Genomic DNA, 57,032 nt, shown 5'->3' with positions numbered 1-57,032 from the left:
TTCGAACACATCACCACCGCGGACGCCGTGCAGTTCGTCAACTCGGCTTCGGCCAACGTGGGCGCGACCATTACCGCGCATCACCTGTTGTACAACCGCAACCACATGCTGGTGGGCGGGATTCGGCCGCACTTCTATTGCCTGCCGATCCTCAAGCGCAATACCCACCAGGAAGCCCTGCTCGACGCGGCCACCAGGGGCAGCGACAAGTTCTTCCTCGGCACCGACTCGGCCCCCCACGCCCAGCATGCCAAGGAAGCGGCCTGCGGCTGCGCCGGTTGCTACACCGCCTATGCGGCGATCGAGATGTACGCCGAAGCCTTCGAACAGCGCAATGCGCTGGACAAGCTCGAGGCCTTCGCCAGCCTCAACGGCCCTCGCTTCTATGGTCTGCCGGCCAACACCGATCGCATCACCCTGGTCCGCGAAGAGTGGACCGCCCCGACCAGCCTGCCGTTTGGCGAGCTGACCGTTATCCCGCTGCGCGCCGGTGAAAAACTGCGCTGGCGCCTGCTGGAGGAACACGCGTGAGTGAAGACCATTTCGACGACGAACTGGAAGGCAATGGCGGCGGAGGCGGCCCTCGTCATCCAATGGCGGCAAGGTTTCGTGGTTACCTGCCGGTTGTCGTCGATGTAGAGACCGGTGGCTTCAACTCGGCCACCGATGCCCTGCTGGAGATCGCCGCGACCACCATCGCCATGGATGAAAAGGGTTTTGTTTACCCGGATCACACCTACTTTTTCCGTGTCGAGCCGTTCGAAGGCGCGAACATCGAAGCGGCAGCCCTGGAATTCACCGGGATCAAGCTCGATCACCCGCTGCGCATGGCGGTGAGTGAAGAGTCTGCCCTGAACGATATCTTCCGCGGCGTGCGCAAGGCCCTCAAGGCCAACGGTTGCAAACGGGCGATCCTGGTCGGGCATAACAGCAGTTTCGACCTGGGCTTCCTGAATGCGGCGGTTGCGCGGCTGGACATGAAGCGCAATCCGTTCCATCCGTTCTCCAGCTTCGATACCGCAACGCTGGCCGGTCTCGCTTACGGCCAAACCGTGTTGGCCAAGGCGTGCCAGGCAGCGGACATCGACTTCGACGGTCGCGAGGCTCACTCGGCTCGCTACGACACCGAGAAGACGGCAGAGCTGTTCTGCGGCATCGTCAATCGCTGGAAGCAGATGGGTGGTTGGGAAGATTTCGGCGACTGAGTGCACTCACGAATCAATGTGGGAGCGAGCTTGCTCGCGATGGTCGTGAACGATAACGCGGGGAGCCTGGTTCCCCGCGGTGTTCATGATTCCATCGTCGGAACGCCGCCCGGAGCAAGCTCGCTCCTACAGGGACTTCAGCACATAAAAAAACCGGCCTCGAAGGCCGGTTTTTTTATACCTGGAACGCCTTACAGAGCGGCAGCGTGCTCGGTCAGGTAAGCAGCAACGCCTTCTGGCGAAGCGTTCATGCCTTTGTCGCCTTTTTTCCAGTTGGCAGGGCAGACTTCGCCGTGCTCTTCGTGGAATTGCAGAGCGTCGACCAGACGGATCAGCTCTTCCATGTTACGGCCCAGCGGCAGGTCGTTGACGATCTGCGAGCGGACAACGCCTTTGTCGTCGATCAGGAACGCGCCACGGAAAGCCACGCCATCAGCGGACTGAACGTCGTAGGCCTTCATGATGTCCTGCTTGATGTCGGCAGCCATGGTGTAGCGAACCTGGCCGATACCGCCATTGTTCACTGGAGTGTTGCGCCATGCGTTGTGGGTGAAGTGCGAGTCGATCGAAACAGCGATCACTTCAACGTTGCGTGCCTTGAAGTCAGACATGCGGTTGTCCAGAGCGATCAGCTCGGACGGGCAAACGAAGGTGAAGTCCAGTGGATAGAAGAACACCAGGCCGTATTTGCCTTTGATCGCCGAGGACAGGGTGAAGCTGTCAACGATCTCGCCATTGCCGAGTACGGCCGGTACGGTGAAGTCAGGGGCTTGTTTGCCTACGAGTACGCTCATTGGATATCTCCTGGTGTAATAGCGTGAGAAACAGGGTTCGCATCAGCCTGCCACCCTGAGGCGACAGCCCTGTGACACGATCCCCGGTCGCAAAAGACCGGCCATCATACACCGCGTGTTTGAGCTGGCTTAGCTGTTTTTTCCCCGTACGATGAAATCCCCGCCGGTTTTGGATCACCGATTTGCCAGGTAGACCGTTCGTCAGCCATACCCGTTTATGACGAAAAGTGCTCTGAAACCACTTTGACAATCATTCTCGTTAACATTAAGATCCATCGCAATTGAGTCACAATCAGCGACGGTCCTTCCCTATGTATGTTTGCCTCTGCACTGGCGTCACCGACGGTCAAATCCGCGATGCGATCTATGAAGGATGCTGCAGCTACAAGGAAGTCCGTGTGGCCACCGGCGTTGCGAGCCAGTGCGGCAAATGTGCCTGCCTCGCCAAGGAAGTGGTCCGCGAGACCCTGACCAAACTGCAAACGGCCCAGGCTGCAATTCCTTATCCAGCAGAATTTACCGCGGCTTAAACATCGAATTTCAAAGAACCGGACATATGTCCGGTTTTTTTATGCCTCAAAATCAACTAGTTATGCTCTAGACGCGGAACACAAACATTCTTATTCCGATTAATTTTCATTTAAGTTTCAATAACTTAGGTTTGACACTATTAAATACGAGGCTCAAACTCTGCTCTATTGACAGCTAATACAGGGCAGGACCCCATCATGAAAGGCGACGTTACAGTCATCCAGCATCTCAACAAGATCCTCGCCAATGAGCTGGTCGCGATCAATCAATACTTCCTGCATGCGCGCATGTATGAAGATTGGGGCCTGAACAAGCTCGGCAAGCACGAGTACCACGAATCCATCGACGAGATGAAGCACGCGGACAAGCTGATCAAGCGCATCCTGTTCCTTGAAGGCCTGCCGAATGTCCAGGACCTTGGCAAGCTGCACATCGGCGAGCACACCAAGGAAATGCTTGAGTGTGACCTGCGTATCGAGAAAACCGGCCATGCCGATCTCAAAGTGGCTATCGCGCATTGCGAAAAAGTTGGCGACTTCGGTAGCCGCGAGCTGCTTGAAGATATCCTCGAGTCCGAAGAAGAACATATCGACTGGCTGGAAACCCAACTGGGCCTGATCGATAAAGTGGGCCTTGAGAACTATCTGCAATCGCAGATGGGCGAAGACGAGTAAGTTCTACGCCATTAATCTCGATGCAATAAAAAGCCCCGCCCTCTTTCGAGTGGCGGGGCTTTTTATTGCCTGCTCTTGTAGGAGCGAGCTTGCTCGCGATGGACGTTAACGATAACGCTGGGAGCCTGACACCCAGCGGCGTTCTTTAGTCCATCGCGAGCGAGCTCGCTCCTACAGGAAGCGAATCAGGCTTCGGTCTTTGGAGCAGCAGCCTTGGCGGCGGCGTCCTTGATCAGGCTCTGCAGCGAACCGTCAGCAGCCATTTCAGTCATGATGTCGCTACCGCCGACCAGTTCACCGGCAACCCACAGCTGTGGGAAGGTTGGCCAGTTGGCGTATTTTGGCAGGTTGGCGCGGATTTCCGGGTTCTGCAGGATGTCCACGTACGCAAACTTTTCGCCACACGCCATCACGGCCTGCGCGGCTTTCGCGGAGAAGCCGCACTGCGGGGCATTCGGCGAGCCTTTCATGTAAAGCAGAATGGTGTTGTTGGCAATCTGCTCTTTAATCGTTTCGATGATATCCATGGAGCACCTCGGCTGAACTTTCCGACTCATGGGTCGGCACGGTGGCGCATTGTAACGGAAAGCCGAGCGCCCTGCTCGGTCTCTCCGTCTGACTGATTCACGCCGCCACCACGATCACCGGCACACCATTGAGCGCGGCATTTCCCGACAGTTCGTCAATCTGGCGTTCGTCGGTCAGGTCGTTGGCGCTGGAGCCCGGTTGACTGCTGGCAATCGACATTTGCACGCCCGGCCGCGCGTGCCCCCAGCCGTGAGGCAGGCTGACCACGCCTTTCATCATGTCCAGACTGCCAAGCACTTCGACTTCGATCACACCCACCCGCGAACTGACCCGAACACGCTGTCCGTCGCTGAGCCCGCGACTAGCCAGATCGTCCGGATGCATCAGCAACTGGTGACGTGGCTTGCCCTTTACCAACCGATGATAGTTATGCATCCATGAATTGTTGCTGCGTACATGCCGGCGGCCAATCATCAACAACTCGTCGGCGGCCGGCGCCTTCAAGGCTGCAAAGCGCGCCAGGTCAGCGAGAATCGCCGCAGGCGCGGCCTGGATGCGTTGATTGGCAGTCTTCAGGCGTGGCGTCAGGTTAGGCTTGAGCGCGCCCAGATCGACGCCATGGGGATGATCGAACAAAGTCGCCAGCGACAGCTTGTGCTCTGAATTGTCGCCGTACATTCCCATGCGCAAGCCGAGATCGATCATTTGCGCTGGAGCGATGGTGGGCTTCAGTTCTTTGCCGGTCCTGACGGCAAATGCCTTGGCCAGGCCGACGAAAATCTCCCAGTCGTGCAATGCACCCTGGGGTTTGGCGAGGATGGCGCGGTTGAAACGGCTGACGTTGCGCACCGCGAACAGGTTGAACGTGGTGTCGTAATGGTCGTTTTCCAGCGCCGATGTGGACGGCAGGATCAGGTCGGCGTAACGCGTGGTTTCATTGATGTACAGGTCGATACTGACCATGAACTCCAGCCCGTCCAGCGCCTGTTCGAGTTGTCGGCCATTGGGTGTGGACAACACCGGATTGCCCGCCACGGTGATCAGCGCGCGGACTTGCCCTTCCCCTTCAGTGAGCATCTCTTCGGCCAGCGCCGAGACAGGTAGTTCTCCGGCGTACTCCGGGCGCCCGGAAACCCGGCTCTGCCACAGATTGAAATGCCCGCCCGAGGTCGACGCCACCAGGTCCACTGCTGGCTCGGTGCACAAGGCACCACCCACTCGATCGAGATTGCCGGTGACCAGGTTGATCAATTGCACCACCCAATGGCACAGAGTACCGAAGGCCTGGGTCGAAACGCCCATGCGGCCATAGCAGACTGCACTCGGTGCCGCGGCGAAGTCCCGCGCCAACTGGCGGATCTGTTCGGCCGGTACGGCGCACAACGGACTCATGGCCTCGGCAGTGAACGGTGCGACGGCCTCCCGTACGTCCTCCAGGCCGTCCACCGGCAGATGGCTGTCGCGGGTCAGACCTTCAGCGAACAAGGTATTGAGCAGGCCGAACAACAGCGCTGCATCACCGCCCGGGCGTACGAACAGATGCTGGTCGGCAATCGCCGCCGTTTCACTACGGCGCGGATCGACCACCACCACCTTGCCACCCCGGGCCTGTATCGCCTTCAAGCGTTTCTCCACATCCGGCACGGTCATGATGCTGCCGTTCGAAGCCAGTGGATTGCCGCCCAGGATCAGCATGAAATCGGTGTGGTCGATGTCCGGGATCGGCAGCAGCAGACCGTGGCCGTACATCAAATGACTGGTCAGGTGATGGGGCAATTGATCGACCGACGTCGCGGAAAACCGGTTGCGGGTTTTCAACAGGCCGAGGAAGTAATTGCTGTGGGTCATCAACCCGTAATTGTGCACGCTCGGGTTGCCCTGATAGACCGCCACGGCGTTTTGCCCGTGATGCGCCTGAATGGCAGCGAGGCGTTCGGCGACCAGATTGAATGCCGCTTCCCACTCGATGGGCTGCCATTCATTGCCCACCCGCTGCATCGGCTGATGCAGGCGATCCGGATCGTTCTGAATGTCTTGCAACGCCACGGCCTTGGGGCAGATGTGCCCACGACTGAACGTATCCTGGGGGTCGCCCTTGATCGAAGTGATCTGGACGTTACCGCCTTCGCCCCTGGTGGTTTCGATGGTCAGGCCACAGATGGCTTCGCACAAATGGCAAGCACGGTGATGGAGAGTCTTGGTCATGGCCAGTCTCTGTCTTGTTATGGGCGGGCAACGTAGGCCGCGGAAACAAAACTATGGCGCCAGAGCCGCCGACACGCCAGCGACGTTCGTCTTGTGAATCGAGGGTTATCAGGCCAGCCGATGGCCGTCCGAGTTCAGTTCGAAGGCAGCCTGGGCGGCGTCTGCAACTGAATTTCCTGAAGGGTTTCAATCGGTCCGTGGGGTCCATGCGCGCCGGTCTGCTCGCCGATCAGGCGCCAGTGCACATCAAGTCCGGCGCTGATGAATGACAAGTCAAAAACCGACTGTCAGCGCACCATTGCCGCCGCGCCTGATTGCCAAGCCCCGAGGGGCCGGTGTACAAATGAACCGCCGCTATCAGGAAACAGGCTTCAAAAGCGCTACCTCGGTAAACCCGTAGCACCTCTGAAACTCCCTAAAAACTGTAGCCCTATTGGTAAGACGCGACATTTAATTATAAGATCGCGCCTTCCCCTATTTCGTCGCCCCGTGCGGCTTACGCCGCAGGTCTCGCCCGTTGTTCCGTTAAACAAGGCTTTGAGCATCTGCGGTTTGTAGCAAAAGGTAGTCAATGATGAGCGCAAGGCACTTTCTCTCCCTGATGGATTGCACGCCCGAAGAGCTGGTCAGCGTGATCCGTCGAGGCGTTGAGCTCAAAGACCTGCGTAACCGCGGCGTACTGTTCGAGCCTCTGAAAAACCGCGTCCTGGGAATGATTTTCGAGAAATCCTCGACCCGTACCCGGATCTCCTTCGAGGCCGGCATGATCCAGCTCGGCGGGCAGGCGATCTTCCTGTCGCCACGTGACACCCAACTGGGTCGTGGCGAGCCGATCGGCGACTGCGCCATCGTCATGTCGAGCATGCTCGATGCAGTGATGATCCGTACCTTTGCCCACAGCAACCTGACCGAATTCGCCGCCAACTCCCGCGTACCGGTGATCAACGGCCTGTCCGATGACCTGCACCCGTGCCAGTTGCTGGCCGACATGCAGACCTTCCTCGAACACCGCGGCGCCATCCAGGGCAAGACCGTGGCCTGGATTGGCGACGGCAACAACATGTGCAACAGCTATATAGAAGCGGCGATCCAGTTCGACTTCCAGTTGCGCGTTGCCTGCCCGGAAGGCTATGAACCCAACCCGGTGTTCCTGGCCAAGGCCGGTGATCGGGTCACCATCGTTCGCGATCCGAAGGAAGCCGTGCGTGGTGCACATCTGGTGAGCACCGACGTCTGGACCTCCATGGGCCAGGAAGAGGAAACCGCCAAGCGTCTGCAACTGTTCGCTCCGTATCAGGTCAACCGCGCCCTGCTCGACCTGGCCGCTGAAGACGTGCTGTTCATGCACTGCCTGCCAGCGCACCGCGGCGAGGAAATCAGCATCGACCTGCTCGATGACAAGCGCTCGGTGGCCTGGGATCAAGCCGAAAACCGTCTGCACGCGCAAAAAGCCCTGCTCGAGTTCCTCGTCGAACCGGCGTATCACCACGCATGAGCCAGCCATTACTGCTTAACCTGCGCAACCTCGCCTGCGGCTATCAAGACCAGCGCGTGGTGCAGAACCTCAACCTGCACCTGAACGCAGGCGACATCGGTTGCCTGCTGGGCTCGTCGGGTTGCGGCAAGACCACCACCCTGAGGGCGATTGCCGGTTTCGAACCGGTGCACGAAGGCGAAATCCAGCTGGCTGGCGAGACCATCTCCAGCGCCGGTTTCACCCTTGCGCCGGAGAAACGTCGCATCGGCATGGTGTTCCAGGACTACGCGCTGTTTCCGCATTTGAGCGTGGCCGACAACATCGCCTTCGGCATTCGCAAGCATCCGCAAAAGGATCGCGTGACCGAAGAGCTGCTGGAACTGGTCAACCTGAAGAATCTCGGCAAGCGTTTCCCCCACGAGCTTTCAGGAGGTCAGCAGCAACGTGTCGCACTGGCCCGTGCCCTGGCGCCGGAACCGCAACTGCTGTTGCTCGACGAACCCTTCTCCAACCTTGATGGCGAATTGCGCCGCAAGCTCAGCCATGAAGTACGCGACATCCTCAAGGCCCGTGGCACCAGCGCGATTCTGGTGACTCACGACCAGGAAGAAGCCTTCGCGGTCAGCGACCACGTTGGTGTGTTCAAGGAAGGTCGCCTGGAACAGTGGGATACGCCCTACAACCTGTATCACGAACCCCTGACACCTTTTGTCGCGAGCTTCATCGGCCAGGGCTATTTCATTCGCGGTCAGTTGAGCAGCCCCGAATCGGTGCAAACCGAACTGGGTGAGTTGCGCGGCAATCGGGCCTACACCTGGCCGGTAGGTGGCGCCGTGGACGTGTTGCTGCGCCCGGACGATATCGTCTATGCCCCGGACAGCGCACTGAAGGCGCGAATTGCCGGCAAGACGTTCCTGGGTGCATCGACCCTGTATCGCTTGCAACTGCCGACAGGCGCACAGCTGGAGGCGATCTTCCCGAGCCATGTCGATCGTCAGATTGGGGCGGAGGTGGGTATTCGTGTCGCGGCTGAACACCTGGTGCTGTTCCAGGCGTCCGGCAGCACGGCGGCGCAGATTCCAGCTGTTGAATCAGGTGTCCGGCGCTACAGCACGGCCAACTGATACCCCCTCTGTAGGAGCGAGCTTGCTCGCGATGGACGACAACGATAACGCGTGCAACCGGAATGAACGCGTTATCCAGACGTTTTTCGCGAGCAAGCTCGCTCCTACGCTCGGTTTGCGTTATCCCAGCATCAGCGTGCCACTGGCAACCAGGGTCGCATTGCCGCCGATCCTCACCCGATCGCCTTCCAGTTGGCAGAACAATTCCCCGCCCCGCGCCGAACGCTGAAAAGCCGTCAGGCTCGATTTGGCCAAACGCTTTGACCAGTACGGAATCAGAAGGCAATGGGTCGATCCGGTCACCGGGTCTTCATTGATGCCGATTGCCGGGGCGAAGTAGCGGGAAACGAAATCGTGCTGCTCGCCCCGCGCCGTCACGATGGCACCCAGCCATGGCAGTTTCGCCAGGGCCACCATGTCCGGCTTGCAGTCGAGCACGGCTTGCTCCGACTCCAGCACCACAAACAGCTCATTTGAAGCCAGTACCTCAACAGCCTTCACGCCCAGTGCACGCTCGATGTCCGAGATCACGTTCACCGGCGATGCAGTGATCGCCGGGAAATCCAGCCACAGTCGCCCACCTTCACGGGTCACGCCCAACGGGCCGGATTTGCAGGTGAAGTCCAGTCGCTCGACGGGCTCCTTATAAATCTCGAACAGCACATGAGCGCTAGCCAGCGTCGCGTGACCGCACAATGGCACCTCGGTGGTCGGCGTAAACCAACGGATGTGCCAGCCCTGCCCTTCACGCACGACAAACGCTGTTTCGGCGAGGTTGTGTTCGGCGGCAATCTTTTGCATCAACTCATCGGCGAGCCATGTGTCGAGCCGATAGACCATCGCCGGATTGCCGCTAAATGGCTGATTGCTGAACGCGTCGACCTGATGAAACTCCAGTTGCATAAGCTTCTCCCTTTGTCAGACCGTCGAGCATGCCGTGCTGACCAAACCGGCACCAGTGACAGAGCAGGCTGATTTTCACCATACAGCGCTGCGCGGACTCCGATGATGTTCACGCACGGCCGATATCGGCAAATCTGGCCTGGGTGTGCTCGGCCAGCACCGCCGGTGCCAGTTCGACTTCCAGCCCACGCCGCCCCGCACTGACAAAAATGCTGGCGAAGGGCTGGGCCGAATTATCAATGAAGGTACGCAAGCGCTTTTTCTGCCCCAGCGGACTGATCCCGCCCAACAGATAGCCGGTAGAGCGCTGCGCTGCCGCCGGGTCGGCCATTTCGACCTTTTTCACGCCCGCGGCGTGGGCCAGTCCTTTCAAGTCCAGGCTGCCGACAACCGGCACCACGGCCACCAGCAACTCGCCCTTTTCGCTGGCCGCCAGCAAGGTCTTGAACACCTGCGCCGGATCGAGCCCGAGTTTTTCCGCCGCTTCCAATCCGTAGGAGGCGGCCTTGGGGTCATGTTCGTAACTGTGTACGCGATGTTCGGCCCGAACCTTTTTCAACAAATCCAATGCGGGGGTCATGACAGCTCCAGACTGGGCGGCAGAAGAAAAATACTGCGCCCGATTCTAGGACATTGATCATTAAAAGGCTCTACAGCGGCGCATTCATGACGCCATTGCCTGGCCACCCCATTCCTCAACAACCCGGTCATTCATACAGCGAATAGTTTCTTTGTGACCGATGGTTCACTTTCGACCTTTGACAGCAGCGTTTCTTGTCTATATTTTTTCGTTTATGAAACTGTACGAAACGTCCTACCGCTGCACCCAGCAGTAAACCGCGACCAGGATGGGGATCCTGCCTCGGCGAAAACCGCGCTCCGACCATGATGGAAAAAGCGCCAGACAACAAAAAAAATGAGGTTTCAATGACAACTGCTTTACAACAACCGTCGCTCTCGAGCCAATGCATGGCCGAGTTTCTGGGTACGGCGCTGCTGATCTTTTTTGGTACAGGTTGCGTTGCCGCGCTCAAGGTCGCGGGTGCCAGTTTTGGCTTGTGGGAAATCAGCATTATCTGGGGCGTCGGCGTCAGCATGGCGATCTACCTTACCGCTGGGGTTTCCGGGGCTCATCTGAACCCTGCCGTCAGCATTGCCCTGAGCATTTTCGCGGACTTCGAAAAACGTAAATTGCCTTTCTACATACTCGCCCAAGTGGCGGGTGCCTTCTGTGGAGCGCTGTTGGTTTACACGCTCTACAGCAATCTATTCTTCGAATTCGAACAAACGCACCATATGGTTCGCGGCACTCAAGCCAGCCTCGAATTGGCCTCCGTGTTCTCCACCTTCCCGAACCCGGTGCTGACCACCGCCCAGGCATTTCTGGTCGAGGTGATCATCACGGCCATTCTGATGGGCGTGATCATGTCCCTGACCGATGACAACAATGGCCTGCCCAAAGGCCCGCTGGCACCGCTGTTGATCGGCCTGTTGATTGCGGTGATCGGTAGCTCGATGGGACCGCTGACCGGTTTTGCCATGAACCCTGCGCGGGACTTCGGCCCTAAACTGATGACTTTCTTCGCTGGCTGGGGTGAAATTTCCTTCACTGGCGGACGCGATATCCCGTATTTCCTGATTCCTGTTTTTGCACCGATTGTCGGTGCCTGCCTCGGGGCTGCCGCCTATCGCGGGCTGATTGCCCGCCATCTGCCCAGCGCCGTACCTGCTACAAAGGATGCAACAGCTGCCATTGACGGCAAACCCAGAACTTCTTGATACCGTTGGCGCGTGCCCCTGCCCTTTGATCGCGCGCCAGACCTCACTCCCTTATTTCGTCCAAGGCAATCGACATGACCGACACACAGAATAAGAACTACATCATTGCCCTCGATCAGGGTACGACCAGCTCCCGCGCGATCATTTTCGACCGCGACGCGAACGTGGTCTGCACCGCCCAACGGGAGTTCGCACAGCATTACCCGCAAGCCGGCTGGGTCGAACACGATCCGATGGAAATCTTCGCGACCCAAAGCGCCGTGATGGTCGAGGCCCTGGCACAAGCCGGCCTGCACCACGACCAGGTGGCGGCCATCGGTATCACCAACCAGCGCGAAACCACCGTGGTCTGGGACAAGAACACCGGCCGCCCGATCTACAACGCCATCGTCTGGCAGTGCCGACGCAGCACCGAGATCTGCCAGCAGCTCAAGCGTGATGGCCACGAGCAATACATCAGCGACACCACCGGCCTGGTCACCGACCCGTACTTCTCCGGCACCAAGCTCAAGTGGATCCTCGACAACGTCGAAGGCAGCCGCGAACGCGCTCGCAACGGTGAGCTGTTGTTCGGCACCGTCGACAGCTGGCTGATCTGGAAATTCACCGGTGGCAAGGTGCATGTCACCGACTACACCAACGCGTCGCGCACCATGCTCTTCAACATCCACACCCTGGTGTGGGACGCGAAGATGCTGGAGGTCCTCGACATCCCGCGTGAGATGCTCCCGCAGGTGAAGTCTTCTTCGGAAATCTACGGCCACACCAAAAGCGGTATCGCCATCGGGGGCATCGCTGGCGACCAGCAAGCCGCCCTGTTCGGCCAGATGTGCGTCGAACCAGGCCAGGCGAAAAACACCTACGGCACTGGTTGCTTCCTGCTGATGAACACCGGCGACAAAGCCGTTAAGTCCCAACACGGCATGCTCACCACCATCGCCTGCGGCCCACGTGGCGAAGTGGCCTACGCGCTGGAAGGCGCGGTGTTCAACGGCGGCTCCACCGTGCAATGGCTGCGTGACGAACTGAAGATCATCAACGACGCCCACGACACCGAATACTTCGCCAACAAGGTCAAGGACAGCAACGGTGTGTACCTGGTGCCGGCCTTCACCGGCCTTGGTGCTCCCTACTGGGACCCGTACGCCCGTGGCGCCTTGTTCGGCCTGACCCGCGGCGTGCGCGTAGATCACATCATTCGCGCAGCGCTGGAATCGATTGCCTACCAGACTCGCGACGTGCTCGACGCCATGCAACAGGACTCCGGCGAACGCCTCAAGGCCCTGCGCGTGGACGGCGGCGCGGTGGCGAACAATTTCCTGATGCAGTTCCAGGCCGACATCCTCGGCACGCAGGTCGAGCGTCCGCAAATGCGCGAAACCACGGCACTGGGTGCAGCTTACCTGGCAGGTCTGGCCTGTGGCTTCTGGGGCAGCCTGGAAGAGTTGCGCGGCAAGGCAGTGATCGAACGCAAGTTCGAGCCGACGCTGGATGAAACGGCGAAGGAAAAACTCTACGCGGGGTGGAAAAAAGCGGTCAGCCGTACCCGCGATTGGGCGGCTGAAGACGAGACTGAATAAGCCAAGACGCAGGCTCGTATCTGTATGTAACTGGTCGGGAGCAGATTCCTGCGGCATCATGGGCAAATTTTGCACGGCAGCCCAAAGGACGCCCCATGAATCTGCCTCCCCGTCAGCAGCAAATCCTCGAACTGGTCCGCGAACGCGGCTATGTCAGCATCGAGGAAATGGCCACGCTGTTCGTAGTTACCCCGCAGACCATTCGCCGCGACATCAATCAGCTCGCGGAAGCCAATTTGTTGCGTCGCTACCACGGCGGCGCGGCTTACGACTCCAGCGTTGAAAACACCGCCTACGCCATGCGCGCCGATCAGATGCGCGATGAAAAACAGCGTATCGGCGAAGCCATTGCCGCGCAGATTCCCGACCATGCCTCGCTGTTCATCAACATCGGCACGACCACCGAATCCATTGCCCGGGCACTGCTCAACCACAGTCACCTGAAGATCATCACCAACAACCTGCACGTCGCCTCCATGCTCAGCGCCAAGGACGATTTCGATGTCCTGCTCACTGGCGGCAACGTGCGGCGCGACGGTGGCGTGGTGGGTCAGGCCAGTGTCGACTTCATCAATCAGTTCAAGGTCGATTTCGCCCTGGTCGGCATCAGCGGCATCGATGAAGACGGCAGCCTGCTGGACTTCGACTATCAGGAAGTGCGGGTATCCCAGGCGATCATCGCCAATGCCCGGCAAGTGATCCTCGCGGCCGACTCCAGCAAGTTCGGGCGCAACGCCATGATTCGCCTGGGGCCGATCAGCCTGGTCGACTGCCTGGTCACCGATCAGCAGCCCTCCCCGGCGCTGGCGCAGTTGTTGAACCAGCACAAGGTTCGACTGGAAGTCGTTTAAGCACACCGCTCCCCTGTGGCGAGGGGGCTTGCCCCCGTTGGGCTGCGAAGCGGCCCTAAAACCATTCAGCCGAGTTCAGACAGGCACATTCATAGCCCCAACCTGCGACGGCTTCGCCGTCGAACGGGGGCAAGCCCCCTCGCCACAAAAGCAGCCTGCAACCTTTCAATGTTCGTAAATTTTCCTTTAACGGCCCTTCGATGAGTATTTTCAATCGAAGCTGACTGGCTGTGGGCGTCTTTATGGGCTAGTATTTTCGCAAATGAACATTAATGTTCGAATTCAAATACAGAACATCAAAGAATTCCGAGGCCGAGCCGATGCCCACTTCCACCTTGCCTACGCCCCCTCTCGCCGAGGTCTACGATATCGCCGTCATCGGTGGCGGGATCAATGGCGTGGGGATCGCAGCGGACGCCGCCGGACGCGGTCTCTCGGTGTTCCTTTGTGAAAAGGATGACCTGGCCAGCCATACATCGTCGGCCAGCAGCAAGCTGATTCACGGTGGCCTGCGCTACCTCGAACATTACGAATTCCGCCTGGTGCGTGAGGCCCTGGCTGAGCGCGAAGTGTTGTTGGCCAAGGCGCCGCACATCGTCAAGCAAATGCGCTTCGTGTTGCCGCACCGCCCGCACCTGCGCCCGGCGTGGATGATTCGCGCCGGTCTGTTCCTCTATGACAACCTGGGCAAGCGCGAGCAACTGCAAGGTTCGAAAAGCCTGAAGTTCGGCCCCGACAGCGCGCTCAAAAGCGAAATCACCAAGGGCTTCGAATACTCCGACTGCTGGGTCGACGACGCCCGCCTGGTGGTGTTGAACGCCATGGCCGCCCGGGAAAAAGGCGCCCACGTTCACACCCAGACCCGCTGCGTCAGCGCACGTCGCACCAAGGGCCTGTGGCACCTGCACCTGGAGCGCGCCGATGGCAGCCTGTTTTCGATCCGCGCCAAGGCATTGGTCAATGCGGCCGGGCCTTGGGTCGCCAGGTTCATTCGCGATGACTTGAAGATGGAATCGCCTTACGGCATCCGCCTGATCCAGGGCAGCCACCTGATCGTGCCGAAACTGTACGAAGGCGAACACGCGCACATCCTGCAAAACGAAGATCAGCGCATCGTGTTCACCATTCCGTACCTGAATCACTTCACCCTGATCGGCACCACCGACCGCGAGTACACCGGCGATCCGGCGAAGGTGGCAATTACCGACGGCGAAACCGATTACCTGTTGAACGTGGTCAACGCCCATTTCAAAAAGCAAATCAGCCGCGAGGACATCCTGCACAGCTATTCCGGTGTGCGCCCGCTGTGCAACGACGAATCCGACAACCCGTCGGCCGTGACCCGCGATTACACCCTGGCGCTGTCCGGCACTGGCGAAGAGGCTCCGTTGCTGTCGGTGTTCGGCGGCAAGCTCACCACCTATCGCAAACTGGCCGAGTCGGCGCTGGCGCAACTGGCACCCTACTTCAAGCACATCCAGCCAAGCTGGACCGCAAGCGCCACGCTGCCGGGCGGTGAAGACATGACCACCCCACAGGCCTTGAGCTCACGTATCCGCGACAAATTCGACTGGGTACCAAGCGAGATGGCTCGCCGCTGGGCCACCTCCTACGGCAGCCGTACCTGGCGCATGCTCGAAGGCGTACAGGACCTCAGCGATATGGGCGAGCATATCGGCGGAGATCTCTACACCCGCGAGGTCGATTACCTGTGCAGTGAAGAATGGGCCACTACCGCACACGACATCCTCTGGCGTCGCAGCAAGCTCGGCTTGTTCACGACGGCGGCCGAACAGGAAAAACTCAAGGATTACCTGAACAAGGTCGAGCAAAACCGCAACAAGATCGAAGCGGCCTGACCACAATCCGGATAAACGAAAGCCCCTGAATCTCACGATTCAGGGGCTTTTTCGTATCGATGGATTTCAGTCGCGCAAATCCGATTCATGAATGGGCTGCTCACGGTGAGTCGCCCGCTGATATTGCGCCGGCCACACGGCCTTGTGCCCACCCAGGTCGTCGTCCGCGTGCAGCGCCCAGTACGGATCGCGCAACAACTCACGGGCCAGGAAGATGATGTCCGCCTGACAGGTGCGCAGGATGTGCTCGGCCTGGGCCGGCTCGGTGATCATGCCGACTGTGCCGGTGGCCATGCCCGACTCCTTGCGCACGCGCTCGGCGAAGCGGGTCTGGTAACCGGGCCCTGTGGGAATTTCAGCATTGACTGCCGTCCCGCCCGACGAGACGTCGATCAGGTCGACCCCCAAGGCTTTGAGGCGGCGGGCCAGCTCCACGGTTTCATCGGGGTTCCAGCCGTCTTCCACCCAGTCGGTGGCCGAGACCCGGACAAACACCGGCAACTCTTCAGGCCACACCGCACGCACCGCTTCGGTGACCTGCAGCACCAGCCGAATACGATTTTCGAACGAACCGCCATATTGATCGCGACGCTGATTGCTCAACGGCGACAGAAATTGATGCAGCAGGTAACCATGGGCCGCGTGCACTTCGACCACTTTGAAACCGGCCGTCAGTGAGCGCTTTGCCGCATCGACAAAGGCCTGGATCACCTTGGCGATCTCATCGTCATCCAGTTGTTTGGGTTGGGTGTGCTGCGGGTCGAACGCAATCGGCGAAGGTCCGACCGGCACCCAACCGCCCTCGTCGGGTTTGACGCTGCCATGCTTGCCGAGCCACGGCCGGTGGGTGCTGGCCTTGCGCCCGGCATGGGCCAGCTGAATACCGGCAACGGCGCCCTGGGCGTTGATGAAGCGGGTGATGCGTTGCAGGGGTTCGATCTGTTCATCATTCCACAGACCGAGATCCTCGGCCGTGATACGCCCGTCGGCGGTGACCGCCGTGGCTTCGGTAAACACCAGCCCGGCCCCGCCGATAGCACGGCTGCCGAGGTGGACCAGATGCCAGTCATTGGCCAGGCCATCGGCGCTGGAGTACTGGCACATCGGCGATACCGCGATGCGGTTGGGCAGGGTCAATTGGCGAAGGGTAAAGGGTTCAAGCAGCAGACTCATGGGGCACCTCTCGAATCAGTGGGCAGGCTCCAGGTTCTGTTTGAATAGTCGACGAGTGACAGGAAAAAGGTACAACACCCGCCCCCGCGGGCAAAAAATTCGACAAGACGTCACAAGGCCAAAATCAAGCAGTGCTTAGAGCCTAGTCGACATCGAGGGATGTTGCCCCCTTGTAGGAGCGAGCTCGCTCGCGATGGGCGTGAACGATAGCGTTGGGGACCTGATACCCCGCGGTGTCCTGTCGTCCATCGCGAGCGAGCTCGCTCCTACAGGGGGTCAACGCGGTTCGATGTGGGCAATCATCAATTGAACCGTTTCGTTGCCGCGAAACTCGTTGAGGTCGAGCTTGTAGGCCAGCTCCACCCATTTGATGGTCGGATTCGGCCAGATTTCGCGATCGATCCCGAAGGCAATGCCGTCGAGTTTCACCGAACCACATTCACTTTTGAGCACGACTTTAAGATGCCGCTCACCAACGACGCGCTGCTCGACCAACTGGAACACCCCATGAAACAACGGTTCCGGGAAGTGCTGTCCCCAAGGACCGGCATGCCGCAAGGCACGAGCCAGCTCCAGGTGGAACTCTTCCACCGCCAGGGTGCCGTCCGACAACAGGCGACCAGTCAGATCTTCTTCGCGCAGCTGCCGGCGCACTTCAGCGTCAAAGGCTTCGGCGAACAAGGGGAAATTTGCTTCCGGCAGCGTCAGGCCGGCCGCCATCGCGTGACCACCGTATTTGGTGATCAGATTCGGATGCTGCGCCGCCACCACACTCAAGGCGTCGCGGATGTGAAAGCCCTGGACCGAACGCCCCGAGCCCTTGAGCAAACCATCCCCGGCATCGGCAAAGGCGATGGTCGGGCGGAAATAGCGCTCTTTCATCCGTGACGCGAGGATACCGATGACGCCTTGGTGCCACTCGGGATCGAACAGGCACAAGCCGAACGGCATCGACTCCACCGGCAAATCCTTGAGCTGCGCCAGCGCTTCACGCTGCATGCCCTGCTCGATGGATTTGCGATCCTGGTTCATGCCGTCCAGTTGCGCCGCCATCTCACGGGCCAGACCTGCGTCTTCGGTCAGCAGACATTCGATGCCCAGGCTCATGTCGTCCAGGCGCCCTGCTGCGTTCAGGCGCGGGCCGACAATGAAGCCCAGATCGGTGGAGGTGATACGCGCATGATCGCGCTTGGCCACTTCGAGGATCGCCTTGATTCCCGGCCGGGCACGTCCAGCGCGAATCCGCTCCAGGCCCTGATGCACCAGAATCCGGTTGTTGGCATCCAGCGGCACCACGTCGGCCACGCTGCCAAGAGCCACCAGATCGAGCAGTTCGCCGATATTCGGCTGCGGCCTGCTTGTGTACCAGCCCAGCTCGCGCAACCGCGCACGCAGGGCCATCAACACATAGAAAATCACCCCGACGCCGGCCAGCGCCTTGCTCGGAAACTCGCAACCGGGCTGGTTCGGATTGACGATGGCATCGGCCAACGGCAGCTCGTCACCGGGCAAGTGGTGGTCGGTGACGAGCACCTTGAGCCCGGCCTTTTTCGCCGCTGCCACGCCTTCGACGCTGGAGATGCCGTTGTCGACGGTGATCAGCAAATGCGGCTGACGCTCAAGCGCCACCGCGACGATTTCCGGTGTCAGGCCATAGCCGTAGTCGAATCGGTTGGGCACCAGGTAGTCGACATGTGCCGCCCCCAACAGACGCAAACCCAAGGTGCCTACGGTGCTCGCCGTCGCACCGTCGGCATCAAAGTCGCCGACGATCAGAATGCGCTGACGCTGTTCGAGCGCAGTCACCAGCAGATCCACGGCGGCATCGATGCCCTTGAGTTGCTGGAACGGAATCAACCGCGCCAGGCTCTTGTCCAGTTCCGCCTCGGACAGCACGCCCCGAGCCGCGTACAGGCGGGTCAACAGCGGCGGAATATCACCGAGGAATGGCAGGGTGTCGGGCAGCAGGCGAGGTTCGATGCGCATGGGGTGAAAGATGCTTCTCTTCAATACGTAGGATAAAACCGGGTGACGCGGGGCAGTTGCGAAAAATCAGCCGCGCTCACCGGCCAGCCACTGCAACTGGACTTCGTGCTGACCACGGTCGTCGGTGACGAAGATCGTCCCTTCGCTGATCATCACGTCCCACTTGATGACGCGGGGCATGTCTTTGGCCAGGGTTTCCAGGACTTCCTGAGGCACGGCAGCGATGTTGACGTTCTTCAGGTTTTTCACCGCCGGCACCACTTTGCCCTCCCACACGCGCAGGCTGCCGTAGGCCAACAGGCTGGTACGTTCAGTGCGGCGCGAGCACCAGGTCAGGCGCTCGGCATCCGGCTGGCCGACTTCGATCCAGTGCAGGACGCGGTCATCCAGGCTTTTTTCCCACAAGGCCGGTTCATCCACTTCTGACAGACCACGGCCAAAAGACAGCTGCTCGTTGTACCAGAGGGCGTAGGCCAGCAGGCGCACGGTCATGCGCTCTTCGGTTTCCGAAGGGTGACGGGCGATGGTCTGCTTCACGCTCTCATAGACGCTGCGGTCGAGGTCGGTGAGGTTCAGTTCAAACTTGTAGGTCGTGGACGGCTGGGCCATGTACGGGCTTCTTGATACGAGGAAAGGCGGCAAGTCTAACCGATGCGACGGGCAATCCACGAATTGAACACAATCAAGCTGGAGCGTCTGACAGTCGGCTATGTTAAAACGCTCTATCCGCTCAACCTTTGCCCCACAGGATCCAGCATGCCGTTCACCGCCAAACCGCTTTCCGGTCTGAAAGTCATCGAATTGGGCACCTTGATTGCCGGCCCGTTTGCCTCGCGTATTTGCGCGGAATTCGGCGCCGACGTAATCAAGATCGAATCCCCGGACGGCGGTGATCCATTGCGCAAATGGCGCAAGTTGTATGAAGGCACTTCGTTGTGGTGGTTCGTCCAGGCCCGCAACAAAAAGTCCCTGACTCTCAACCTCAAGCACCCCGACGGTCAGGCCATCCTGAAACAGCTGCTGGGTGAGGCAGACATACTGATCGAAAACTTTCGTCCCGGCGTCCTGGAAAAACTCGGCCTGGGCTGGGACGTCCTGCACGCCTTGAACCCGAAACTGGTCATGGTGCGGCTGTCGGGTTTCGGCCAGACCGGCCCGATGAAGGATCAGCCCGGCTTTGGCGCGGTCGGTGAGTCGATGGGGGGCCTGCGCTACATCACCGGCTTCGAAGACCGCCCACCCGTGCGCACCGGCATTTCCATCGGCGACTCGATTGCCGCGCTCTGGGGCGTGATTGGCGCGTTGATGGCCCTGCGTCATCGCGAAGTCAACGGCGGTCTGGGGCAAGTGGTGGACGTGGCGCTGTACGAAGCCATCTTCGCGATGATGGAAAGCATGGTTCCGGAGTTCGACGTGTTCGGTTTCATCCGCGAACGCACGGGCAATATCATGCCCGGCATCACCCCGTCCTCGATCCACACCAGTGCCGATGGCAAGCACGTGCAGATCGGCGCCAATGGCGACGCGATTTTCAAACGCTTCATGCTGATCATTGGCCGGGAAGACTTGGCCAACGACCCCCAGCTTGCCAGCAACGATGGCCGCGATGCCCGACGCGACGAGATTTATGGCGTCATCGATCGCTGGGTCAACTCGTTGCCGCTGGACAGGGTGCTGGCGCAGCTCAATCAGGCCGAGGTGCCGGCCAGCCGGATCTTCAGCGCCGAAGACATGTTCAATGACCCCCAGTACCTGGCGCGGGAAATGTTCCTGCAAGCCAAGCTGCCGGACGGCAAAGACTTCAAGATGCCGGGCATTGTGCCGAAACTCTCAGAGACACCCGGGGAATGTGAATGGGTCGGGCCACAACTGGGTGAGCACAACGCACAGGTACTCCAGGAACTTGGCTATGACGCGACGCAGATTGCACAGTTGCGCAAAGACGGAGCCATCTAGGCTGAGGCACCTGCCCGCATGGCCCATTCGACACTGCCCGCCACGCGGCGGGCGGCTGCTGTGCATGCTGGCGATCTTGTTCCTGCTCCTTGGACCGATCCCGTCAGCCCTGGCGCAAACCGGGGAATCCCTGATCTGGCTCAAGCGCGACCTGCCGCCGCTGACGATTTTCGACGGGCCGAAAAAGGGTCTGGGCGTTATCGATCAATTGCTTCCACTGTTGATTGCCGGCATGCCGCAATACCAGCACAGCGTGATGAGGGTCAATCGCGCGCGTGGACTGCAAATGCTCCACGAACCCGCCCTCGTCTGCGACGCGGCGCTGAACTGGAGCAAGGAACGGGAAAAGTGGATCGCCTTTTCCATTCCGGTCTTCCGCGCCATGAGCAATGGCCTGGCCGTGCGGCGCGTCGACCAGAAAGTGCTGACACCCTTTATCAAGGACGACGAAGTGGACCTGGCAGCGCTGCTCGCCAGCGGTAGCGAAAAACTGGGAATTATTGCCGAGCGCAATTACGGCGAATACCTCGATGGACTGCTCAAGCAAGCGCCAGCCGACGCGCTGGCCCCTCATTACGGTAACGACGCCTTGGGCAGCCTGCTGCAAATGCAGCGCCTGGGACGCTTGCGCCTGCTGTTGGGTTATCGCCCGGAAATACGCTACCAGGCCTCACTGCAAGGCATTGCCGAGGATGAATTGCAGTTCTATCCGATCCGTGGCACGGGCAAATACCTGTCCGGTTATATCGGTTGCACCGACACGCCAAAGGGCCGGCAGGCCATTGTCGAAATCAATCAGGTGTTGCGCACCCTTCCCCGTGAACGCCTAGATGAGGCCTACGCCGCCTGGCTGGATCCCGAAAGCCGCAGCGACTACCTGAAAGACACCAAGGCGTTTTTCGACAATCTGGCGCACCCCTGACAAATCCCGGGCAAAAGAAACCCCGAGAAGTGGGGAGACGACTCGGGGTCAAACGTGGTCTGCTTGGAGACCAGTAGCAGCAAGCTACAAGCACCGGAGCACAATGCTTGATCCTGCTGTTACAAAGTCTGACTGACCTGGGCGCGGGAAGGTTCCCGCAAAAAACCGTTCAATTGCGGCTGGCCAGCAGCTTGTCCTGCGCCGCATTACGCAATGCTGCGATCACACAAGGCTCAAGGCGTCCTTCAGCAATCAGCACGTCGCGATGCAAACCGTCGACCACATCCGTCAGCAGGCGTTTGTCATTCAACTGGGCCTGATTGAACTCGCGCTCGACCACGGTCGCGCCGATAGCATTCTTAAGGGTCACCCTGCATTCGCCACGAATGCCTGACGGGGTCAACGTAACCTGATACGGGCTTAGCGCCTCACCGAGCAACAGACTGATACTTTCCATCCCGATCACCACTCAATAGTCCGAAAACAACGTGCCTGGGGCATGCCTACTACAAATGACCGCTGGCCCGAGAAGAAAGTTCTGGGTACTGACTGCAGGCGAACCTGCAGCCCAGTCAAGAGAGCATGCACGGCGAACATGACAGAGAAAAAACCCAACCATCACGTCTGTCGGGTGCGCCGGGCGATGTCGGCCCATCCCCCCAACAATCCTCGTAGCTGGCCATCCGCCGTATAAAAGGGCACTGTCCACTGGTAGATATCCCTGACACCGTCCTTGAACATCAATTGACGCTCGAAAAAGCGCGTCCTGCGCGTACTCAATTGCGCCATGAACTCGGCATGCAGCAGTTCCGCGGTTTGTCTGGGCATGGCATCGACCTCGATCAACTGCCGCCCCTGCATCCGGTCAAAACGCGTCGACAAGGCGTCCTCATAACTTTTGTTGCACATGATCAAGCGCCCTTGCAGATCACGGACAAACATCGGGTCAGGCATGGCATCCATCAGGGCATGCTGGAAGGCGAGCTGATCGCGCAGACTGCTTTGAGCCTCGACCCGTTGCCTGACCACCACCGCCAACCGCCGATTCCAGAGCAGGGACAACAGACCGAACAGGCTGACCACCAACACGCCCCAGCAAACCCACTGGTCAATCCGCTGCCAGAGGCCAGGCGCCTGTGGCGCGGTAGCGCCGCCGAACCACTTCAGGCGAAGGCCGCGCAACTCCTGTTCAGGAAACGCCTCAAGCGCCTTGTTGAGGATACTCAGCAACTGCGGCTGGCCTTTGCGCACCGCCAGATAATCCGCATCCCATTTTCCCGGCACCACGGCGTCGATCTTTAGCCGGCCCGACGGAATAAGCTGGGCGCCGATTTCGCTTTCGATGGTGGCGTAGGCTTCGCCGCTTTCCACCCAGGCACGGGCTTCGGCGTAGGTTTTAACCGAACGCAACTCGATGGACGGATAATTGCGACGGATCATCGCTTCCAGTGCATGCCGGGTCGGCAGCACCAGTACCCGCTTCGCCAGATCCTCCAGCGACTGCACCGGTGGTGCTCCGGCCTGCCCGAGAAAGACCCATCCTGCACCGCCGAACGCATGACTGAAATCAAGAAACGCCTTGCGTTCGTCATTCATCGCCAGGGTCGTACTCAAATCCGCAGCGCCGCTTTCCAGATGGGCCAGCATCTGATCGGTGGAAAAAGACTCTTGGTAAACGAACTGCAACCCCGTCATGTCACTGATGCGCTTGAGCAGGTCACTGTTCAAGCCCGTCCATTGGCCATGTTCATCCTTGAACAGGTACAACGGGTATTCCAGCGCCGTGACCACGACCCGAGGATGCTTGGCCATCCACTGCAACTCCTGGTCATCCAGCACGACCATTGACCGTGCGGCAGACTTCCCACGCTCCTGAATCGATGCAGGGCTTGCCCCTCCCCATTCGGCGATTCCCAGCATGCCGAATAAAAACAGCCAGCGCGCGACTGGCTTGAACACACTTGTAAACAGCATTCCCACGTCCTTGGTGATCCATTCGCCTGTCCCTTCGCGGCGATAACACGACAAGTGTGCATGCATAAATGAAAAAGCCCGTCAGGAGACGGGCTTCAAAATGTAACAGCGCTGACCGGTTACAGCGGCTTGCCGCGGTTGCCATGCTGGCTGACAAAGGCCTGCACGGCCTTCAGGTCATTTGGCAATACGGTGCAACGTTCGTCTCGCTCAAACAAATCAGAAAGATGTACCGGCAGTTCGAGCGCTTTTCCTACACCGGCTTTTTCCACGGCGTCCGGGAATTTGACCGGGTGGGCGGTGCCCAGGATCACCATTGGAATGTCCAGGCTGCGACGGCATTCCCGGGCAGCCTTCACGCCGATGGCCGTGTGTGGATCCAGCACTTCGCCAGTCTGCTCGTAGACTTCGGCAATGGTTTCGCAGGTTTGCGCGTCATCCACGGCCAGCGAGTCGAACAACTTGCGGGCTTCGGTCCAGCGCTCTTGCTCGACGCTGAAACCGCCACCCTGCTTGAACGAATCCATCAGCCCGGCGATGGCCGCACCGTTGCGACCATGCAGGTCGAACAGCAGGCGTTCGAAGTTCGACGAGACCATGATGTCCATCGACGGCGACAGCGTGGCGTGCAGGGTGTCCTTGACGTACTGATTGCCGCTCATGAAGCGGTGCAGGATGTCGTTGCGGTTGGTGGCGACGATCAACTGGTTGATCGGCAGGCCCATGTTGCGCGCCAGGTAACCGGCGAAGATGTCGCCGAAGTTGCCGGTTGGCACCGAGAACGACACCGAACGCGCCGGGCCGCCCAACTGCAGGGATGCGTGGAAGTAGTAAACGATCTGGGCCATGATCCGCGCCCAGTTGATCGAGTTCACCGCGACCAGGCGAGTGCCCTTGAGGAAGCTCTGATCGGCGAAGCTCGCCTTGACCATTTCCTGGCAGTCATCGAAGTTGCCTTCGATGGCGATGTTGTGGATGTTCTCGCCGAAAATCGTGGTCATCTGGCGACGCTGCACCTCGGACACACGGTTGTGCGGGTGCAGGATGAAGATGTCGACGTTTTCGCAGTGCTTGCAGCCTTCGATGGCGGCCGAGCCGGTATCACCGGAAGTAGCGCCTACGATCACCACGCGCTCGCCGCGCTTTTCCAGCACGTAGTCGAGCAGACGACCGAGCAATTGCAGGGCGAAGTCCTTGAACGCCAGGGTCGGGCCGTGGAACAGCTCCAGCACCCATTCGTTGCCGTTCAGCTGACGCAGCGGCGCAACGGCGCTGTGGGCGAACACGCCGTAGGTTTCTTCAAGAATCTTTTTGAAATCGGCGTCTGGAATGCTGCCGGTGACGAACGGGCGCATGACGCGGAAGGCCAGTTCGTGATACGGCAGGCCGGCCCAGGAGGCGATTTCTTCCTGGGTGAAACGTGGCAGGTTTTCCGGGACGTACAGACCGCCGTCGGTGGCAAGACCAGCCAGCAGGACGTCTTCGAAATTCAGGGCCGGTGCCTGGCCGCGGGTACTGATGTAACGCATGACTGACTCCAATGGACAGTGTTCGTAGTGCCGGGCCCGCAAGCGAGCCCGGTCAACGATATCGGCTTAGTTCAGGTGCTCGACACGGATCCGTACGACCGGACCGACCACACCCGCCAAGGCTTCCAAAGCAGCGATGGCGTCGTTGATGCGCTGTTCCACCACACGGTGGGTCAGCAGGATCATCGGCACCAGGCCGTCGTGCTCCTCGGCTTCCTTCTGCATGATCGACTCGATGTTGATGCCGCGCTCCGAAAGGATGCTCGCGACCTGAGCCAATACGCCCGGATGGTCCTTGGCCTGGATGCGCAGGTAGTAGGCGCTTTCGCAGGCTTCGATCGGCAGGATCGGGTGAGCCGACAGCGAATCCGGCTGGAACGCCAGGTGTGGTACGCGGTTTTCCGGGTCAGAAGTCATGGCGCGGACCACGTCCACCAGGTCGGCGATCACCGACGAAGCGGTCGGCTCCATGCCGGCGCCAGCGCCGTAGAACAGGGTCGAACCGGCAGCATCGCCGTTGACCATCACCGCGTTCATCACGCCGTTGACGTTGGCGATCAGGCGATCGGCCGGGATCAGCGTCGGGTGCACGCGCAGTTCGATACCGGCCGCGGTGCTGCGCGCCACGCCCAGGTGCTTGATGCGGTAGCCCAGCGCTTCGGCGTAGTTCACGTCGGCGGTGGTCAGCTTGGTGATGCCTTCGGTGTAAGCCTTGTCGAACTGCAACGGAATACCGAACGCGATGGATGCCAGGATCGTCAGCTTGTGAGCGGCGTCGATACCCTCGACGTCGAAGGTCGGATCGGCTTCGGCGTAACCCAGGGCCTGGGCTTCGGCCAATACGTCTTCGAAGGTGCGACCCTTCTCGCGCATTTCCGTCAGGATGAAGTTGCCGGTGCCGTTGATGATGCCGGCTACCCAGTTGATGCGGTTGGCGGACAGGCCTTCGCGGATCGCCTTGATCACCGGGATGCCACCGGCCACCGCCGCTTCGAACGCAACGATCACGCCCTTCTCGCGGGCCTTGGCGAAAATTTCATTACCGTGAACGGCGATAAGCGCCTTGTTCGCGGTGACCACATGCTTGCCATTCTCGATGGCCTTGAGTACCAGCTCGCGGGCAACGGTGTAGCCGCCCATCAGCTCTATGACGATGTCGATCTCAGGGTTCGTGGCCACTTCGAAGACATCGTTGGTAATCGCAATACCGGTCGTTTGGAACTGAGGCTTTGGCGTGCGCATGGCAATTTGTGCCACTTCGATTCCACGCCCGGCACGACGAGCAATTTCCTCGGCGTTGCGCTGAAGTACGTTGAAGGTACCGCCACCGACGGTTCCTAACCCACAGATACCTACTTTGACCGGTTTCACTGTGAACTCCCCATAAAACGGCCGACTCGAGGCCGGCCGTGAAAACAACCGCAGACTCGCGGCTCTCTATTGATGGCCCGGCGAATGTCGCTACCGGACCATGATCGTCAAGGCTTGCCGTGACGATGCGAATTTACTTCGCGCCCAGCGCCAGTTTGGCGACTTGTGGCGCAGGCTGGTAGCCCGGAATGACCTGACCGTCGGCCAAAACGATGGCCGGTGTGCCATTCACGCCGATCGACTGGCCGAGGGCGAACTGTTTGGAGACCGGGTTATCGCACTTGGCGGCCTTGATTTCCTTGCCGTCGACCATTTTGTCCATGGCCGCTTTCTTGTCTTTCGAGCACCACACCGCTTGCAGTTGCTCGTCACCCGGCGAGCCCAGGCCCTGACGCGGGAACGCGACGTAACGCACTTCGATGCCGCGTTTGTTCAGTTCAGGCACTTCGGCGTGCAGCTTGTGGCAGTACGGGCAAGTGGTGTCGGTGAATACGGTGATGTGCGACTTGGTTTCGCCAATGGCCGGGTAGACAACGGTTTCGGCAACCGGGATGGCGTTGATCAGCTTGGAGATGCCCTGGCGCTCGGTCTTCTCGGTCAGGTTGACCGGCTTGCCGTCCTTGAGATCGAACAGGTAGCCCTGAACCACGTACTGGCCGTCGGCGCTGGCGTACAGCACACGGCTGCCCTTGAGCTTGACTTCGTACAGGCCTGGCAACGGGCTGGCGGTGATGGTCTCTACCGGCACTTCGAGCTGGAGGTTTTCCAGGCTTTTACGAATGGCTTTGTCGGCCGCGTCATCGGCGACGGCAAAGGTGCTGACCAACGCAATGGCTGCGGCGGCGAAAATCTGGGTCAGACGCATGAGAACTCCTGAAGACGGACAAATGGGACGATCAGAACGCCCGTGCCGAAACACCGGGTCATAAACGCCCATCGTGCAAACCGGCCCAGCCTATCACATAAGGCCCACATGGCCGAATGCACCTGATGCAAGACATTTGTGGCGACACAATCTCCTGTGGGAGCAGGCTTGCTCGCGAAAGCGTCGTATCAGGCGACATCAATGTTGTATGTGCCGACCTCTTCGCGGGCAAGCCCGCTCCCACAGAAAAGCGGATCTCGGGAAGTTCACCCGCGTGGATGATGCTTGGCGTGCAAATCCTGCAAGCGCGCCCGGGCAACATGGGTGTAGATCTGCGTCGTAGACAAATCGCTGTGCCCCAGCAGCATCTGCACCACCCGCAGGTCTGCACCGTGATTGAGCAGATGCGTGGCGAAGGCATGGCGCAAGGTGTGCGGCGACAGCGACTTGCCGATCCCGGCCACCTTGGCCTGGTGCTTGATCCGGTGCCAGAAGGTTTGACGCGTCATCTGCTCGCCACGCTGACTCGGGAACAACACATCGCTGGGACGCCCGCCGAGCAGTTCGCCACGGCCATCGCGCATGTAGCGCTCGACCCAGACAATTGCCTCTTCACCCATCGGCACCAGACGTTCCTTGCTGCCCTTGCCCATCACACGCAGCACGCCCTGACGTAGATTGACCTGCTCCAGCGTCAGGCTGATCAGCTCCGTCACTCGCAGACCGCAGGCGTACAGGACTTCAAGCATGGCCCGGTCACGCTGGCCAATGGCTTCGCTCAGGTCCGGCGCTTTCAACAGCGCCTCCACGTCGGCTTCCGACAAGGATTTCGGCAGCGGCCTACCCAGCTGCGGCATGTCGATGCGAAGGGTCGGATCGACGGCGATGAGTTTTTCCCGCAGCAAATAGCGATAGAACCCACGCACACCGGAGAGAAATCGCGCAGTGGAACGAGGCTTGTAGTTTTGTTCCAGACGCCAAGCCAGGTGATCAAGGATCAGTTCGCGGCCAGCGTTGATCAGCTCCAGCCCTTTTTCCTGCAACCAGCCGTTGAACAGCGCCAGGTCACTGCGATAGGCATCGCGGGTGTTGTCGGAAAGACCTTTCTCCAACCACAGGGCATCGAGGAATTGGTCTATCAGCGGGTGATCGATGGCAGGCATGGGTACTCGAATCATGCAGCCTTGAGGCTGCACGCAAAATTAAGATTGGACATGAAAACGGCCGCTAGTCTTTCATAGGCCGCCATTTCAAGGAACAGGGAGCAGCAATGAGCGAGCAGCAGATTTTATTGGCATTTGGCGGGATAGGCGCGGCGGCGCTGCTTTGCCAATGGCTGGCCTGGCGCTTGAAATTGCCGGCGATTCTTTTTCTGCTGCTGACCGGCATCCTGGCTGGCCCCGTGCTGCACTTGCTCGACCCGCAAGAAATGTTCGGGCCATTGCTGATGCCGCTGGTGTCCTTGGCGGTGGCGCTGATCCTGTTCGAAGGCAGCCTGACCCTGCATCTGTCCGAGTGGCGCGAAATCGGCAGCGTCGTCCATCGCCTGGTCACGATTGGCGCCCTCTCCACCTGGGTGGTCATTGCTGTCGCCACTCACTGGCTGCTGGGTTTCGACTGGTTGCTGGCCATCCTGTTCGGCAGCCTGACCCTGGTGACAGGGCCGACCGTGATCGTACCGATGCTGCGCGTCGTGCGCCCGAAAGCGTCGATTGCCAATATCCTGCGCTGGGAAGGCATTGTCATCGACCCCATCGGCGCCCTGCTGGCGGTAGTCGTCTATAGCTTCATCATTGCCAGTGCCGAAGGTAACGGCCTCAAGGAAAGCCTGCTGACCTTCGGCGGCGTGATTTTGTGCGGGAGCCTGTTCGGTATTTTTGGTGGCTGGTTGCTCGGCACCCTGATTCGCCGCCAGTGGCTGCCGGAATACCTGCACAACCTGGCGGCGCTCGCGGCAGTCCTGGGTATTTTCATTGCCTCCAACGAGGTCACCCATGAATCCGGGTTGCTGGCCGTGACACTGATGGGCATGTGGCTGGCCAACATGAAAGGCGTGGATGTACGGCACATCCTGCATTTCAAGGAAAACCTCAGCGTGTTGCTGATCTCCGGCCTGTTCATTCTGCTGGCGGCACGGCTGGACCTAAACGCCATGATCGGTCTCGGGCCTCTGGTGCTGATTTTGCTGCTGGTCATTCAGTTCATCGCCCGCCCTTTGAATGTGCTGCTGAGCACGGCGGGCTCCAGCCTGGGTTGGCGCGAACGGGCGCTGCTGGCGTGGATTGCCCCAAGGGGCATCGTGGCAGCGGCGGTGTCGGCAATCTTCGCCATTCGCCTGCATGAGGCCGGTCACCAGGGAGCGTTGCTGCTGGTGCCGCTCACCTTTGCGGTGATCATCGGCACGGTGGTGTTGCAAAGCGCCACGGCACGACCGCTGGCGCGCCTGCTGAAGGTGGCGGAACCGGCACCGAGCGGCTTTCTGATCATCGGCGCCAACGGACCTGCGCGCACGCTGGGCAAGGCCCTGCAGCAACTGGGCAGTCGCGTACTGTTGACGGATTCGAGCTGGGAAAACATTCGCGCAGCCCGGATGGAAGGCTTGCCGACCTATTTTGGCAACCCGGCCTCGCAACATGCCGATGCGCATCTGGATCTGGTCGGGCTTGGACATTTGCTGGCGTTGTCACCGTCCGGCGAGTTGAACACCCTCGCCGCAATGCGTTTTCGCCATGATTTCGGCCATCAACGGCTGTTCGGACTGGCCAGCGGCCAGGAGAGCCGACGCACCGACAAACATCGCGCCAGCCATGAACATCGCGGGCGTTTGCTAGGCAATGAGGAGTTAACCTACATCAAGCTGGCCAATCAGCTGCATCAGGGGGCTGAGTTGTACAGCACGAACCTGACCGAGGGCTTTGGCTGGGAGGATTATCAGGCGTTGCATGGCGAGCGTGCGACTCTGCTGTTTGCTCGTGATGACAGTGGCTGGGTGCATGTGGTGACGCCGGACAGTGCGGTCAAGCCTTCAGCAGGGTGGACGTTGTTGGCGTTGATTCAGCCTGAAACCAGCGACGCTACGTAAATCGCATCGCGAGCAAGCTCGCTCCCACAGGGGATCTATGGCGTTCACAGGCATTGTGCTCGCAGTAGATCTACTGTGGGAGCGAGCTTGCTCGCGATGGCCGCAACTCGGTCTCGCGTCAGGCCGCGATCCGGAGAATTCGTTAAACCGCAGGCAACAAAAAAGCAGCCCGCAGGCTGCTTTTTTTGCATCGGAAGCTGGACTTAAGCCAGTTTTTCCTTGATGCGAGCTGCTTTGCCCGACAGGTCGCGCAGGTAGTACAGCTTGGCTTTACGTACGTCACCGCGACGCTTGACAGCCATGCTGTCGATTTGCGGGGAGTAGGTCTGGAAAGTACGCTCTACGCCAACACCGTTGGAGATTTTACGAACGGTGAATGCACTGTTTACGCCGCGGTTACGCTTGGCGATAACAACACCTTCGAACGCTTGCAGACGCGAACGGTCGCCTTCCTTCACTTTCACCTGAACGACAATGGTGTCGCCCGGGGCAAAGGTAGGGATCTCTTTGGTCATCTGCTCTGCTTCGAGTGCAAGGATGATTTTGTTAGTCATGCTGTGCTCCTAAGGTAAATCGTCGGATCTACCATCGATACGTTGTTAACTATCGTCCCGCTCGCGGATGTATTCCTCGAGCAGCTTCTTCTCTTCTCCAGAAAGCGAGCGGCTTTCCAGAAGATCGGCGCGTCGTTCAAAGGTCCGACCAAGGGACTGCTGTAAACGCCAACGCCGGATGTGCGCGTGATTGCCACTTAGCAATACGTCGGGAACACGCTGATCCGCATACACCTCCGGTCGGGTGTAGTGCGGGCAATCCAGCAAACCATCCGTAAAGGAATCTTCCTCGGCGGAGTCCGCATGCCCTAAAGCTCCAGGCAGCAGTCGTGTAACCGCATCGATCAGGACCATCGCCGGCAGCTCGCCGCCAGACAGTACATAGTCGCCAATCGACCACTCTTCATCGACATGAGCATCAATAAAACGCTCGTCAATGCCTTCATAGCGGCCGGCAATCAGGATCAATGCATCCAGATTCGCCAACTCGCGTACCGCCGACTGAGTCAGTTGACGGCCTTGGGGGGACAGGTAAATCACCTTCGCCGCCTCCCCGGCTGCTGCCTTGGCCTGAACCAGAGCATCTTCCAGGGGCTTGATCTTCATCACCATGCCCGGACCACCGCCAAACGGGCGATCGTCCACAGTGTGATGTCGATCCGTCGTGTAGTCTCGCGGATTCCAACAGGTGAGCTGCAAGAGCCCCTGTTTCACCGCCCGACTGGTGATGCCGTACTCGCTGATGGCGGAAAACATCTCGGGAAACAGACTGATCACTTCTACGCGCAAGTTAGCCACGCTTAGAAATCCGCGTCCCAATCCACCTTCATCTCGCCCGCGGCCAGGTCGACGGCCAACACGCATTGCTCCGTATAGGGCAATAGGCGTTCGCGATCATCCAGGCTGCCAGCGCAAGGCTTGACCACCATGACATCGTTCGAGCCGGTCTCCAGCAGGTGATCGATTTTTCCGAACAGTTGTCCGTGCGTATCGATGACCTTGAGACCTTCCAGCTGGTACCAGTAGTACTCGCCGTCGGTCAGTTCAGGGAACAGGTTGCGCGGCACGCAGATCTCATAACCGGCCAGAAGACGAGCTTCTTCGCGATCATCGAGACCCTTGAGCTTTGCGACCAGGAACTTGTCATTCCCGCGTCCGCTGACCAGCTCTACCTGCTTTACATTACCGTCACGCTTGAGCGTCCAGGTTTTGTAGTCCAGCAGGTTTTTAATCGGATCAGTAAAGGAGTACACCTTCACTTCGCCGCGAACGCCGTGAACAGAATAAATCTTGCCGATAACGATCAAATCATCAGCAATGGCTGGCGTCGCGTTCATATTGCTCAGGCCGCAGCCTTAGCAGATTCCTTCAACAACTGAGCAACGCGCTCAGAAGGTTGTGCACCAACGCTCAGCCAGTAGGCTACGCGCTCTTGGTTCACGGACAGACGAACTTCCTGACCACGGGCAACAGGGTTGAAGTAGCCAACCTGTTCCTTGTGCGAACCGTCGCGCGGGTTGCGGCTGTCGGTTACGGTCAAGTGGTAAAACGGGCGCTTTTTGGAGCCGCCAAGGGCAAGACGGATTGTTAGCATGTGAACATCGTTCCTGTAGTCGGTGCTGCAAATCTAAAGGCACAGCGGGCATGGGTGCCCGAAAGGCCGCATATTCTAAGGAATATCCGGACTTTTGCAAATGACTTTTTCCGGCGGTCTATCGGCCGCCATGCAGATTTGCTATAGAGCCGTCGTTGAAAACGGCCGGTCAGCTCCCGCCAAGTGCGGGTTTGCTGGAGATCCCGCTTCCTTGCGGGTCTGCGCCGGTGCGATGACCGGCGCGGATTCTTTACATCTTTGGCATGCCGCCGCCGGGCAACATTCCGCCCATGCCGCGCATCATCTTGGCCATTCCGCCTTTTGCAGAGAACTTCTTCATCATCTTCTGCATCTGCTTGTGCTGCTTGATCAAGCGGCCGATGTCCTGCACCTGGGTGCCGGAACCCATGGCGATCCGGCGCTTGCGCGAACCACTGATCATCTCAGGGTCGCGGCGCTCGGCCGGGGTCATGGAGTTGATGATGGCTTCCATCTGCTTGAATTGCTTCTCTGCCGCACCCTGGGCGTTGCCCATTTGCGCCAGGTTCACGCCACCCATGTTCGGCAGCTTGTCCATGAGCCCGCCGAGGCCGCCCATGTTCTTCATCTGTTGCAGCTGATCGCGGAAGTCTTCGAGGTCGAAGCCCTTGCCCTTCTTCAGCTTCTTGGCCAGCTTGTCGGCCTTGTCCTTGTCGAGGGTCGCTTCCGCCTGCTCGATCAGACTGAGCACGTCGCCCATGCCGAGGATGCGCGAGGCGATACGCTCAGGATGGAACGGATCGAGCGCTTCGCTCTTCTCGCCCATACCGATGAACTTGATCGGCTTGCCGGTGATGGCGCGCACCGACAGTGCGGCACCGCCACGGGCGTCGCCGTCGACCTTGGTCAGGATCACACCGGTCAGCGGCAATGCATCGCCGAAGGCCTTGGCCGTGTTGGCGGCGTCCTGGCCGGTCATGGCGTCGACCACGAACAGGGTTTCGACCGGGTTGATCGCGGCGTGCAGGGCCTTGATCTCGCCCATCATCTCTTCATCGATGTGCAGGCGACCGGCGGTATCGACGATGACCACGTCGATGAATTTGAGTTTGGCTTCCTTAATAGCCGCTTGCGCGATCTCGACCGGCTTCTGGCTCAGGTCGGACGGGAAGAAGGTAACGCCGACTTCACCGGCGAGCATTTCCAGCTGTTTGATCGCCGCTGGACGATAAACGTCGGCGGACACGACCATGACCGACTTCTTCTTGCGCTCTTTAAGGAAGCGCGCGAGCTTGCCGGCGGTGGTGGTTTTACCAGCGCCCTGCAAACCTGCCATGAGGATGACCGCTGGCGGCACTGCGCTCAGGTTCAAATCTTCGTTGGCCGCGCCCATCAGGCTTTCGAGTTCGGCCTGGACGATCTTCACGAAGGCCTGGCCCGGCGTCAGGCTGCGTGACACCTCGGTGCCGACGGCGCGTTCCTTGACCGAATTGACGAAGTCCTTGACCACCGGCAGGGCGACGTCGGCTTCGAGCAACGCCATGCGCACTTCACGCAGGGTGTCTTTGATGTTGTCTTCAGTCAGCTTGGCCTTGCCGGTGACATGGCGCAGCGTCTGCGAGAGACGGTCGGTTAAGTTTTCAAACATTGCGCGATCCTTTCAGGCCCTGTGTAGACCGGGATAATGGCGGCCCGGACCGGACTAAACGTGTGCTCGGCGAGCCTGCGGCGTGGGCAGGTCGCGGATTATAGCGAAGACTGCGGCCGGCGGACACCTCGCCGTCGGGTTGCGCGGTCTTTCGTGTGGCGGGGGTTCTATGCCAAACTCAGCGACTTTCGGGCTTGCCTAACAGGATTTATGCTCCCCTTGTCACCCAGCTTGCTAACTACTCTCGCCGCCGCCTGCTTGTACGCCGCTGCGACCATTTACCAGGGCACTCGCCTGGCGTCCGGCGCCAAGGTCAACAAACGCCTGCTGGTCATGCTCGGCGTGCTCGCCGTATTGGCCCACAGCGTCAGCCTGCTCACCCACCTGCTGACCCCGACCGGCCTGGCCCTGGACTTCTTCAGTGCCGCCAGCCTGATAGCCGTGGCGGTCATCGCACTGACCCTGCTGGCCTGCTCGCGGATTCCGGTGGAGAACCTGCTGGTCCTGCTGCTCCCGCTTGGGGCCTTGACCGTGTTGCTGGCGCATTTTGCCCCCGCCGGCACGGTACAGATCATCAATGAGGAGCCGGGCATCCTCGCCCACATCCTGCTTTCGATTCTGGCCTATGGCATGTTCACCATCGCGGTGTTCCAGTCCTTGCTGCTGCTGATTCAAGACCACCAGCTCAAGCACAAACACCCATCCGGGCTGATCAAGAACTTCCCGCCGCTGCAAACCATGGAAAGCCTGCTGTTCGGTTTCCTATGGGCCGGCTGGACGCTGTTGTCGCTGTCGCTGATTTCCGGCTGGTTGTTCGTCGAGAACCTGTTCGCCCAGCATCTGGTGCACAAAACACTGCTGGCCTGCCTGGCCTGGGTCGTTTTCAGCGTGCTGCTGTGGGGACGCAACCGCCTTGGCTGGCGCGGGCACAAAGCCATTCGCTGGACCCTGGCCGGTTTTTGCCTGCTGATGCTGGCGTATTTCGGCAGCAAGCTGGTTCGTGAATACATCCTGCATATCTGACGGGCGGCATTAATGGACGACTTGCCCATAGGGCCGATGCTCGCGGTAGTGACCCTGCTGGTTTTATGGTCAGGGCTGTTTACCGCCATCGAAGCGGCGCACCAGCATTTACTGGCCCAGCGCACCGCAACGCGTTCCAGCGACAAACCGGTAGCGAAACTCAGCTTCCCACTGGCCAGCCTGATTTTTTGCAACACCCTGTGCCGTGCACTCGTGGTGGTCATCAGCACCTTGCTGGCCTTGTTCACCTGGGCCGAGAACGGCCCGTGGGTCGCCTGCCTCGGAGCGGGCGCCATGTTGCTGGTGTTTTCCGACTATTTGCCACGCGCCCTCGCCACCCGCTATCCGGATGCGATCCTGGCCCAGGGCAACAACCTGCTGCGGTTGCCGCTGAAAATCATCTATCCCGCGGCATGGCTGCTCAACAGCATCAGTCAGCTGCTGACGCGCCCATTCGCCCGTAAAGCCAAAGTGGTGCAACAAAGCGAGGACGAAACGCTGACGGAGCGGCATGCGCCCTCCGAAACCGCAAGCCGCCCTCACCCGCTGCCAGGCATCCACGCGCTGGACAACATTACCGTCAATGACATCCTGGTACCGCGCAGCGACGTGGACGGCATCAATCTCGATGACTCCATCGAAGAAATCATCGAACAATTGCGCCACAACAAGCGCACGCGCCTGCCGGTGTTCCACAGTGATATCAACCAGGTCGAAGCCGTCCTCAACACCCGACACATCCTTCACTTGCTGCCCGATGCGAGCCTGACCAGGGAAGCGTTGCTGGCGGCCAGCCACGAGCCGTACTTCGTGCCGGAAAGTACCCCGTTGCAACTGCAACTGCTCAACTTTCACAAGCAGCAGCGGCGCCTGGGCATGGTGGTTGACGAATACGGCGAAGTACTGGGCATCGTCACCCTGGAAGACATTCTCGAAGAAATCGTCGGCGAGTTCGAAAGCCAGCAGAGCCTGGACAACCCACACATTCATCCGCAAGCCGACGGACGCCTGGTGATCGACGGTGCCGCGTCCATTCGCGAGCTGAACAAGAGCCTCGGCTGGCACCTGCCCAGCGATGGCCCGAAAACCCTGAACGGTCTGGTCACCGAGGCCCTGGAAACCATTCCCGAAAGCGCGGTGTGCCTGAAGATCGGTCGGTATCGCCTGGAAATTCTCGAGACCGAGGAAAACCGTGTCACGCGAGTGCTGATCTGGCAGACCAGCCCGATGCCTGTCGTTATCTAAAACCCGACACAAATCCCTGTCCTCGCAAGCCCTCTTGTTCGATCGTTAGCCACCTTCCTATAATCGAAACGCTTACCCAAGCCTCGCCGGCCCCGTGCTTACCCCGCACTTCGCAGCATCCGGCCTGTCCACCAGCAAAGTCCGCAACAAACCGACGACTGTTCCTACCTTGAACAGCGACCGTGCCTCCGCCCACATCCCTGGGTTCTCGACCATAATAATTCGCTCCACTGGAGCACATGACTGTCAGGGATAACCGCATGACGACCAGCACGACTTACAGCGACTCCACACCTGCGCAACCGACGAACTCCGCCACCCGCGTGGCCACCGCAAGCTTCATCGGTACCGCCATCGAGTTCTACGACTTCTACGTCTATGCCACCGCCGCCGCGCTAGTGATCGGCCCGGTGTTCTTTCCGCAGACATCCGGCACCGCCCAGATGCTTTCGGCTTTTCTCACGTTCGGCATCGCCTTCCTTGCACGCCCCTTGGGTTCGGCCCTTTTCGGTCACTTCGGCGACCGTATCGGCCGCAAGTCGACCCTGGTCGCCTCGCTGCTGCTGATGGGCGTGTGCACCACGCTGATCGGCGTGCTGCCGGGATACGACAGCATTGGCGCCTGGGCACCGATCCTGCTTTGCGTCCTGCGCTTCGGCCAGGGCCTTGGATTGGGCGGCGAATGGGGCGGCGCGGCATTGCTGGCCACGGAGAACGCGCCGAAAGGCAAGCGCGCGTGGTTCGGCATGTTCCCGCAGCTGGGTCCATCCATCGGCTTTCTGGCGGCCAACGGGCTGTTCCTGACCCTGGCCGTGGTGCTGGATGACGAACAGTTCCGCTCATGGGGCTGGCGTATTCCGTTCCTGCTCAGCGCCGCACTGGTGATGGTCGGCCTGTACGTTCGTCTCAAGCTGCATGAGACCCCGGTATTCGCCAACGCCATGGCGCGCCAGGAACGAGTGAAGATCCCGCTGTTCGAGCTGTTCGGCCAATACTGGGTACCCGTCTTGCTGGGCGCCGGCGCGATGGTCGTGTGCTACGCGCTGTTTTACATCTCCACCGTGTTTTCCCTGAGTTACGGCGTGGCAACGCTCGGCTACAGCCGCGAAACCTTCCTCGGCCTGTTGTGCTTCGCGGTGCTGTTCATGGCTGCCGCCACCCCGCTGTCGGCCTGGGCCAGCGACCGTTATGGGCGCAAACCGGTGCTGATCATCGGCGGTGTGCTGGCGATCCTGTCCGGCTTCCTCATGGAACCACTGTTGACCCAAGGCTCGACCTGGGGCGTGGCGTTGTTCCTGTGCATCGAACTGTTTCTGATGGGTGTGACATTTGCGCCTATGGGGGCGTTGCTGCCGGAGCTGTTCCCCACCCACGTGCGCTACACCGGCGCCTCGGCGGCCTACAACCTGGGCGGTATCGTCGGCGCTTCCGCGGCGCCGTTCTTCGCCCAGAAACTGGTGGCGATGGGCGGATTGAGTTATGTCGGCGGTTATGTGTCCGCGGCGGCGGTGCTGAGTTTGATCGCGGTGCTGTGCCTGAAGGAAACGCGGCATAACGATTTGAATCAGGTCGCCTGACAGATTGCTTTCGCGGGCAAGCCCGCTCCCACAGTTTTTTTGTCGAACCACTATTTTGTGATCGACACTGATCCTGTGGGAGCGTGGCTTGCCCGCGATGGCGTCATTGCAGACAAAACACTCCCCGAAAAACCACAACTTTTCCCCCACCCATTGTCACCTCGCTCTACGCGCATGGGCTCATCCCCGCTATACTTCCCGGCTTTTCCTGAATAAATGCCAATAGGGTCCCGCCGCGCATGGATAAGACCTACCAGCCGCACGCCATTGAAACTTCCTGGTACAACACCTGGGAGTCAGAGAATTACTTCGCCCCGCAAGGCGCGGGCGAGTCCTACACCATCATGATCCCGCCGCCGAACGTCACCGGCAGCCTGCACATGGGTCACGGCTTCAACAACGCGATCATGGACGCCCTGATCCGTTTCCGCCGCATGCAGGGTCGCAACACCCTGTGGCAGCCGGGTACCGACCACGCCGGTATCGCCACGCAGATGTTGGTGGAGCGTCAGCTCGAAGCCAAGGGCCAGAGCCGCCACGACCTGGGCCGCGAGAAATTCCTCGAGAAGGTCTGGGAGTGGAGAGATGAGTCCGGTGGCAACATCAGCCGTCAGATCCGTCGCCTCGGTTCGTCCGTAGATTGGAGCCGCGAGCGCTTCACCATGGACGACGGCCTCTCGGAGGCCGTTAAAGAGGCTTTCGTCCGCCTGCACGAAGACGGCCTGATCTACCGCGGCAAGCGCCTGGTCAACTGGGACACCAAGCTGCACACGGCGATTTCCGACCTCGAAGTGGAAAACCACGACGAGAAAGGTTTCCTGTGGAACCTGAAATACCCGCTGGCCGACGGCGCCAAGACCGCTGAAGGCAACGACTTCCTGATCGTCGCGACCACTCGCCCGGAAACCATGCTCGGCGACTCCGCCGTGGCCGTTAACCCGAACGATGAACGCTACAAAGCCCTGATCGGCAAATTTGTCGAGCTGCCACTGGTTGGCCGCCGCATCCCGATCATCGCCGACGATTATTGCGACCCTGAATTCGGCACCGGCTGCGTGAAAATCACCCCGGCCCACGACTTCAACGACTATGAAGTCGGCAAGCGTCACAACCTGCCGCTGCTGAACATCTTCGACAAGAACGCATCGGTCCTGCCGGCTTGCCAGGTGTTCAACCTCGACGGCACGCTGAACGAAACCATCGACGGCAAGATCCCGGCCGAATACGCCGGTCTCGACCGCTTCGAAGCGCGCAAGCAGATCGTGGCCGCGTTCGACGCCGCCGGCCTGTTGGTCAGCGTTGACGATCACGCCCTGAAGGTGCCGAAAGGCGACCGCTCCGGCACCGTCATCGAGCCTTGGCTGACCGACCAGTGGTACGTGTCCACCAAGCCTTTGGCCGAGCCTGCGATTGCCGCCGTTGAAGACGGCCGTATCCAGTTCGTGCCGAAGCAGTACGAAAACATGTACTTCTCGTGGATGCGCGACATCCAGGACTGGTGCATCAGCCGCCAGTTGTGGTGGGGCCACCGGATTCCGGCCTGGTACGACGAGTCGGGCAAGGTCTACGTCGGTCGCGACGAAGCCGAAGTGCGGGCCAAGCACAACCTCGGCCCGGACGTTGCGCTGCAACAGGACAACGACGTTCTCGACACCTGGTTCAGCTCGGGTCTGTGGACGTTCTCCACCCTCGGCTGGCCGGAAAAAACCGAGTTCCTGAAGAAATTCCACTCCACCGACGTCCTGGTGACTGGCTTCGACATCATTTTCTTCTGGGTTGCCCGGATGATCATGCTCACCATGCATTTGGTGAAAAACGAAGACGGCACTCCGCAGGTTCCGTTCAAGACCGTCTACGTCCACGGCCTGGTGCGCGATGGCCAGGGCCAGAAGATGTCCAAGTCCAAGGGCAACGTCCTGGACCCGCTGGACATCATCGACGGCATCGAACTCGAAGCCCTGGTGCAGAAGCGCACCTCCGGCATGATGCAGCCGAAACTGGCGAAGAAGATCGAGAAGCAGACCCGTGACGAGTTCGCCGAAGGCATCGCCAGCTACGGCACCGACGCCCTGCGCTTCACCTTCTGCTCGCTGGCGTCCACCGGTCGTGACATCAAGTTCGACATGGGCCGCGTCGAAGGCTATCGCAACTTCTGCAACAAGATCTGGAACGCGGCGCGCTACGTACTGGACAAGGGCGAAGACTGCGGCCAGAACGGCGAAGCCTTTGAGCTGTCCCTGGCTGACCGCTGGATCATTTCGCAGCTGCAGCGCACCGAAGCCGAAGTGACCCGCCAGCTTGACCAGTTCCGTTTCGACCTGGCAGCACAAGCCTTGTACGAGTTCATCTGGAACCAGTATTGCGACTGGTACCTGGAACTCTCCAAGCCTGTGCTGTGGGACGAAAACGCACCGATCGAACGCCAGCGCGGCACCCGTCGCACCCTGGTGCGCGTACTGGAAGTCGCCCTGCGTCTGGCGCACCCGTTCATGCCGTTCATCACCGAAGAAATCTGGCAGCGCATCGCGCCGCTGGCCGGCATCGAAGGCAAGACGATCATGCTGCAACCTTGGCCAGTGGCCAACGAAACACGCATCGATCAGGCGGCCGAAGATGACATCGAATGGCTCAAGGGCCTGATGCTCGGCACCCGTAACATCCGTGGCGAAATGAACATCGGCCCGGGCAAACCGCTGCCGCTGTTCCTGAAGAACGTCAGCGCCGAGGACCAGCGTCGCTTGACCGAGAACGAAGCCCTGCTGAAGAAGCTGGCACGCCTCGAATCGATCACCGTACTGGCTGCTGGTGAAGAAGCACCGCTGTCCGCCACCGCACTGGTCGGCGAGATGGAAGTGCTGGTGCCAATGGCCGGCTTGATCGACAAAGGTGCGGAACTGGCGCGTCTGGACAAGGAAATCCAGCGTCTGCAAGGTGAAGTGCAACGAGTCGGTGGCAAGCTGTCCAACGCCGGTTTCGTTGACAAGGCACCGGCTGAAGTCATCGAGAAAGAACGCGCCAAACTGGCCGAGGCCGAACAAGCCCTGGGCAAGCTGGCCGAGCAGCATGCGCGAATTGCCAGTTTGTAACGGCGAGTCGCAATGAAAAAGGGAGGCCAGCAATGGCCTCCCTTTTTTGTGCCTGTTGACCCATTTTCCCAAACGCCAAAAATCCCCTGTGGGAGCGAGCTTGCTCGCGATGAGGCCATAACATTCAACATCAATATTGACTGACCGACCGCCATCGCGAGCAAGCTCGCTCCCACAAGGGACAGCGGTGTTTGCCACAATTGGGTTCACACGGGCCGGATGTGGGACAATGCCCGCCACTTTTAGCCATACCCGAATCGACCACCGCCATGACCGCCCCCCGCTCCCCCAAGCCTGCGCGCAAAAAGCCTGCCCCGAAGACCCCGGCCACGGCCGTCGCCCCGAAGGAAAAGGCCAGCCTGCACCCGCGCAATCGCCATCAGGGTCGCTACGACTTTCCGGCGCTGATCAAAAGTGCCCCGGAACTGAAGAAATTCGTAATCATCAATCCGTACGGCAAGGAAAGCATCGACTTCGCCAGCCCGGAAGCCGTGCGGGTGTTTAACCGGGCGCTGCTCAAGTCGTTCTATGGCATCGCTCACTGGGACATTCCGGCCGACTACTTGTGCCCACCGGTGCCAGGCCGCGCCGATTACGTGCACTTCCTCGCCGACCTGCTGGCCAGTGGCAATGACGGTGTGATCCCCCGTGGCGCCGCCGTGAAGGTGCTGGACATCGGCATGGGCGCCAACTGCGTGTATCCGCTGATCGGTTACAGCGACTATCGCTGGCAGTTCCTCGGTTCCGATATCGATGCGACCGCCATCGCCGCGGCGAAGGCCATCATTCAATCCAATGGCCTGAACAAAGCGATCCAGGTACGCCAGCAGAGCAACCCCAAGCAGATCCTCACCGGCCTGCTGGAGAGCGCAGAGCGGTTCGACCTGACCATGTGCAACCCGCCATTCCACGCCTCGCTGGACGAGGCCACACGGGGTAGCACACGCAAATGGCGAGCCCTGGGCAAGGCCGATCCGAAACGCAAGCTGCCGGTATTGAACTTTGGCGGCCAAGCGGCGGAATTGTGGTGTGAGGGCGGAGAAGTGCGTTTCGTCACGCAACTGGTCAGCGAGAGTGTGCAGGTGGCGCAACAAGTGCTGTGGTTCAGCACACTGGTGTCGAAGGCGTCGAACCTGCCGGCGATCCAGGCGGCCCTGAACAAGGCTGGCGCGCTGGACAGTCAGGTAGTGGAAATGGGTCAGGGACAGAAGCAGAGCCGCTTCGTGGCGTGGACTTTCCAGACTCCAGTCCAGCAACAGGTTTGGCGCGAACGTTGGGCGCCTAAAAACTAAAACACGTCCACCTGCAGGAGCGAGCCTGCTCGCGAAAAACCTGAGAGCAACGCGTTCATTCAGACTGCCCGCGTTATCGTTTGCGCCCATCGCGAGCAGGCTCGCTCCTACAATCGCAGGCACAAAAAAACCGTGCCCGGATCGCTCCGGTGCACGGTTTTTTTTTAACAAGTCTTACTTGTTAACAGCGTCGGTCAGGCCTTTGGCCACAACCAGCTTGATCACTTTCTTGGCAGCGATTTCGATGGCAGCGCCAGTCGAAGGGTTACGGCCAGTACGGGCAGGGCGCTCAGTCACTTTCAGCTTGCCGATACCTGGCAGAGTGATTTCGCCGCCGTTTTCCAGCTGATCGGCAACGATTTGGCCCAGTTGGTCCAGAGCGTTACGCGCGGTGGTTTTCGGCGCGTCGATAGCTTCAGCGATGTCGGCGATCAGTTGGTCTTTAGTAAGAGCCATTTAGTGTTCCTTCCCTATCAAATTCATATGGATTGCAGAGTGCAATGTCAGCTATCGAGCCCGATCTTCTGGATCTGGCACCCTCGGCCAAATAACCTCGGGATCGGGGTTATAGATACCGAAATCAGGGTTTGGTTCGACCTGACAAATGCTGACTGCACGCTTAACGCAGTGACTTCGCGCAAGACCGGGCAAAGCTAGCACAGAGACGGGGAAATATCCGCCTCCAGCTACCCATTTGGTCAGCTTTATTGCTCTAAATCGGGAAAAAATCGCATAAGCGCCGCCGGTCGCCCGGGAATTGGCCTTCGCACCGCGCCAAAACCAGTGGTTGCGGTACACTGGGCGCTTTTTCGGGGGAGCGCGCCCTCCTCTCTTCATTCAGCCGAGAAGCCCATGCCGATCCGTCATTGCATCGTCCACCTGATCGACAAAAAACCCGACGGCACACCTGCAGTTCTCCACGCCCGCGACTCTGAACTGGCTGAGTCTGCGGCCATCGAGAACATGCTCGCCGACCTCAACGAAAGCTATAACGCCAAACAGGGTAAAGCCTGGGGCCTGTTCCATCCGGAATCCGGCGCGTTCCCGTTCAGCGGCTGGCTGAAGGAGTACCTCGAGGGCGGTCAGGATTTCACTGCGTTCAGCCGCGTGGCGGTCGAGCATCTGCAGAAACTGATGGAGGAGTCGAACCTGTCGGTCGGCGGCCACGTGCTGTTCGCACACTATCAGCAAGGCATGACCGACTACCTGGCCATCGCCCTGCTGCACCACAGCGAAGGCGTGGCCGTAACCGACGAACTGGACGTGACCCCATCCCGCCACCTCGACCTTGGCCAGTTGCACCTGGCGGCGCGGATCAACGTTTCCGAGTGGCAGAACAACAAACAATCCAAGCAGTACATTTCGTTCATCAAAGGCAAGAACGGCAAAAAGGTTTCGGAGTATTTCCGCGACTTCATTGGCTGCCAGGAAGGCGTCGACGGTCCGGGTGAAACCCGCACCCTGCTCAAGGCCTTCAGTGATTTCGTTGAAAGCGAAGACCTGCCGGAAGACGACGCCCGCGAGAAGACCAAGACCCTGGTGGATTACGCCAGTAGCCAGGCCAAGCTCGGTGAGCCGATGGGCCTGGAAGAGTTGTCGGGGCTGATCGACGAAGAACGCCCGAAGGCTTTCTACGATCACATCCGCAACAAGGATTACGGCCTCTCGCCGGAAATCCCGGCCGATAAACGCACCCTGAACCAGTTCCGCCGATTCACTGGTCGCGCCGAAGGCCTGTCGATCAGTTTCGAAGCACACCTGCTGGGCTCGAAGATCGAGTACGACGAGGAAGCCGGCACGTTGATCATCAAGGGCCTGCCCACTTCGCTCACCGATCAGCTGAAGCGTCGCAACTGATGCTCGGCGGCGTACTGAAGAAATTCCTGCTGATCCTGCTGGTGGTCGTGGCCTATCAGAACTGGGGCAAGATCGAGCGGGTGTTCAATCCATCGCAAGTGGTGTCGGCGCAAACACAGGCCAAGGCCAACGTTGTGCTCTACGCCACCGAATGGTGTGGTTACTGCAAGCTGACCCGGCGCTTCCTCGATCAGAAAGGCATTGCGTACAAGGAGTTCGACATCGAGAAGGATGCTGCCGCGCGCGAGGACTATCAGGCGCTGGGTGGTGGGGGCATTCCGATCATCGATGTGAACGGGACGCTGATTCGCGGGTATGACCCGGATGCGATTCTGGCAGCGTTGAAGTAACTCTGTAGGAGCGAGCTTGCTCGCGATGAGGCCAACACAGCCAACAATTTTGTTGAATGTCAGTCCGTCATCGCGAGCAAGCTCGCTCCCACAAGGTTTTTTTTCAGCAGGCTTCGATCCGGAAACCAAACCGCGGGAAGTGCACATGCACCACACCGCCGCGCTCGTCCTCGCGCCGCACAATCAGTTCTTCGCGGCCGGCAAACAGTAATTCCCCCGCCACCGGATCAACACCGTAGTCCGTGGCCGCGATGACCACCTGCTGACCCGCCGTGAACCCGTTGGGATCGACGAATTGCTCATCCGGCAAAGCCGCTGGCGTGGACGTGCGCGCCACTGCCAGAGCCTCCTCGGAACTCATCTCGCTGGATGCGCCATGACCGAAGCCCAACACCCGCGCATGCCATGCATTGACTGCCGGATAAGCTTCGACCAGCGGAGCCGTCACCGGCGTGGCCTTGAGGAACCAGAGGCAATGAGCCAGGGCGAAGTCGGCAATCGACGGCTCGCCAAACAGGTAGTCACCCTCCTCGCGCTGCAACTGTTGCTCCAGACGCGACATGATCGTCGGCCACTGATGCTTCGCCTGTTCGGTAGACAATTTTGTCGCGCTACCACCACTGAACAAACCGGCGCGGTCGGCCAGAAACGCCTTGATCGCTTCCTGCGGTAAATTACCGAAACGCACGGCAATCGATTCCGGCTGGAACACCAGGCTCACCGCATGCTGGAACACCACCGAATCAGCCCAGGCGGCAAAGGACGCGGCGATCATTTCCTGACCTTCCGGGAAGAACGCCGGCAAGGCCTTTTCCTGCTCCAGTCGCCGGGCAATCAATGCCGTGTCGCAATAGATATCGGCACCGACCTGCAACACCGGTGTCTTGCGATAGCCACCGGTCAACGCCGTGAGATCCGGTTTTGGCATCACTGGCGAGATCTTCACCGAGCGCCAGGACAAGCCCTTGAAGCCCAGCAGCAGGCGGGCCTTCTCGGCAAAGGGGGACGTCGGGTAATGATGCAGAATCAACTCGGACATGCTCGGCTCCGCCGCAAGGATCAGGAGTCCGCAGCTTAGCGCGCAATCACCTGGCAGCCTACAGATCTGCCTGATGGGAACCGATCAGTCAGAGTGATAAGCCAGGGGCTGTGCTCGCTGCGCTCGCCACCAGGCATTCCTTGGCGCTCTTCTTGAGTTTCTTGATCAGCCGCTCCTGACGCAACGCATCGCTTTTGTCGCGACAGCGTTCGGTGTAGACCAGGGCCATGGCCGGGCTGGAAAGAAAGAATCGCGCGCCCTTGCCGCTTTGATGCTTGGCGAAGCGACGCACGGGATCATCGCTGATCCCACAATAGAGCGACCCGTTGGCCGCGCGAACGAGGTAGACGAACCAGGTTTTGCTCGCGGGGGTGTCGGCGTCGACAGGGCTTTCGCTGAGGGTGGTCACGTAACGATCAGGGCTTGAAGGAAAACAAGCCGCGATCTTATCAGCGACTGGCCTGGAATGCCTTCAGCCCCTTCAGGGCCTGTGAGCGAACGGCGTTGCGAACAAGTGGCGTCCAGCCCAACAGCAGACCTTTGAAACCCAGGGCCTGGCGTGACCATGTCCACAGGTCGAAACTGTCGTGATGTTCGCAAATCTTGCCATCGCGAAAGACAAAGCGTGCCTGGATGTCATTGACCACGGTATTGCCAGTCTGGCTGAACAGATAGGTCGCGACCCAATGGGCGCTACCGATACGATCATCGGCACGGACATGATCGAAGGTCAGGGAGAAATCCTTGGCGCGGGTGGTGAGCATGCACCACATATCACCAGCATCACGACCACGAAGCTCGCCGAACGCCGGGTCACTGAACACCACGTCATCGGTGTAGCAGGCAGCCATCGCCTCGCCATCGAGACGCTGGAAGGCCTGGTAGAAACGGGTGATCAAGGCGCTGTGGACTTCACTCATGGGCAGACTCCCTGTTGTGCAATGGGTATCGAAAGATTGCCTGCACGATAGTCTGCAAATGGGTCGAACACTATCGGCATTCGCAAGACGAATACCGACAGTGTGCGGGAATCAGACCTTTTCGCTTTCGACCTGCACGTACAACGCACGTCCGGCCCCCAGGCCGGCGAGGATCGCACCAAGGCCGATGACACCGAAGATCCAGCCCACTGCCGTCCAGCCGCCGGTCCAGTCATGCACGATGCCGACCGCGAACGGCCCCATGGACGCCAGGGTGTAACCGAAGCCCTGGGCCATGCTCGACAGGTTCGCCGCAACGTGGGAGTCCCGCGAGCGCAGCACGATCAGGGTCAATGCCAGGCTGAACGTGGCGCCCTGCCCCAGCCCCAGCACAATCGCCCAGCCCCACAGACCTTCAATCGGGGCGTACAGGCAACCGAACAGACCGCCGAGGGTCAGGGCCATCACGATCACAATCGCCAGGCGCTGATCCTTGCCGCGCGTCGCCAGCCATGGCGCGGCGAGGGAGCTGACCAGTTGAACGATCACCGAACCCGACAGCACCAGACCGGCCTGGGTCGGAGTCAGGCCGCGCCCGATCAGGATCGACGGCAACCAGCCGAACACGATGTAGGCCAGGGACGATTGCAGGCCCATGTACAAGGTCACTTGCCAGGCCAGCGGATCGCGCAGCAATCCGCGAACCCGGTAGGCGACGTTGTGCGCGCCGTGTTTCTGGCCGACTTGCGGCAACCAGAACAGCGCCGCCGCTAATGCCGGAATAACCCAGAAGCCGAGGCCCATCGCCCAATTCTTATCGAAGTGTTCACTCAACGGCACGGTCGCACCCGCCGCCATCGCCGCGCCCAGGCACAGAGCCATGGTGTAGACACCGGTCATGGTCCCGGCCTGTTTCGGGAAGTCGCGCTTGACGATGCCCGGCAGCAACACGCCAATCACGCCGATGCTGGCACCGGCCAGCACACTGCCCGCAAACAGACCGATTTCACCGAACGAACTGCGCAGGATGATCCCGCCCGCCAGGGTCAGAAGAATGCCCAGCACCACCCGCTCCGCGCCAAATCGCCGCGCCAGCACGGGTGCCAACGGTGCAAACAGGCCAAGGCAAAGCACCGGCAACGTGGTCAGCAACCCCGCCGCGGACGCCGACAAGCCAAGGGACTTCGAGACCTCGCTGAGCATCGGCGCCATGCTCGACAGCGCCGGGCGCAGGTTCAGCGCCACCAGAATCAGGCCCAGCAGCAACAGCCAGGGCCGGTGCAGAACCGGGTGAGCTTGCTGGACCTGTTCGTCATCGGCCTCGGCATCGATCAGCAACTCTTCCAGCTCGGCCGAACGTTTGGGGGCTGTGGATAACTCACTGCGGTGCATGGACTTCTCGGTTTCAAGGTTCATTGATCAACTGCCTCGACAGGGCTTTGGCTCGTTCCGGGTCGCGTTGCTCGACGGCATCGAGCAACGCAATGTGCAGGTCGAACACTTCCTGACGGCGCGGGACGATGTTCAGGATCTGGCGCAATTGGGCGCCGACGACGCTGGAGAAATAGCGATACAACTCGCTGAGGGTCGGGTTGTGTGCGGCGTCCACCAGACGGCGGTGAAATACCAGGTCGCAGGCGATGTAGGTGTCGAGATCGCCGTGATAGTGGCTACCGCTGACACTCAGGGCCTCGCGCAATGCCACCAGGTCTTCATCGGTTCGGCGCACTGCCGCCAAGCCAATGGCTTCGACTTCGAGGATGTGCCGGGTTTCCCGGGCCTGCTCAAGAGAACAACGGGACAGCGCCTTCAACGTATCGAGCGGATCGACCACCGCCCGCAGGTAACTGCCGTCGCCCTGACGGATTTCGATCAACCCGGAAAACGCCAACACGCGCATGGCTTCGCGCACGGTGTTGCGACTGATGCCCAGCTCGGCGGACAACTCAGGCTCGGTGGGCAAGCGCTGACCCACGACCCAGGTGCCCTGGTTGATGCGCAGGCGCAACTGATCCAGGGCCTGATCGACCAGGGATCGCTTCACTAATGGAGAAATTTCTGACATGGAATTCGCCCTTTCATCCAATCATAGGATGAATTTTCTGACATGTTAGTCAACATATCCCAGAACGGCAACAGCCCCCCTTGTAGGAGCGAGCTTGCTCGCGATGGTCGTCAACGATAACGCTGGTTGGCAGGCACCCCGCAGCGCTCTCCAGCCCATCGCGAGCAAGCTCGCTCCTACAGGGGTATGAGTTTTCCGCAGACAAAAATAAACCCGGAACTCAGTCCGGGTTTATTTCAGTGCCAGGGGCTGATCAATGCAGGATCTGGCTCAGGAACAGCTTGGTGCGCTCGTTCTGCGGCTTGTCGAAGAAGTCGTTCGGCGCTGCCTGTTCGACGATTTCGCCCTTGTCCATGAAGATCACGCGGTTGGCCACGGTACGCGCGAAGCCCATTTCATGGGTCACGCAGAGCATGGTCATGCCGTCTTCGGCCAGGCCGATCATGGTGTCCAGTACCTCTTTCACCATCTCCGGGTCGAGTGCCGACGTCGGTTCGTCGAACAGCATGATCTTCGGCTTCATGCACAGCGCGCGAGCGATCGCCACACGCTGTTGCTGACCGCCGGACAGTTGCCCCGGGTACTTGTGCGCCTGCTCCGGAATGCGTACGCGTTCCAGGTAGTGCATGGCAATTTCCTCGGCCTTGCGCTTGGGCATCTTGCGCACCCACATCGGCGCCAGGGTGCAGTTCTGCAAGATGGTCAGGTGCGGGAACAGGTTGAAGTGCTGGAACACCATGCCGACTTCACGGCGGATCGCTTCGATCTGCTTGAGGTCGTTGGTCAGCTCCACGCCATCGACCACGATGCGGCCCTGCTGGTGCTCTTCCAGACGGTTGAGGCAGCGGATGGTGGTGGACTTTCCGGAACCCGACGGGCCGCACAGCACGATACGCTCGCCCTGCTTGACGTTGAGGTTGATGTCCTTGAGTACGTGAAACTGACCGTACCACTTGTTCACGCCCTGCATCTGAATAATGCCTTCAGGGCTCACAGGCTGTTTGATTGCTTCGCTCATCACAAAACTTCCTAAATTAGGTAGCGACTTAGCGCTTGTGGCCAGTGTCGAGCTTGCGTTCCAGATGCATGGAATAGCGCGACATACCAAAACAGAAAATCCAGAACACCAGGGCGGCGAACACATAGCCTTCGGTGGCCATGCCCAGCCATTTCGGGTCGGCGGCGGCTTGCTTGACGCTGTTGAGCAGGTCGAACAGGCCGATGATGATCACCAGGCTCGTGTCCTTGAACAGCGCAATGAAGGTGTTGACGATGCCAGGGATCACCAGTTTCAGGGCCTGCGGCAGAATCACCAGACCCATGCTGCGCCAGTAACCCAGGCCCATCGCGGCAGCGGCCTCGTACTGACCTTTTGGAATCGCCTGCAGACCACCGCGCACCACTTCGGCCACATAGGCCGACTGGAACAAAATCACGCCGATCAGCGCCCGCAGCAGCTTGTCGAAGTTCATGCCTTCCGGCAGGAACAACGGCAGCATCACCGAGGACATGAACAGCACCGTGATCAACGGCACGCCGCGCCAGAACTCGATGAAGGTCACGCAGACCACGCGAATCGCCGGCATGTTCGAACGACGGCCCAGCGCCAGGACGATCCCCAGCGGCAACGCACCGGCGATGCCGACGGTGGCAATCACCAGGGTCAGCATCAGGCCGCCCCACTGGCTGGTCGCCACGGCGTCCAGACCCAATACGCCGCCATGCAGCAGACACCAGGCAATGATCGGGTACAGCACCAGGAAGCTCAGCCCGTACACCGCCTTATGGTGAAAGCGCGAGATGAACAACGGCGCCACGCCGACAATCGCCAGCCACACCGTCAGATCCACGCGCCAGCGCAGTACCGGCGGGTAGTAGCCGTACATGAACTGGCCGAAGCGCTGTTGGATGAACACCCAGCAGGCGCCCTCCTTCGTGCAGTCGGCCTGGCTGGTGCCGACCCAGTTGGCGTCAAGGATCGCCCACTGCAGGATCGGCGGTACCACCAGGTAGATGAGGTAGAACGCAAACAGGGTCAGCAGGGTGTTGAGCCAGCTGGAGAACATGTTCGCGCGCATCCACGCCATCGGGCCGAAGACCTTGGCCGGCGGTGGCATGTCGGGTTTGAAAGTATGAGTACTCATGCGCTTTTCCTTACCGCTCGATCAGCGCAATGCGCTTGTTGTACCAGTTCATCAGCAGGGAAATGCTGATACTGATCGCCAGGTACACGCTCATGGTGATGGCAATCACCTCGATCGCCTGGCCGGTCTGGTTGAGCACGGTCCCGGCAAACAGCGAGACCATTTCCGGATAACCGATACCGGCCGCCAGCGAGGAGTTCTTCGCCAGGTTCAGGTATTGGCTGGTCAGCGGCGGGATGATCACGCGCAGGGCTTGCGGGATGATCACCTTGCGCAGGGTCGGACCGTTGCGCAGGCCGAGGGAGTGCGCCGCTTCGGTCTGGCCGTGGCTGACCGACTTGATGCCCGAACGCACGATCTCGGCGATGAACGCCGCGGTGTACACGGTCAAAGCCAGCGTCAGCGCCAGCAGTTCCGGGATCAACACCCAGCCGCCGACGAAATTGAAGCCTTGCAGCTTCGGCATTTCCCAGTGCACCGGTGCACCGAAAATCAGCGCGCACAGCGCAGGGATGACCAGGAACATCGCAAGGCCAACCCAGAACTTGTGGAACGGCACACCGGTGGCTTCGAAGCGCTTGGTGGCCCAGCGGCTCATCAGCACGATGGCGACGATGGCGACTACAACACTGGTCATAAACGGCCAGAAGCCGTCCGCCATCAACGCAGCCGGCATGTTCAGGCCACGGCTGCTGACGAAGAAGGTGTCGCCGAAGTTATGACTGTTGCGCGGCCCCGGCATGGTCAGGAACACCGCGAAGTACCAGAACAGGATCTGCAGCAGCGGCGGAATGTTGCGGAAGACTTCCACATACACCGTCGCCAGCTTGGCGATGATCCAGTTCTTCGACAGCCGCGCCACACCCACGATGAAACCCAGGATCGTCGCCAGGATCACGCCGATGAAGGTCACCAGCAAGGTGTTGAGCAGACCAATGACAAACACCCGGGCGTATGTGTCCGCTTCGGTGTAGTCGATCAGGTGTTGAGCGATGCCGAAACCGGCACTGCGCTCCAGAAAGTCGAAACCGGAGGTAATGCCCCGGTGTTGCAGGTTGGTCTGGGTGTTATCGAACAGATACCAGCCCAGCGAGACCACCGCGATAATCGTGATGATCTGGAATACCCAAGCACGCACGCGTGGATCGCTGAGGCTGAGCCTCTGCTTTGGTGCGCCGATTGAATTTTGCATGAAGTGCCCCGGAAATAATGGAACAGAACATCACCCGGTGGTTGGCCCACCGGGTGATAGAACCATCAGCGCACTGGTGGTGCGTATTGAATGCCGCCAGCGTTCCACAGAGCGTTCAGCCCGCGGTCGATTTCCAGCGGAGTGCTCTTGCCGAGGTTTTTCTCGAACACTTCGCCGTAGTTGCCGACTTGCTTGATGATCTGCACGACCCAGTCTTTCTTCACTTTCAGGTCTTTGCCGTATTCACCGTCGGTACCCAGCAGACGGGCAACGTCAGGGTTCTTGGTGCCCTTGGCTTCGGCTTCGACGTTCTTCGAAGTGATGCCGGCTTCTTCAGCGTTGAGCATGGCGTAGCCAGTCCAGCGCACGATGGCCAGCCACTCGTCGTCGCCATTACGCACGACCGGGCCCAGAGGCTCCTTGGAAATGGTTTCCGGCAGAACCACGTAGTCCTTCGGCGAAGCCAGCTTGCTGCGCTGGGCGAACAGCTGGGATTTGTCGGAGGTCAGTACGTCGCAACGACCGGATTCCAGCGACTTGGCGCTTTCGTCGGAGGTGTCGAAGGTGATCGGGGTGTATTTCAGGCCGTTGCCGCGGAAGTAGTCGGAAACGTTCAGCTCGGTAGTGGTACCGGCCTGGATGCAGATGGTTGCACCGTCCAGTTCCTTGGCGCTCTTGACGCCCAGCTTGTTGTTTACCAGGAAGCCGATACCGTCGTAGTAGGTAATGAAGCCCGGGAATTTCAGGCCCATGCCCGCGTCACGGGAGCTGGTCATGGTGGTGTTGCGCGACAGAATGTCGATTTCGCCGGACTGCAGCGCGGTGAAGCGCTCCTTGGCGTTCAACTGGCTGAACTTGACCTTGGTCGCGTCGCCGAAGACTGCCGCCGCTACTGCACGGCAGTAGTCAGCATCGATACCCACGATCTTGCCGGTGGAATCCGGAACCGAGAAGCCTGGCAAGCCATCGCTGACGCCACACTGCACGAAACCTTTCTTCATCACTGCATCCAGGGTTGCGCCCGCCTGGGCAAACCCGCTGACACCGAGTACTGCGGCTGCAGTCACGATAGCCAGGGTGGATTTCAACATCTTCATTCAAACCTCCAGTTTTGCTCTTGTTGTGTCGGAGCGTGAGTCCTGTCGCACCCTTTTGAGGCGTAGTCGACCCGTGTTGGCTTGTTTTGGGGGTCAACCGACGTAAGACGTTAGCTATGAGTCTAGTAGGAGAAAATCCACGTCATGGAAAACTCACTCTCACCAGTCGGCCGAACGGGCTGTAGCCCTTTCACGTTCGCGAAGCCCCATATCGGCCTTTGGCGAACATCCATCACCGGATTCTTTTCAATCCCACTAATAACCTTGGCCTGATAGTGTTACCGACAGGCGTGGGATTTTTCATACAGACTTCGCCATAGCAAAGCCCGTACCACACTGCTCTCCGAAGCGGTTCAGCTGCAGGTCAATAGCAAAACTTGTAACCTTGCGACATCTTCGTAACTGATCAACCAGACACGCACTCAGCCTTAGCACTCAATAAGAGCGCACGCACACTTTTGGAGCAGCCATGACCAACCCCTTGATTCTTGAACCCGTCAAGACCGCAGATGCCTGCGTTATCTGGCTGCACGGCCTGGGTGCCGATCGCTACGACTTCCTGCCAGTGGCCGAAGCCCTGCAGGAAACCCTGTTGAGCACCCGCTTTGTTTTGCCCCAGGCGCCGAGCCGCGCCGTCACCATCAATGGCGGATACGAGATGCCGAGTTGGTACGACATATTGGCCATGAGCCCCGCGCGCGCGATCAACCGCGAGCAATTGGAAGAATCTGCCAACTGGATCATCGAACTGATCGAAACGCAGAAGGCCAGCGGAATAGACGCCTCGCGGATTTTCCTGGCAGGTTTTTCACAGGGTGGTGCGGTGGTGCTCCACACCGCGTTTCTGAAATGGCAGGGACCATTGGGTGGCGTACTCGCCCTCTCCACTTATGCACCGACTTTCAGTGACCAACTGGAAATGTCCGCCAGCCAGCAGCGCATTCCAGTGCTGTGCCTGCACGGCCAGTACGACGATGTGGTGCAGAACTCGATGGGGCGCAGCGCCTACGAGCATTTGAAGCTGCGTGGTGTCACCGTGACATGGCAGGAATACCCAATGGGTCACGAAGTGTTACCCGAAGAAATTCGCGACATCGGCGTCTGGCTCGCCGAGCGCTTGCGTTAAGCATTTCTGTTTAAAAGCGCCCTTTGATCCATCCCACTACGCCGCGCCCGATTCTTGCATTACACTGCCCGGCGTACATTCCTTAACCAATTGATGAGATGACCGTGCTCAAAGCACTCAAGAAAATGTTCGGTAAAAGCGAGACTGAGCAACTCGCGCCAGTCCCCAGCGCTCCGTCTCACGCTCCCGGCCACCGCACCGACGGCAATCAGTCTGAACGGACCGCCACCACGACTGCACCCAAGCACGAGCCGAAGACCGTAGAAGACGCCCAGCCTGCGGCGATCACAGCCCCGGAGCAGCCGCGCAGCGACACGCCGAAACCCGCCAAACCGCGCCGCGAACCCAAGCCCAAGGCACCGGTCATCCCATGGAAACTCGAAGACTTCGTCGTCGAACCCCAGGAAGGCAAGACCCGCTTCCACGATTTCAAACTCGCCCCTGAACTGATGCACGCCATCCAGGATCTGGGCTTCCCGTATTGCACGCCGATCCAGGCACAGGTGCTGGGCTTCACCCTCGCGGGCAAAGACGCCATCGGCCGCGCCCAGACCGGTACCGGCAAGACCGCTGCGTTCCTGATCTCGATCATCACCCAGTTGCTGCAAACCCCGCCGCCGAAAGAGCGCTACATGGGTGAGCCACGGGCACTGATCATCGCGCCGACCCGCGAACTGGTGGTGCAGATCGCCAAGGACGCCGCCGACCTGACCAAGTACACCGGCCTAAACGTCATGACGTTCGTCGGTGGCATGGACTTCGACAAGCAGCTCAAGCACCTCGAAGCCCGCCACTGCGACATCCTCGTGGCCACGCCGGGCCGCCTGCTGGACTTCAACCAGCGCGGCGACGTGCATCTGGACATGGTCGAAGTGATGGTGCTGGACGAGGCCGACCGCATGCTCGACATGGGCTTCATCCCGCAAGTGCGCCAGATCATTCGCCAGACGCCGCCGAAGTCCGAGCGCCAGACGCTGCTGTTCTCCGCGACCTTCACCGAAGACGTGATGAACCTGGCCAAGCAATGGACCACCGATCCGTCGATCGTCGAGATCGAGTCGCAGAACGTTGCCAACGAAAACGTCGAGCAGCACATCTACGCGGTGGCCGGTGCCGACAAGTACAAACTGCTCTACAACCTGGTCAACGACAATGGTTGGGAGCGGGTCATTGTCTTCGCCAACCGCAAGGATGAAGTGCGGCGCATCGAAGAACGCCTGGTGCGCGACGGCATCAACGCCGCGCAACTGTCCGGCGACGTGCCGCAGCACAAGCGCATCAAGACCCTCGAAGGCTTCCGCGAAGGCAAGATCCGCGTACTGGTCGCCACCGATGTGGCCGGTCGCGGTATCCACATCGACGGCATCAGCCACGTGATCAACTTCACCCTGCCGGAAGTGCCGGACGACTACGTGCACCGCATCGGTCGTACCGGTCGTGCGGGTGCCGACGGTGTGTCCATCAGCTTTGCCGGTGAAGACGACTCCTACCAGCTACCGTCCATCGAGGAAAAGCTGGGGCGCAAGATCAGCTGTGAAACGCCACCGACGCATCTGTTGCGGGCCGTTGAACGCAAGCGTCCTCATTAAGCGACGCTGAAAAGACAAGCGCAGCCGGAAACGGACTGCGCTTTTTTTTCGCCCGGCTTTTTTTCAACAGGAGCTTGCTCGCGATAACTAAAAGTCCATAATAGACAAATTAGTTTAATTCAAACTCCGGAGCCGACCATGTCCAGCACGCCCCAAGTGATCCCCCAAGCCCAGGCTCGCGAGCTACTGACGCAGGTCGATGTACCGCAGATCCTGCGCAAACTGTTCCGCGACCTGGCCGCCGGGCAAGCGGTGCAACCGGCGCAGCAACTGGTGGAGTTCCCGCAGGGCGCCGGCGACTTCATCAATTACCTGGGCGTGCTGGCCGAAGACGGCGTGTACGGGATCAAGACGTCACCGTACATCGTCCGTGAACAGGGGCCGCTGGTGACTGCATGGACGCTGCTGATGTCGATGCAGACCGGCCAGCCGCTGTTGCTGTGCGATGCCGGAGAACTGACCACCGCGCGCACGGCGGCCACCACCGCCGTGGCAGTCGACGCCCTGGCGCCACTCACAGCCAATCGTCTGGCCATCATCGGCAGCGGTAAAGTGGCCCAGGCGCACCTGCACTACGTGAAAGGCCTGCGCGACTGGCAGAGCATCAGCCTGTACTCGCCGAGCTTGGGCGAAGATGCCGAAACCGTGAGCCTGCTGAAAAACATCGAGCCACGCCTGAACATCGTCGACAGCCGCGAAGCTGCCGTTCAGGACGCCGACGTGATCATGCTCTGCACCTCGTCCGCCGGTCCGGTGATCGATCCGTCGAGCTTGCGCAAACCGGCGTTGATCACCTCCATCAGCACCAATGCGCCGCGTGCCCACGAAGTGCCGCCGCAGAGCCTCAACGACATGCAGGTTTTCTGCGACTATCGTCTGACCACCCCGGGCTCGGCCGGTGAAATGCTGATCGCCGCCGAACGGCACGGCTGGGACAAGGGCGCGATTGTCGGCGATCTGCCCGACCTGCTCAGCGAGAAGGTGCAGCGCCCCGACTACGACCGTCACGTGTTTTTCCGCTCCATCGGCCTGGGCCTGGAAGACATTGCGCTGGCCAATGCCATCTATCGCCTATCTCACTGACACCACCACTCATCTGTGGGAGCGAGCTTGCTCGCGATAGCGTCAAGTCAGTCGACATCCATGCTGAATGATTGACCGCAATCGCGAGCAAGCTCGCTCCCACAGAAAATTTCTTCACCATAGGCACTTACGCCCCATCAGGAGACGTTCATGAGCCAGGCAGACTTCATCATCATCGGCGGCGGAATTGCCGGTGCTTCCACA

At 59.9% G+C, this 57,032-nt stretch carries 53 protein-coding genes (2 of these 53 cut by a window edge); 24 read left to right on the top strand and 29 right to left on the bottom strand.

The features are described from left to right. A protein-coding gene (gene pyrC, locus AC1RP7_RS09835; RefSeq protein WP_493181246.1) for a dihydroorotase crosses the window boundary here: on the top strand, positions 1-531 show its 3' portion. The gene continues 516 nt to the left of window position 1, outside the view; 531 of the gene's 1,047 nt are visible here — the last part of the coding sequence; the start codon falls outside the window, past its left edge; it ends in the stop codon at positions 529-531. Continuing rightward, on the top strand, positions 528-1,205 hold the full coding sequence (gene rnt, locus AC1RP7_RS09830) for a ribonuclease T (RefSeq protein WP_057713434.1): 678 nt from the start codon (positions 528-530) through the stop codon (positions 1,203-1,205). The genes pyrC and rnt overlap by 4 nt, the downstream gene beginning before the upstream one ends. Before the next feature lie 191 nt (positions 1,206-1,396). Here the strand turns inward: rnt and AC1RP7_RS09825 are convergent, their stop codons facing one another. Then, entirely contained in the window at positions 1,397-1,999 is a 603-nt protein-coding gene (locus AC1RP7_RS09825) for a peroxiredoxin (protein ID WP_057713433.1), read from the bottom strand. Positions 2,000-2,310: 311 nt separating this feature from the next. On the opposite strand from AC1RP7_RS09825, the gene AC1RP7_RS09820 reads away from it, so the two are divergent. Continuing rightward, a complete protein-coding gene (locus tag AC1RP7_RS09820; RefSeq protein WP_007985869.1) occupies positions 2,311-2,529 on the top strand; it encodes a bacterioferritin-associated ferredoxin in 219 nt (72 codons plus the stop codon). A 198-nt stretch (positions 2,530-2,727) separates the two neighbouring features. Continuing rightward, positions 2,728-3,204 (top strand): bacterioferritin, encoded by a 477-nt coding sequence (bfr, locus tag AC1RP7_RS09815; protein ID WP_057713432.1) that lies wholly within the window; start codon positions 2,728-2,730, stop codon positions 3,202-3,204. A gap of 185 nt (positions 3,205-3,389) precedes the next feature. Here bfr and grxD read toward each other — a convergent pair whose 3' ends face one another. Further along, positions 3,390-3,731, bottom strand: coding sequence for a Grx4 family monothiol glutaredoxin (gene grxD / locus AC1RP7_RS09810; protein ID WP_007971318.1), 342 nt, complete (start codon positions 3,729-3,731; stop codon positions 3,390-3,392). Positions 3,732-3,828: 97 nt separating this feature from the next. Continuing rightward, positions 3,829-5,937 (bottom strand): molybdopterin oxidoreductase family protein, encoded by a 2,109-nt coding sequence (locus AC1RP7_RS09805; protein ID WP_057713431.1) that lies wholly within the window; start codon positions 5,935-5,937, stop codon positions 3,829-3,831. A gap of 574 nt (positions 5,938-6,511) precedes the next feature. On the opposite strand from AC1RP7_RS09805, the gene argF reads away from it, so the two are divergent. Further along, the gene (gene argF, locus AC1RP7_RS09800) at positions 6,512-7,432 is read left to right on the top strand and encodes an ornithine carbamoyltransferase (protein ID WP_493181247.1); all 921 of its coding nucleotides are present in this window, start codon (positions 6,512-6,514) and stop codon (positions 7,430-7,432) included. Then, positions 7,429-8,538: an ABC transporter ATP-binding protein gene (locus AC1RP7_RS09795; RefSeq protein WP_489339172.1), complete on the top strand. Its 1,110-nt coding sequence runs from the start codon at positions 7,429-7,431 to the stop codon at positions 8,536-8,538. Before argF ends, AC1RP7_RS09795 begins: the two co-directional genes overlap by 4 nt. Before the next feature lie 120 nt (positions 8,539-8,658). Here AC1RP7_RS09795 and AC1RP7_RS09790 read toward each other — a convergent pair whose 3' ends face one another. After that, entirely contained in the window at positions 8,659-9,441 is a 783-nt protein-coding gene (locus AC1RP7_RS09790) for a PhzF family phenazine biosynthesis protein (protein WP_057713428.1), read from the bottom strand. A 109-nt stretch (positions 9,442-9,550) separates the two neighbouring features. After that, entirely contained in the window at positions 9,551-10,021 is a 471-nt protein-coding gene (gene ybaK, locus AC1RP7_RS09785) for a Cys-tRNA(Pro) deacylase (RefSeq protein WP_057713427.1), read from the bottom strand. A 347-nt stretch (positions 10,022-10,368) separates the two neighbouring features. On the opposite strand from ybaK, the gene AC1RP7_RS09780 reads away from it, so the two are divergent. The 4 genes from AC1RP7_RS09780 (at position 10,369) to glpD (ending at position 15,510) form a co-directional block, all read left to right on the top strand. Next, positions 10,369-11,220 (top strand): MIP/aquaporin family protein, encoded by an 852-nt coding sequence (locus tag AC1RP7_RS09780; RefSeq protein ID WP_090457548.1) that lies wholly within the window; start codon positions 10,369-10,371, stop codon positions 11,218-11,220. 74 nt (positions 11,221-11,294) lie between these two features. Then, complete coding sequence (gene glpK / locus AC1RP7_RS09775) at positions 11,295-12,800, top strand: glycerol kinase GlpK (protein WP_493181250.1); 1,506 nt, start codon at positions 11,295-11,297, stop codon at positions 12,798-12,800. A gap of 95 nt (positions 12,801-12,895) precedes the next feature. Next, positions 12,896-13,651 (top strand): DeoR/GlpR family transcriptional regulator, encoded by a 756-nt coding sequence (locus AC1RP7_RS09770; protein WP_007971301.1) that lies wholly within the window; start codon positions 12,896-12,898, stop codon positions 13,649-13,651. Positions 13,652-13,971: 320 nt separating this feature from the next. Further along, positions 13,972-15,510, top strand: a complete 1,539-nt coding sequence (gene glpD, locus AC1RP7_RS09765) for a glycerol-3-phosphate dehydrogenase (RefSeq protein WP_493181327.1) — start codon at positions 13,972-13,974, stop codon at positions 15,508-15,510. A gap of 66 nt (positions 15,511-15,576) precedes the next feature. On the opposite strand, the gene AC1RP7_RS09760 is transcribed toward glpD, so the two are convergent. The 3 genes from AC1RP7_RS09760 to AC1RP7_RS09750 form a co-directional block, all read right to left on the bottom strand. Beyond that, positions 15,577-16,683, bottom strand: coding sequence for an NADH:flavin oxidoreductase/NADH oxidase (locus AC1RP7_RS09760; RefSeq protein WP_150814679.1), 1,107 nt, complete (start codon positions 16,681-16,683; stop codon positions 15,577-15,579). 276 nt (positions 16,684-16,959) lie between these two features. Further along, positions 16,960-18,669, bottom strand: a complete 1,710-nt coding sequence (gene recJ / locus AC1RP7_RS09755; protein ID WP_489339176.1) for a single-stranded-DNA-specific exonuclease RecJ — start codon at positions 18,667-18,669, stop codon at positions 16,960-16,962. Between the two features lie 66 nt (positions 18,670-18,735). Beyond that, positions 18,736-19,278 (bottom strand): YaeQ family protein, encoded by a 543-nt coding sequence (locus AC1RP7_RS09750; protein WP_007971297.1) that lies wholly within the window; start codon positions 19,276-19,278, stop codon positions 18,736-18,738. A 147-nt stretch (positions 19,279-19,425) separates the two neighbouring features. On the opposite strand from AC1RP7_RS09750, the gene AC1RP7_RS09745 reads away from it, so the two are divergent. Together AC1RP7_RS09745 and AC1RP7_RS09740 are read left to right on the top strand one after the other, a co-directional pair. Next, positions 19,426-20,625, top strand: coding sequence for a CaiB/BaiF CoA transferase family protein (locus AC1RP7_RS09745; RefSeq protein WP_057713422.1), 1,200 nt, complete (start codon positions 19,426-19,428; stop codon positions 20,623-20,625). Further along, a complete protein-coding gene (locus tag AC1RP7_RS09740; RefSeq protein WP_493181252.1) occupies positions 20,579-21,547 on the top strand; it encodes a TIGR02285 family protein in 969 nt (322 codons plus the stop codon). The genes AC1RP7_RS09745 and AC1RP7_RS09740 overlap by 47 nt, the downstream gene beginning before the upstream one ends. Positions 21,548-21,716: 169 nt before the next feature. Here AC1RP7_RS09740 and AC1RP7_RS09735 read toward each other — a convergent pair whose 3' ends face one another. The 6 genes from AC1RP7_RS09735 to xerD all read right to left on the bottom strand — a co-directional run bounded on the left by AC1RP7_RS09735 (position 21,717) and on the right by xerD (position 28,449). Next, entirely contained in the window at positions 21,717-22,004 is a 288-nt protein-coding gene (locus tag AC1RP7_RS09735) for a DUF3509 domain-containing protein (protein WP_046041997.1), read from the bottom strand. A gap of 161 nt (positions 22,005-22,165) precedes the next feature. Further along, complete coding sequence (locus AC1RP7_RS09730) at positions 22,166-23,521, bottom strand: transporter substrate-binding domain-containing protein (RefSeq protein ID WP_057713419.1); 1,356 nt, start codon at positions 23,519-23,521, stop codon at positions 22,166-22,168. 119 nt (positions 23,522-23,640) lie between these two features. Beyond that, positions 23,641-25,050 carry a threonine synthase gene (gene thrC, locus AC1RP7_RS09725; RefSeq protein ID WP_057713418.1) on the bottom strand — a complete coding sequence of 470 codons (1,410 nt, stop codon included), beginning with the start codon at positions 25,048-25,050 and terminating at the stop codon, positions 23,641-23,643. A gap of 66 nt (positions 25,051-25,116) precedes the next feature. Further along, the gene (locus AC1RP7_RS09720) at positions 25,117-26,421 is read right to left on the bottom strand and encodes a homoserine dehydrogenase (RefSeq protein ID WP_057713417.1); all 1,305 of its coding nucleotides are present in this window, start codon (positions 26,419-26,421) and stop codon (positions 25,117-25,119) included. Between the two features lie 133 nt (positions 26,422-26,554). After that, a complete protein-coding gene (gene dsbC, locus AC1RP7_RS09715) occupies positions 26,555-27,286 on the bottom strand; it encodes a bifunctional protein-disulfide isomerase/oxidoreductase DsbC (protein WP_057713416.1) in 732 nt (243 codons plus the stop codon). A 266-nt stretch (positions 27,287-27,552) separates the two neighbouring features. Continuing rightward, the gene (gene xerD, locus AC1RP7_RS09710) at positions 27,553-28,449 is read right to left on the bottom strand and encodes a site-specific tyrosine recombinase XerD (protein ID WP_056853624.1); all 897 of its coding nucleotides are present in this window, start codon (positions 28,447-28,449) and stop codon (positions 27,553-27,555) included. A gap of 107 nt (positions 28,450-28,556) precedes the next feature. Here xerD and AC1RP7_RS09705 point away from each other — a divergent pair, with 107 nt between their 5' ends. Next, complete coding sequence (locus AC1RP7_RS09705; protein ID WP_154860473.1) at positions 28,557-30,368, top strand: cation:proton antiporter; 1,812 nt, start codon at positions 28,557-28,559, stop codon at positions 30,366-30,368. A gap of 203 nt (positions 30,369-30,571) precedes the next feature. Here the strand turns inward: AC1RP7_RS09705 and rplS are convergent, their stop codons facing one another. The 5 genes from rplS to ffh form a co-directional block, all read right to left on the bottom strand. Continuing rightward, complete coding sequence (rplS, locus tag AC1RP7_RS09700; protein ID WP_003175895.1) at positions 30,572-30,922, bottom strand: 50S ribosomal protein L19; 351 nt, start codon at positions 30,920-30,922, stop codon at positions 30,572-30,574. Between the two features lie 45 nt (positions 30,923-30,967). Continuing rightward, entirely contained in the window at positions 30,968-31,720 is a 753-nt protein-coding gene (trmD, locus tag AC1RP7_RS09695; protein WP_007897583.1) for a tRNA (guanosine(37)-N1)-methyltransferase TrmD, read from the bottom strand. A 2-nt stretch (positions 31,721-31,722) separates the two neighbouring features. Continuing rightward, positions 31,723-32,259: a ribosome maturation factor RimM gene (rimM, locus tag AC1RP7_RS09690; protein WP_057713414.1), complete on the bottom strand. Its 537-nt coding sequence runs from the start codon at positions 32,257-32,259 to the stop codon at positions 31,723-31,725. Positions 32,260-32,264: 5 nt separating this feature from the next. Continuing rightward, complete coding sequence (gene rpsP / locus AC1RP7_RS09685; protein ID WP_007972721.1) at positions 32,265-32,516, bottom strand: 30S ribosomal protein S16; 252 nt, start codon at positions 32,514-32,516, stop codon at positions 32,265-32,267. Positions 32,517-32,766: 250 nt separating this feature from the next. Next, positions 32,767-34,143, bottom strand: a complete 1,377-nt coding sequence (ffh, locus tag AC1RP7_RS09680) for a signal recognition particle protein (protein ID WP_056726162.1) — start codon at positions 34,141-34,143, stop codon at positions 32,767-32,769. A 210-nt stretch (positions 34,144-34,353) separates the two neighbouring features. Here ffh and AC1RP7_RS09675 point away from each other — a divergent pair, with 210 nt between their 5' ends. The 5 genes from AC1RP7_RS09675 (at position 34,354) to rlmF (ending at position 42,366) form a co-directional block, all read left to right on the top strand. Beyond that, positions 34,354-35,166, top strand: coding sequence for a cytochrome C assembly family protein (locus tag AC1RP7_RS09675; RefSeq protein WP_057713412.1), 813 nt, complete (start codon positions 34,354-34,356; stop codon positions 35,164-35,166). A 12-nt stretch (positions 35,167-35,178) separates the two neighbouring features. After that, a complete protein-coding gene (locus AC1RP7_RS09670; RefSeq protein ID WP_057713411.1) occupies positions 35,179-36,411 on the top strand; it encodes a transporter associated domain-containing protein in 1,233 nt (410 codons plus the stop codon). Positions 36,412-36,671: 260 nt separating this feature from the next. After that, positions 36,672-37,988: an MFS transporter gene (locus AC1RP7_RS09665; RefSeq protein ID WP_057713410.1), complete on the top strand. Its 1,317-nt coding sequence runs from the start codon at positions 36,672-36,674 to the stop codon at positions 37,986-37,988. Positions 37,989-38,227: 239 nt separating this feature from the next. After that, a complete protein-coding gene (locus AC1RP7_RS09660) occupies positions 38,228-41,074 on the top strand; it encodes a valine--tRNA ligase (RefSeq protein ID WP_493181253.1) in 2,847 nt (948 codons plus the stop codon). 269 nt (positions 41,075-41,343) lie between these two features. Continuing rightward, entirely contained in the window at positions 41,344-42,366 is a 1,023-nt protein-coding gene (gene rlmF, locus AC1RP7_RS09655) for a 23S rRNA (adenine(1618)-N(6))-methyltransferase RlmF (RefSeq protein WP_057713408.1), read from the top strand. A gap of 174 nt (positions 42,367-42,540) precedes the next feature. On the opposite strand, the gene AC1RP7_RS09650 is transcribed toward rlmF, so the two are convergent. After that, a complete protein-coding gene (locus tag AC1RP7_RS09650; RefSeq protein ID WP_007905514.1) occupies positions 42,541-42,822 on the bottom strand; it encodes an HU family DNA-binding protein in 282 nt (93 codons plus the stop codon). A 396-nt stretch (positions 42,823-43,218) separates the two neighbouring features. Between AC1RP7_RS09650 and yejK the strand changes: the two genes are divergently transcribed. Together yejK and AC1RP7_RS09640 are read left to right on the top strand one after the other, a co-directional pair. Then, the gene (yejK, locus tag AC1RP7_RS09645; protein ID WP_008018580.1) at positions 43,219-44,223 is read left to right on the top strand and encodes a nucleoid-associated protein YejK; all 1,005 of its coding nucleotides are present in this window, start codon (positions 43,219-43,221) and stop codon (positions 44,221-44,223) included. Continuing rightward, positions 44,223-44,573, top strand: a complete 351-nt coding sequence (locus AC1RP7_RS09640; protein ID WP_057713407.1) for a glutaredoxin family protein — start codon at positions 44,223-44,225, stop codon at positions 44,571-44,573. Before yejK ends, AC1RP7_RS09640 begins: the two co-directional genes overlap by 1 nt. Positions 44,574-44,676: 103 nt before the next feature. Here AC1RP7_RS09640 and AC1RP7_RS09635 read toward each other — a convergent pair whose 3' ends face one another. The 9 genes from AC1RP7_RS09635 to AC1RP7_RS09595 form a co-directional block, all read right to left on the bottom strand. Further along, positions 44,677-45,612, bottom strand: a complete 936-nt coding sequence (locus AC1RP7_RS09635) for a glutathione S-transferase family protein (protein ID WP_057713406.1) — start codon at positions 45,610-45,612, stop codon at positions 44,677-44,679. A gap of 88 nt (positions 45,613-45,700) precedes the next feature. Continuing rightward, positions 45,701-46,021: a GIY-YIG nuclease family protein gene (locus AC1RP7_RS09630; protein WP_349736453.1), complete on the bottom strand. Its 321-nt coding sequence runs from the start codon at positions 46,019-46,021 to the stop codon at positions 45,701-45,703. A 40-nt stretch (positions 46,022-46,061) separates the two neighbouring features. Then, the gene (locus AC1RP7_RS09625) at positions 46,062-46,532 is read right to left on the bottom strand and encodes a nuclear transport factor 2 family protein (protein WP_057713404.1); all 471 of its coding nucleotides are present in this window, start codon (positions 46,530-46,532) and stop codon (positions 46,062-46,064) included. Positions 46,533-46,643: 111 nt separating this feature from the next. After that, positions 46,644-47,948 (bottom strand): CynX/NimT family MFS transporter, encoded by a 1,305-nt coding sequence (locus AC1RP7_RS09620; RefSeq protein ID WP_150814308.1) that lies wholly within the window; start codon positions 47,946-47,948, stop codon positions 46,644-46,646. Next, entirely contained in the window at positions 47,938-48,597 is a 660-nt protein-coding gene (locus tag AC1RP7_RS09615; protein WP_154909475.1) for a FadR/GntR family transcriptional regulator, read from the bottom strand. Before AC1RP7_RS09615 ends, AC1RP7_RS09620 begins: the two co-directional genes overlap by 11 nt. Positions 48,598-48,850: 253 nt before the next feature. After that, positions 48,851-49,615, bottom strand: a complete 765-nt coding sequence (locus tag AC1RP7_RS09610) for an amino acid ABC transporter ATP-binding protein (protein ID WP_007989979.1) — start codon at positions 49,613-49,615, stop codon at positions 48,851-48,853. A 28-nt stretch (positions 49,616-49,643) separates the two neighbouring features. Further along, positions 49,644-50,741 (bottom strand): amino acid ABC transporter permease, encoded by a 1,098-nt coding sequence (locus AC1RP7_RS09605; protein WP_057713401.1) that lies wholly within the window; start codon positions 50,739-50,741, stop codon positions 49,644-49,646. 10 nt (positions 50,742-50,751) lie between these two features. Beyond that, positions 50,752-51,933, bottom strand: coding sequence for an amino acid ABC transporter permease (locus AC1RP7_RS09600; RefSeq protein WP_057713400.1), 1,182 nt, complete (start codon positions 51,931-51,933; stop codon positions 50,752-50,754). Positions 51,934-51,998: 65 nt separating this feature from the next. Next, positions 51,999-53,030, bottom strand: a complete 1,032-nt coding sequence (locus tag AC1RP7_RS09595) for an amino acid ABC transporter substrate-binding protein (RefSeq protein ID WP_008018591.1) — start codon at positions 53,028-53,030, stop codon at positions 51,999-52,001. Between the two features lie 469 nt (positions 53,031-53,499). Here AC1RP7_RS09595 and AC1RP7_RS09590 point away from each other — a divergent pair, with 469 nt between their 5' ends. The 4 genes from AC1RP7_RS09590 to AC1RP7_RS09575 form a co-directional block, all read left to right on the top strand. After that, positions 53,500-54,156 (top strand): alpha/beta hydrolase, encoded by a 657-nt coding sequence (locus tag AC1RP7_RS09590; protein WP_057713399.1) that lies wholly within the window; start codon positions 53,500-53,502, stop codon positions 54,154-54,156. Between the two features lie 98 nt (positions 54,157-54,254). Next, positions 54,255-55,745: an ATP-dependent RNA helicase RhlB gene (gene rhlB / locus AC1RP7_RS09585; protein WP_090457577.1), complete on the top strand. Its 1,491-nt coding sequence runs from the start codon at positions 54,255-54,257 to the stop codon at positions 55,743-55,745. A gap of 138 nt (positions 55,746-55,883) precedes the next feature. Then, positions 55,884-56,828: an ornithine cyclodeaminase family protein gene (locus AC1RP7_RS09580; RefSeq protein ID WP_493181254.1), complete on the top strand. Its 945-nt coding sequence runs from the start codon at positions 55,884-55,886 to the stop codon at positions 56,826-56,828. Between the two features lie 150 nt (positions 56,829-56,978). Beyond that, positions 56,979-57,032, top strand: the 5' portion of a protein-coding gene (locus AC1RP7_RS09575; protein ID WP_493181255.1) for an NAD(P)/FAD-dependent oxidoreductase. 1,074 nt of this gene lie beyond the right edge of the window; 54 of the gene's 1,128 nt are visible here — the first part of the coding sequence; it begins with the start codon at positions 56,979-56,981; its stop codon lies beyond the right edge, outside the window.

The sequence above is a fragment of the Pseudomonas sp. GW822-FHT01E03 genome, from assembly GCF_058802985.1.
The sequence above is the reverse complement of the archived record's forward strand: the minus strand, read 5'-3'. Positions and strand labels throughout refer to the sequence as shown.

Excerpts from the sequence above, each read along its gene's own strand:
- AC1RP7_RS09825 (WP_057713433.1), bottom strand. The coding sequence starts at position 1,999 with ATGAGCGTACTCGTAGGCAAACAAGCCCCTGACTTCACCGTACCGGCC.
- AC1RP7_RS09820 (WP_007985869.1), top strand. The coding sequence starts at position 2,311 with ATGTATGTTTGCCTCTGCACTGGCGTCACCGACGGTCAAATCCGCGAT.
- bfr (WP_057713432.1), top strand. The coding sequence starts at position 2,728 with ATGAAAGGCGACGTTACAGTCATCCAGCATCTCAACAAGATCCTCGCC.
- grxD (WP_007971318.1), bottom strand. The coding sequence starts at position 3,731 with ATGGATATCATCGAAACGATTAAAGAGCAGATTGCCAACAACACCATT.
- AC1RP7_RS09805 (WP_057713431.1), bottom strand. The coding sequence starts at position 5,937 with ATGACCAAGACTCTCCATCACCGTGCTTGCCATTTGTGCGAAGCCATC.
- argF (WP_493181247.1), top strand. The coding sequence starts at position 6,512 with ATGAGCGCAAGGCACTTTCTCTCCCTGATGGATTGCACGCCCGAAGAG.
- AC1RP7_RS09795 (WP_489339172.1), top strand. The coding sequence starts at position 7,429 with ATGAGCCAGCCATTACTGCTTAACCTGCGCAACCTCGCCTGCGGCTAT.
- AC1RP7_RS09790 (WP_057713428.1), bottom strand. The coding sequence starts at position 9,441 with ATGCAACTGGAGTTTCATCAGGTCGACGCGTTCAGCAATCAGCCATTT.
- ybaK (WP_057713427.1), bottom strand. The coding sequence starts at position 10,021 with ATGACCCCCGCATTGGATTTGTTGAAAAAGGTTCGGGCCGAACATCGC.
- AC1RP7_RS09780 (WP_090457548.1), top strand. The coding sequence starts at position 10,369 with ATGACAACTGCTTTACAACAACCGTCGCTCTCGAGCCAATGCATGGCC.
- glpK (WP_493181250.1), top strand. The coding sequence starts at position 11,295 with ATGACCGACACACAGAATAAGAACTACATCATTGCCCTCGATCAGGGT.
- AC1RP7_RS09770 (WP_007971301.1), top strand. The coding sequence starts at position 12,896 with ATGAATCTGCCTCCCCGTCAGCAGCAAATCCTCGAACTGGTCCGCGAA.
- glpD (WP_493181327.1), top strand. The coding sequence starts at position 13,972 with ATGCCCACTTCCACCTTGCCTACGCCCCCTCTCGCCGAGGTCTACGAT.
- AC1RP7_RS09760 (WP_150814679.1), bottom strand. The coding sequence starts at position 16,683 with ATGAGTCTGCTGCTTGAACCCTTTACCCTTCGCCAATTGACCCTGCCC.
- recJ (WP_489339176.1), bottom strand. The coding sequence starts at position 18,669 with ATGCGCATCGAACCTCGCCTGCTGCCCGACACCCTGCCATTCCTCGGT.
- AC1RP7_RS09750 (WP_007971297.1), bottom strand. The coding sequence starts at position 19,278 with ATGGCCCAGCCGTCCACGACCTACAAGTTTGAACTGAACCTCACCGAC.
- AC1RP7_RS09745 (WP_057713422.1), top strand. The coding sequence starts at position 19,426 with ATGCCGTTCACCGCCAAACCGCTTTCCGGTCTGAAAGTCATCGAATTG.
- AC1RP7_RS09740 (WP_493181252.1), top strand. The coding sequence starts at position 20,579 with ATGACGCGACGCAGATTGCACAGTTGCGCAAAGACGGAGCCATCTAGG.
- AC1RP7_RS09735 (WP_046041997.1), bottom strand. The coding sequence starts at position 22,004 with ATGGAAAGTATCAGTCTGTTGCTCGGTGAGGCGCTAAGCCCGTATCAG.
- AC1RP7_RS09730 (WP_057713419.1), bottom strand. The coding sequence starts at position 23,521 with ATGCTGTTTACAAGTGTGTTCAAGCCAGTCGCGCGCTGGCTGTTTTTA.
- thrC (WP_057713418.1), bottom strand. The coding sequence starts at position 25,050 with ATGCGTTACATCAGTACCCGCGGCCAGGCACCGGCCCTGAATTTCGAA.
- dsbC (WP_057713416.1), bottom strand. The coding sequence starts at position 27,286 with ATGCGTCTGACCCAGATTTTCGCCGCCGCAGCCATTGCGTTGGTCAGC.
- xerD (WP_056853624.1), bottom strand. The coding sequence starts at position 28,449 with ATGCCTGCCATCGATCACCCGCTGATAGACCAATTCCTCGATGCCCTG.
- AC1RP7_RS09705 (WP_154860473.1), top strand. The coding sequence starts at position 28,557 with ATGAGCGAGCAGCAGATTTTATTGGCATTTGGCGGGATAGGCGCGGCG.
- rplS (WP_003175895.1), bottom strand. The coding sequence starts at position 30,922 with ATGACTAACAAAATCATCCTTGCACTCGAAGCAGAGCAGATGACCAAA.
- rimM (WP_057713414.1), bottom strand. The coding sequence starts at position 32,259 with ATGAACGCGACGCCAGCCATTGCTGATGATTTGATCGTTATCGGCAAG.
- rpsP (WP_007972721.1), bottom strand. The coding sequence starts at position 32,516 with ATGCTAACAATCCGTCTTGCCCTTGGCGGCTCCAAAAAGCGCCCGTTT.
- ffh (WP_056726162.1), bottom strand. The coding sequence starts at position 34,143 with ATGTTTGAAAACTTAACCGACCGTCTCTCGCAGACGCTGCGCCATGTC.
- AC1RP7_RS09675 (WP_057713412.1), top strand. The coding sequence starts at position 34,354 with ATGCTCCCCTTGTCACCCAGCTTGCTAACTACTCTCGCCGCCGCCTGC.
- AC1RP7_RS09670 (WP_057713411.1), top strand. The coding sequence starts at position 35,179 with ATGGACGACTTGCCCATAGGGCCGATGCTCGCGGTAGTGACCCTGCTG.
- AC1RP7_RS09665 (WP_057713410.1), top strand. The coding sequence starts at position 36,672 with ATGACGACCAGCACGACTTACAGCGACTCCACACCTGCGCAACCGACG.
- AC1RP7_RS09660 (WP_493181253.1), top strand. The coding sequence starts at position 38,228 with ATGGATAAGACCTACCAGCCGCACGCCATTGAAACTTCCTGGTACAAC.
- rlmF (WP_057713408.1), top strand. The coding sequence starts at position 41,344 with ATGACCGCCCCCCGCTCCCCCAAGCCTGCGCGCAAAAAGCCTGCCCCG.
- AC1RP7_RS09650 (WP_007905514.1), bottom strand. The coding sequence starts at position 42,822 with ATGGCTCTTACTAAAGACCAACTGATCGCCGACATCGCTGAAGCTATC.
- yejK (WP_008018580.1), top strand. The coding sequence starts at position 43,219 with ATGCCGATCCGTCATTGCATCGTCCACCTGATCGACAAAAAACCCGAC.
- AC1RP7_RS09640 (WP_057713407.1), top strand. The coding sequence starts at position 44,223 with ATGCTCGGCGGCGTACTGAAGAAATTCCTGCTGATCCTGCTGGTGGTC.
- AC1RP7_RS09635 (WP_057713406.1), bottom strand. The coding sequence starts at position 45,612 with ATGTCCGAGTTGATTCTGCATCATTACCCGACGTCCCCCTTTGCCGAG.
- AC1RP7_RS09625 (WP_057713404.1), bottom strand. The coding sequence starts at position 46,532 with ATGAGTGAAGTCCACAGCGCCTTGATCACCCGTTTCTACCAGGCCTTC.
- AC1RP7_RS09620 (WP_150814308.1), bottom strand. The coding sequence starts at position 47,948 with ATGAACCTTGAAACCGAGAAGTCCATGCACCGCAGTGAGTTATCCACA.
- AC1RP7_RS09615 (WP_154909475.1), bottom strand. The coding sequence starts at position 48,597 with ATGTCAGAAATTTCTCCATTAGTGAAGCGATCCCTGGTCGATCAGGCC.
- AC1RP7_RS09610 (WP_007989979.1), bottom strand. The coding sequence starts at position 49,615 with ATGAGCGAAGCAATCAAACAGCCTGTGAGCCCTGAAGGCATTATTCAG.
- AC1RP7_RS09605 (WP_057713401.1), bottom strand. The coding sequence starts at position 50,741 with ATGAGTACTCATACTTTCAAACCCGACATGCCACCGCCGGCCAAGGTC.
- AC1RP7_RS09600 (WP_057713400.1), bottom strand. The coding sequence starts at position 51,933 with ATGCAAAATTCAATCGGCGCACCAAAGCAGAGGCTCAGCCTCAGCGAT.
- AC1RP7_RS09595 (WP_008018591.1), bottom strand. The coding sequence starts at position 53,030 with ATGAAGATGTTGAAATCCACCCTGGCTATCGTGACTGCAGCCGCAGTA.
- AC1RP7_RS09590 (WP_057713399.1), top strand. The coding sequence starts at position 53,500 with ATGACCAACCCCTTGATTCTTGAACCCGTCAAGACCGCAGATGCCTGC.
- rhlB (WP_090457577.1), top strand. The coding sequence starts at position 54,255 with ATGACCGTGCTCAAAGCACTCAAGAAAATGTTCGGTAAAAGCGAGACT.
- AC1RP7_RS09580 (WP_493181254.1), top strand. The coding sequence starts at position 55,884 with ATGTCCAGCACGCCCCAAGTGATCCCCCAAGCCCAGGCTCGCGAGCTA.